The sequence below is a fragment of the Xylanivirga thermophila genome, from assembly GCF_004138105.1.
In the GTDB taxonomy this organism is placed as follows: domain Bacteria; phylum Bacillota; class Clostridia; order Caldicoprobacterales; family Xylanivirgaceae; genus Xylanivirga; species Xylanivirga thermophila.
In genome coordinates, this window is the sequence record NZ_RXHQ01000015.1 from 1 (window position 1) to 57,671 (window position 57,671).

Genomic DNA, 57,671 nt, shown 5'->3' on the forward strand with positions numbered 1-57,671 from the left:
AAGGGAAGTAATGGTAAGTAGAATTGGAAATTTTAAAGTGAATATTAATCAAAAAGTAGGGGTGAAGCTAAAAAGCCGAACCTTGAAATAAAGTAAGATTAAGCTCTTCGAGTTTTCGAGAGCCTACCTATGTATATAGGGAGGGACTTATGTCAGGTAATTTTAGTTCCGGGACGGCAATCGGCCTTTTTACGTCTTTAATTAACTTTGCTCTTCTTTATGCAGCAAACGCCATAAGTCGTAAATATACAGAGTATGCATTATGGTAAGGGGAGGATATAAGATTATGGGAAAAAGAAATTACAATCAAAATGCAATAAAAGAGGGGTCCCCAATTGCTGATTTCTTTATTTATTTTTTTACAATATTTATATGCATAATAACATTATATCCGTTTTACTATGTAGTTATCATGTCTGTTAGTGATCCTGTAAGGGTGGCAGCAATGGATGTATATTTATATCCGAAGGGGTTTCAGTTAGGGTCATATGGGCTTATTGTAAGAGATGCAAAGATGTGGTGGGCATATCTAAATACATTGATATATGTTGGAGCCGGTACGGCACTTACGCTTTTAACTTCTGTTCTAGGTGCTTATCCTTTAAGCGTAAAGAATCTTCCAGGCAGGAAATGGCTGGTTAGATATTTAATTTTTCCTATGTATTTTGGTGGTGGTTTGATCCCTACATTTTTACTGGTGAACAAGCTTGGTCTATACAATACCAGATGGGCAATTATAATACCTGGAGCAGTAAGTATATGGTATATAATTCTTGTAAGGACGTATTTTATGACTGTACCAGACTCTATAAAGGAATCAGCTTTTATAGATGGTGCGAGTCATATTCAACTGCTTTTTAAAATAATAGTACCCATATCAAAGCCGATACTGGCGGTAATCGCCATATATACCATAGTGGGTATATGGAACAGTTGGTTTGGTGCTTTGGTATATCTGCCAAATGAAAAATTGCATCCTCTACAGATGTATTTGTATCGTGTTTTAGTACAGCAAACAGTAGATCTTAAAGAATTGGCCTTTGATGAGGCGGCCAGTGCAACTAAAAAAATATTTTCCAATATACAGCTTAAATATTCCATAATAGTGTTTACTACTTTACCTATAATATTTACCTATCCTTTCTTCCAGAAATATTTTATAAAAGGGGTAATGCTAGGTTCTTTAAAAGAATGATTGATGGGATATTGTATATTTGATTTTCTATTCTGCGTTAAATAAAAATAGACGCAGGTTATAAAAAAATCATTATATAGGGAGGAATGTAATAATGAAAAGATCAAAAACTTTAATAATCTTTTTATTGGTCTTTAGTCTGATGCTTACCTCTGTTGCATGTGGCAAAAAAAGCGGAGAGGATACATCAAATTCGAGTTCAAAGGTAGAAGATAACAAAAAAGATGACGATACTAAGAAAGTGGAAGATGACAAAAAAGAAGAGAAGGCTAAACTCCATCTACTTGGGCCCGATAAAGGTGGGGACATAAAGTTTGCTGATAGGGAAAAGTACCCTGTTTGGAAAGAAGTACAGAAGCTTCTTGACGCAGCTAACTTAGACCTAGAATATGAAATAGTACCAGCGGAACAATATAAAGTTGTTATCCAGACACGAATGGCATCGGCAAGTGATTTACCTGATATTGCAAATGTCTCTCCTTTAGATGATACCACAGTATTAAATCTTGCTAGACAAGGTGTAATACTTGAGCTTAATTCACTTGCTGATGAGCATAGCAATGGAAATATAAAAAAATTCTATAATGAATATTTTCCCTACGCAAAGCAGTTAACTACTTCGCCTGATGGAAAGATGTACTGGTTTAGTAATCTTCATAAGAAGCTATATAAAGGAACGGAACCAGCACCAGTGGCCTTGACTATGAATATTAGGAAGGATTGGCTTGATAAACTTAATATTCCTGTACCTACTACTGCTGATGAATATTTTAATGCATTAAAGACTATGCGGGATAAGGATGCTAATGGTAATGGTCAAAAAGATGAGATACTCATATATGATCCTGCCAGATTTAATGGTGCTATAGCTCAATGGTTTGGTCTTGGTATAGATATAACGGCTGTTGATATGGAAAATAAGAAAGTAGTATCTCCTTGGTATCAAGAAGGCGTAAAAGACTATTTTAAATATTTACAAAGATTAGTTAAAGAAAATATAATAGATGCTAGTCTAATTGGTGCTGGTTCAGAAGAAGTTCAGCAAAAGATTACGGAAAATAAAACAGCTTCTATAACTGATTATAATCTGGAAACATATAGAGAACCAACCATAGAAGGTGGGGGCGAATATATGCCACTTATGCCTCTTAAAGCTGTGGATGGTATAGAGCCTGCAGCCCAGTTAGAATCACCTTTCTTGGTATGGCAAAAGTTTGCTGTGACGAAAAATTGCAAAAATCCCGAGGCAGCTATTGCATTTTTTGATATTATATATTCGGAAGAGTATGCAGACTTACTATTTTGGGGAATTGAGGGTTTAACATATGAAGTTGGAGATGATGGGGTTAAGAAATTTAAGGATATAACCGGATCGTTTGATACTCAACTGGCAAATGAAGGGAAAATTGCAGGACAACAAGTTTTTGGCGATACTGTTTTTCCAAGGGTACAATTTGCTAATTTAGAGTATGAATTACAGGGACGTCCTGAATATAAGACTAATCATCAATTAGAAATAATGACGTACAAACCATATTTCTACAATAAAAATTATCTGGCTATTCCTGATGATGATCAGCTAGAGAAAAAGACACAAATACTTAACGATATAACAACATACTCTGAAGAATTAGCAACAAAACTTGCTTTAGGACAAAAATCTCTCGATGATTGGGATAAGTATATGGCTGATCTTAAAGAATTAGGGCTTGATGAGCTTATTGAGATAGATCAACAGCTATTGGATAGATATTTTAGCTTAGAGAAATAGAGGGATAAAAAATATGCTAGTCTGTATACAGACTAGCATATTTTTTATGATAATTCTTTACTTAGAAATGCATTCCATTCATCATAAATAGCACGAAGGTCGGTATCAAGAAAAGCAAGAGCTTTTTCTTCGATGTTTTTAGGGACACCGTAATATGCTTGTGCAATAGATCCTGTTATAGCCGCTAAGGTATCGCTGTCACCTCCAACGGAAACGGCAGTACGGATTGCGTCTTCAAAGGAAATAGACTCCAAGAATGCCTCAATGGCTTGTGGTACAGTTTCTTGGCAGGTTTCGTTGAATTTATATGTATCTCTGATTTCGTCTATGGTAAAACTTAGGGGATAGTAGGAGGTGTCTATTTTTTTACGGATTTCGTTTTTAGCAACTCCCTGTCGGGCCATGAAAATTGCCACGACAACTGCTTCAGCACCTTTTATACCTTCTGGGTGATTATGTGTTATCCGTGTTATGATTTCGGATAGTCTTTTTGCTTCACTTTCAGTTTTTGCAATGAAGCCCGCGGGACTTATACGCATGGCTGCACCATTGCCGAAACTATTGTATGGTCTAGGGTTCTCACTGAAAATCCATTGGGAGAACATTCCCCCATAACCACAGTTTGGGTAATTACCTCCGATTTTTTGCATATACTTGATAGTCATCTTTTCAAGAAGTTTGTCATATTCGCCAACAGAAATGCCTTTAATCTTTTCTGTTTCCATAATAGCCTTTGCCACTGCAAGGGTCATGATGCTATCATCGGTTGCTTGGCAATTATCTGTAAATAGTTTAAAATTCTTATCCCGATAATTGGTGAATTCAAAACGGGATCCAACGATATCACCTATGATTGCACCTATCATTAATATACCTCCTTATATAATTGTGGTTTTATATCTATTTACTTTATATTTTATGGCTAACTTTTTACAATTTATAAATTCATATAGGATAGATGAAAAATTCCATGTTTATAAAAAGTTCAGTGGATTAAAAAGGTTTTGCACAAAATTCAGTTTTATTATAATTTTTAGGGAAGTAAAAGGGCTACAGAAAAAACACTGTAGCCCTTAATATTGGCGGAGAGAGAGGGATTCGAACCCTCGAACGGAATTTGAGTCCCGTTACACGATTTCCAGTCGTGCGCCTTCAACCAACTCGACCATCTCTCCATGTAATATTGGTTTACCTATAAATCAATTATTATTTTATGACGCTTATATAGTATACAATGCTGAGCAAAAAAAATCAAGAGGTTTTAAAATAAATGCGTCAAGATATTAAAATTGCCTATCTTGACGCATTTACCTGCCTTAAAATTGAATTAATGATTTTTAGCTTCCTTATTAGTCTTTTCTGTTAGTTTTAAATATTCGACTATGAGGTTGTCCAGCTTTTTGCTAATATTTACTAGTTTCTCATCTGTTAAATGTCCATTTTGATTTTTTATTATGTTATTTAGTTTGGTTTGTAGGGTAATAATTTCTAGGCGCAATTCATTTATAGCCATTATTATTCCCCCTCCCCCAATGACTATAAAAGCCCTAAAATCTTACCAGTTAGTTTTTTATCTTCCATATTCTAGTATATATGAAGAATATAATATAGTCAATGTTTTTGAATATATTTTTATATTAAATTCTTGATCAATTTGCTATATTAAGTATTGGATATTATTTCCGTCCTCATTAATATAATCTATAATAGACTTATTAGTATTTAAATCTATAAATAATGTACAGCGTTTATCATCATTTTGCCATGAAAGACGTACTTTATCCTTTGTACAATTTAGGACCTTAAATTCTCCATTAAAACTAGGATACTTATTTCTAAATCTTATAAGCTTAAAAAGCCTCTTAACAACCTCTCTATTAATCTCCTTATCTATTTCATTAATACTGTAATTATGGCGGTTTATTGCGTGGCTATCAGTATTATTTTTTAATGATTCATAGTCATTTGCTCCTGCCAATGCACCTACATAATAAACCTGTGGTACCCCTGGAGTGAAGAACTGAATAGCTCTAGCCGCCAAATATGCATTGTCATCATTGTTAGGTTATAAGTTGTACTTTGTTTTTTATCGATACTTTGTAAACCTCAACTTAGTTATTTGGTAAATTTTGAGCTAAGGTTTATAAATTTTAAACAATAGTGAACATAATTAAGGTTGAAGTAATGAAAATTAATTTTAAACCTATAAATGCTAAGACTCTATTTCCCTTTTTAAAAATATGGGTATAATATAGGGGTAGAGGGGATGATATGCATGAAATATAAGATAATAACTAAGTGCCCAGTATGCGAGGAAGAGCTTGAAGTAACAACTCTGGTATGTCCAGGCTGTAGTACTAAATATGAGGGGCATTTTGTGTTAGATAAATTTAGTTATCTTACGGCAGAGCAAAAGTATTTTATAGAAATCTTTTTAAAGTGCAGGGGAAATATAAAAGAAGTAGAAAAGGAACTGAATATTTCCTATCCTACAGTTAGAAGTAGATTAAATGATATTATTTATAGCCTTGGATATGACATATCAGGAGGATCTGAGAAGTCTGATGTAGATAAAGACAAGATATTGGACATGCTTGATAATGGGGAAATATCGGCAAATGAAGCTATAAAAATCCTAAAAGGTCGGTGATTTAGGTGAATATAGGGGTAATGGATGCTCAGGGTGCTGGATTAGGTCAGAGTGTTATAAAGCGCCTAAGACATGAGATTGGAGATCTTGTATATATAATTGCGCTAGGTACTAATAATGCAGCGACAGCTAATATGTTAAAGGCGGGAGCTGATTTAGGTATAACGGGGGAAGAGGATATTTGTTTATTTTGTAGGAAAAATACTATAGATGCTTTAATAGGTCCAGTGGGGATTATGTGTAGTGGAGGTATAAATGGGGAGATAACAGCATCTATTTCAATGGCTGTATTTGAAATGGAGTGTATTAAATATATAATTCCATTAAGAAAACATGGTATATATATACCAGGGACTCGAGAATTGCAGATAAAGGATATAATAAATGAAATAGTACAGGATATAAAAAAAACGATATAATATTGAATCTAGATTCAATATTATATCTAAAAAATTTCTATCACCCATTTAGATTTGCTGGTTCTTTATTTTTTTCAAGCATTTTAACTATAAAAGGAATAATTGCTATTTGTATTATAATGCCCCATATTGGTTTAACGAATGATGAAACTAAAAAGGCTTTAAATAGGAATTCTTCTCCCTTTGTTGCTAGCAATATATAATTTACTATGCCATAAACCGCCCGGCCAGCTAACATAGCGATTATTAAGGATAGATATACATTTAGATGCTTCGATTTATATGTATATCCTGATATTGCACCGTATGTAGCAAGCTCGAAAGCCATGGCTAGTGCCATAGGGTATATGGGTGGCATTCCTGTTAAAAGTGAATTTAAAAAAGGTGTTATAAATCCTACGATTAGCCCGTATCTGGTGCCTAACAAAAAGCCACAGAGTAATACAGGTATATGCATGGGCAATAAGATTGACCCACCAATACCTGCTAAATGGAAAATATAAGGTATTATTATACCAAGGGCCAAAAAAAAGCTGGCCTTTACTAAATTAGATGTTTTATTCATTATGTTCCCTCCTGTTTTGTAAATATTGTAAATACATAAAAAGGCAGAGAATAAAATTCTCTGCCTTCGTGGCGTAAAAATATTGAGTTTTATATCTTAAAAATTCATGCTAAATGATTATAAATTTTCGTAATTTACAATCACGCACATTATACCAATTATTAGATATAAATGCAAGCCTATTTACTTTATTTAATAAAGTTGTAAATATGAAAAATTGTCAATATAACTGACATTATAATTAAAGATATAAAACAGTTTCCCATAATTTCTTCTGCGCCTTCATTGTCTTTCTCTCCCATCTTAATAGATGCCCTTGGTGATCCTCCTTTATATTTTTTTATTATTTGGAAGTAGATATAAAAGATATTAGCTTCTTTTCTATAGAAAGACATCATTACACCCCTTCCTAATATAGTTCAAAATTAAACTATTTTATAATTCACTTCTGACAGTATTACTACGAAGTCACCATTACTTGTATTGATGTTAATTTACTACTTGTTAAAAGAGGGTATATCTGTTAGAATGTAAGCATAGTTAATGATAACTTTTTATAAGGGTTATCATAAATCTGGCAGGGTATATCCTGCTAACTAACATTAACAATAAAAGGCAGAGTAGGTGTGCTCGCGTTAAGTGCTAAGGGATGGGACGTTGCCCTTGGACGAAAAGCATAAAATGCTTGCGGTGGGACATCGCGTTCGCTGTCACATCAATAGAAGATGATCTTCTTTTCATTTGATGTGCCAGTACTGTCAAAAAATGGAGAGGAGATTTTTTATGCAAAAAATGTCTACTAGGGAGATGGTATATCTCTCACTTCTTATTGCCCTTAATATTGTTCTGACGCGTATTGCAAGTATCAGGATAAACATTGGCGGGGCAGAGGTCGTTAGAATAGGTTTTGGAGGATTTCCGATTATTTTAGCTGGTATTATGTTTGGACCATCTGCGGGAGGTATCGTGGGGGCTATTGGTGATATAATTGGGTATTGGATAAATCCCATGGGACCCTACATGCCACATTTTACATTAACAGCTGCCCTAACGGGTATTATACCAGCTCTTGTGTTGAAGCCGTTTAAAAAACATCCCTTTTCCTTATGGCAGCTAATATTAGCTATTGCCATAGGCCAGACAATAACGTCCATTATAATGGTTCCCTATTTTATGCAGAGACTTTTTAAAGTACCAATGATTATGACAGTTCCAGGGAAGATAAAGGGACAGGCATTTCATGTACCTATATATGCATTTATGGCCAAGGTAATCATGGGCAGATTATCGGTAGTAGTGCATGGTCAGGGAAAATCTTTATAATTTATGGTTTTAGAGGGTAAACTTTGATTTGTAAGGCGAATAATAATATAGAGTTATGAATTAAAGATAGCTTGAATTTTCTGTGTATGAAATATATGGTCGTAAAATTTCCTTGCAAAATGGGTATATATATAGTAAAATAGCCTTATGACAAAGTTAAAAAGTTTGCCGTGCTAGACGGGGAGGTAGCGGTGCCCTATTCCCGCAATCCGCTATAGCGGGGTTGAATTCCTACCGTAGGCTGGTGTCTGTGAGGTTCTGGCCCGCGTAAGTGGCAAAGATGATTGGGTCCTACGCAACGGGAATCTATGAACCCTGTCAGATCCGGAAGGAAGCAGCAGTAAGTGGACACTCTCGTGTGCCGCAGGGTAGCCTGGTCGGAGTTAACTGCGTGGTTACCGCTTGTAGTCATTTAGTCGAGGGTAGGTGCACGGCACTTAAAATTTATAAGCCATGTATAAAATCATGGCTTATATTATTTTTGGCTACCCATTTTGGGATGTTTTATGTTATCATTAGTTTAACAAAGGACAAAAGCAGGTGATTTTTTTGGAATATACTGCATTGTATCGGCAATGGCGGCCAGAAACATTTGATGATATGGTAGGTCAAGACTCCATTGTGCGTACATTGAAGAATCAGATAAAGAGTGGACGTATTGCCCATGCGTATCTTTTTTGCGGTTCAAGGGGGACTGGCAAGACCAGCGCTGCTAAAATACTTGCCAGGGCAGTCAATTGCATATCTCCTAAGGATGCTAGCCCCTGCGGTGAATGTAGGGTGTGTAAGCAACTGAAAGATGGCAATAATATGGATATAATTGAAATAGATGCTGCTTCCAATAACGGGGTAGATGAGATAAGGGACCTTAGGGATAAGGTGAAATATCCACCTACTGTAGGTAGATATAAGGTGTATATAATAGATGAGGTGCATATGTTGTCCATAGGTGCATTTAATGCCCTTTTAAAGACTCTTGAAGAGCCTCCCGCCCATGTTATATTCATACTGGCTACGACAGAACCTCATAAATTACCTTCCACTATTATATCTAGATGTCAGAGGTTTGATTTTAAGCGCATACCCCATAGAGTAATAATGGAAAGATTAGAGATGATTGCACAGGCATCTAGTTTTAATATAGATGAAGAAGCAATAGATACCATTGCTAGGTGGTCAGAGGGCGGTATGAGAGATGCTTTAAGCCTTATGGACGAATGTGTAGGCTTTTGTGGAGAACATATTTCAAATAGCGATGTACTTGCTATTTTGGGCACTGCTGATCAGAGATTTATATTTGAATTTGCTGATAATATGCTAGAAAATAATGTATCGGCATTATTTGAAATGATAAATGATATTATAGAAGATGGGAAGAATATATCGGTATTTCTAAAAGATATCATATATCATATGAGAAATCTTATGCTAATAAAGGTATGCGGTGTAAAAAATGACCTTTTGGATATGAGCGATGCTACATTAAAAGACTATGGGTTACAAGCTCAAAGGGCTAGTATAGAAAAGATAACGCGGATTGTGGATATACTTACAGGGTTGGATAGTCAATTAAAATGGAGTACTCAGCCTAGGGTGCTTTTAGAACTAGCTATGGTTAAGATATGTAGACCGGATGAGGAGCAATCATATGAGGCTATAATAGAAAGGCTTAAGGCTTTAGAACAGGGCATGGTATCAATACCTAAACAACCGCAGGTTATGCAGCAGAATAAAGAGAAAAAGGTTGCTAAACCAAAGGAAGAGGCGGGAGAGCGAAAAAAAGAGGTACAAAAAAAAGAAAAAACGGCTGATAAAATAAACAGTAAAAAAGCTGTAAGTACACAGAATAATGGCAAAAGTATAGAAGAATCATGGCCGGATATAATGAATGAGATAAAGAAAGAGCGCATGCCTATATATACATTACTCAGGGAGGCAAAGGTAAGTCAATCCGGTGAAGGAAAAGTTATATTGAAATTTGCACCTGATCAGGGATTTTATGCTGCTGCCATTGAGATGGATGATAAAAGGACTTTTATACAGGATATGATATATAAGATGACAGGCAAAAATGTAATTGTTGCTTGTCAACTAGGAGAGTCTTCTAATACATCAGATGAAGACGACGATGTGGTGAAGAAGGCTATAGAAATATTTGGAGAACAGTTTGTTGAAGTAGTTGAAGAGGATGATTAGGCATAATATAATAGTATATATTAAATAGCAAACCTATATTATAATAAAATAGAGGAATTAATTACCTATTAAAATTGAAAGGGAGGATAATAGCATGGCAAGAGGCGGATTCCCTGGCATGGGGAATATGAATCAAATTATGAAGCAAGCTAAAAAAATGCAGGAACAGATGGAGAAGGTACAGCAGGAACTAGAGGAGCAGACAATAGAGACATCAGTAGGTGGTGGCGTAGTAACGGTAGTTGCTAATGGTAAAAAAGAGATAGTATCTATAACGATACAGCCTGAAGCGGTGGATCCTGATGATGTGGAAATGCTACAGGATCTTATATTAGCAGCAGTAAATGAATCATTGAGGAAGGTAGAGGAAATGGTACAAGAAAAGATGGGCAAATTAACAGGGGGTATGGGTATACCCGGATTATTCTAAAGAGGATGGTTTATTTATGGATTATTATATAGAACCAATTGCCAAGCTTATAAATGAGTTGTCAAAATTGCCAGGTGTAGGCAATAAAACGGCACAACGTTTAGCTTTTTATATAGTAAATATGTCCGATGATGAAGCTAAGGAACTTTCAAAATCCATAGTTGAGGTAAAAGGGAAGATCAAATACTGTTCAGTATGTGGTAACATAACCGATACGGATCCTTGTAATATATGTTCTAATACTAATAGGGATGTGTCTACTATATGTGTTGTAAAGGATGCTAAAGATGTAATAGCCATGGAGCGTACCAGAGATTTTCATGGAGTATATCATGTACTAAATGGTACTATATCACCTATGGAAGGTATTGGACCAGATGATATACGGATAAAGGAGCTTTTAATGCGTGTGCAGGATGAAGATATAAACGAAGTGATACTAGCTACTAACCCTGATGTGGAAGGGGAAGCAACTGCTGTATATATATCTAAACTTTTAAAACCGCTAGGCATAAAAACTACTCGTATTGCCCATGGTATACCTGTAGGTGGAGATCTGGAGTATGCAGATGAAGTGACTTTGTCCAAAGCTTTGGAGGGCAGGCGGGAGATGTGATGTGGATTACATATTTGTCTACATCAAATAAACTTCTTTCATTTTTTAAAATGTCTGAAGTGAAGCAAATAAAGTAGTGTTAGAAAACCATAGGGAAAAGGTATAAGGAATGCCTTGGAACTATGGTTTTTTTATTAGATTTTTTATTAGAAGAAAGAAGAGATGGCTTGGTTAAACCCATAAAAACCAATGGATGGAGAGATTGATTAGAAAAGAAAATGGACATGAGAAATGGATAAAAACCACTCATTCATCTTCATTCCAAAACATCATTTTATAAGTACTTTATTTTCGGTTTTTGAGGTAAAAATCAGGAAATGTAAGGACTTTAGAAGGGCAGGTTTAAGGGGAAAGGGGAAAAGAGGGAAAAATGGGAAAAATCAACAAGCCAGTGTTTATGGGTGTTTGAGGGGAATCTATGTGAGGACTTTGTTTGAAAAGGGAGGTTTGATTGTTTTAAGTGCACATAGATAGGATTAAGGATTTAGGGAAAAGGGGGACAGGAAATAATATTGCTGATATAGGTGTTTAATTAGTTGTTCTAATAGTAAAATAAAGTTGTAGTTTTATTACAAACAAGGAATAAGGAAGGTGTGGTGAATAAAGGGTTTAGGGGAGTTTTAAGAGTCAAGGGAAAAGGGGGTTATAGGGAAATTATGATAGGACTTTATTTAAATTATGTAAGAACTAGGGCCTTTTTTTCTGTTTCTACAAATATTGGGAAAACGATAAGAATCAGAAAACTCTGATTTTATCTAATAAAGTGCTTTCAAAAATAAAATAATGTTTTATTAAAATGGTTCTGTATTTGGCTTTTGATGATAAGACTAGGCGTTAAATTGTGAAAATTAGATTTAATGTAGGAAGAGATAAGGTAATTGGGGATATATGTAAGAAAAAGTAAGAACATTATTTAAACCTTAATAGGACATTGGATTATTCTTCTATTTCTAAAATTTAAACGAATGGATTTAGGAAATAGAAAAACAAAGTTTTAGGTGATAAAGTAGTGTCAATAGTAAAATAAAGTAGTGGTGTTGATAGGGATAGAAATTAGGGGAAGCAAGGATTATGTAAGGGTTAAGGGGATTTTATAGAAACAGGTATATGGGTAATGAAGTAAATTTTTGAAAGAACAATATTTAATTTATGGTAGAACTTGAGCGATTTTTTCTGTTTCTAAAAACTCTGAACGATGATTCTAGAAAAAGAAAAACAAATTTTAGATGGTAAAGTAATATCAATAATAAAATAATGTAATGGAATAAAGGCCTAAAGTAAGAAAAGACAAGACTGTTTATAAGGAATTGTGATTACAGCCTTTTCGTTTTCAATATCATAATTGAATAGAGATATTAAAAGTGATATAATCAGTGCGTAAGGAGGAGTAAAATATGTGTACATGTATTGCAGTAGTAGATACTACTTTATCTCGCTTATAATGAAAGGAATTGAAGGAGGTAAAGGTATGGGTATATTTGCCATATTTGTAATTGAGAGATTTCATTATCAACCAAACCAAAAATAATTGGTTATAGTGAACTCTTAAAATTAGTTCATTATAGTCGGCAAGGAGTAGGTTATAATGAAGCAAAAAAATCCAAAACATTCACAAAATTTTATTACATCTAAAAAGCATGTAAAAGAAATATTAAAATATACGAATATCACTAAACTAGATAATATAATAGAAATTGGGTCAGGAAAAGGACATTTTACTAAGGAACTTGTGAGAATAAGTCAATGGGTTAATGCTATAGAGATTGATGAAGGCTTATGTCATGCTACTGAAAAAGCAGTTGAGCCTTTTCGGAATATAAGAGTTATTCATGAAGACATATTGAAATTTAATTTTCCTAAAAGTACAGATTATAAAATATTTGGTAATATTCCTTATAATATTAGTACAGATATTGTAAAAAAAATCACTTTTGATAGCCAATCGAAATACAACTATCTTATTGTAGAGAGAGGCTTTGCTAAAAGGTTACAAAATACCCAACGGGCTTTAGGTTTGTTATTGATGGTAGAAATGGACATAAAAATTCTTAAAAAAGTTCCCCGAACATATTTTCATCCCAAGCCTAATGTAGACTCTGTACTGATTTTACTTGAAAGGCATAAACCATTAATTTTAAAGAAGGATATTAAAAAATATCATTTTTTTGTTTATAGATGGGTGAATAAGGAATATCATGTTCTTTTTACTAAGAACCAATTAAGACAGGCATTAAAGCATGCTAGGGTTTCTAATCCTGACAAAATATCTGACAAACAATTTTTATCAATTTTTAACAGTTATAAATTGTTTCAATAAATTTAATAAAAGTAAGCGTTCTTGAGATTTAGAGAACGCTTATTTTTATAAGTTTTATAAATTAACGCTATTATTACTTTTAATTATTTAAACATAACTATTATTTAACTTTTCGTATATCTGTATATAACTACGTCTCAGTAGATTAAAACGAAACAATATCCCTTGAAGATATGAGGTTAGATAAAAGATATATTTGAATTTTAGTATATGACACACTATAAATACTTTAGTGAGGAGCGATATTTATGAAAAGAGAATATTTAATAGAAGCATGTAGTGGAAAAGCAATTGAGGTAAATAAAAATGAAAAAATTACAATTATAGATATAGATGGAACACAAGTGGTTGATTTCTTTGCTGAATCTAAAAATACTCCTTTGGAATTTCTATCCACTGGAGTAACAATTGATTGTAATGAATCTTTAAAGTTAAAGGTAGGAGATACGATTTTTACTAATCTTTATAATCCCATGTTTAAATTGTTATTGGATGATGTAGGGGAACATGATTTGATTCACCCTTGTTGTAGACCAGAGATGTATGACTTTTTCTATCAAAATGGACAGGGCCATCGTAATTGCCTTGAAAATATAAATGGTTGCCTAAATGAACAACGACCAATCATTCATCCTGTTAATTTATTTATGTATACAAAAATAAATTCTGACGGAAGTATATCCGTTGAAAAGCCTATTTCAAGGCCTGGGGACAAAGTGGTTTTAAAAGCAGAAATGGATGTTCTTCTTGGAGTTGCTGCATGCAGTGTATCTGAAAGTAAGTGTAATGGTGGCAAGTGTTCTCCAATAAAAATTATAATTGAAGAATAACACTAAAATAGTTGTATTATTATCTATAGATAAAGGAGGAATCTATTGGAGAAATATGAAAGGTTATCTCTCTGTGGCTTATATTGTGGAGGTTGCAAGAACTACAAAGAGAATTTTAATTGCATGGGATGTAGAAATGAAAAGGAACTGGTTCATGATTGTCCTACCCGTCCATGCTGTATTAATAAAGGGCTACTTCATTGTGGGGAATGTACTGATTTCCCATGTAATGTGCTAAATGACTTCTATAACGATGGTTTACGACACCATGAATTGGCTTACAAAAATATGATAATGATTAAAGAGATAGGATTAGAGAAATGGCTTTTGGAGCAAGAAGAGTATACTTGCAAATGTGGAAGAAAAAAAGTATGGTTTGCAACAAAATGTACTGATGAAAATTGCCATACTGAAAGTTAACTTATTTTTTCACAATATATAGCAAATAATTATTGACAAGTTTATAAAAAATAGTATCTCAGTTGAAGGGTAAAAATATTGACGCAATTATGTTGAATACTGTTAAAAAATTCCCTGCATATACTTTTATTTAAAGAATGAATTTACTGAAATAGAATCCTCGCAACTATGAGTTTTGAAAAATAGATTAGGTGGCAAATAGTTATATGAAAATAAAAGAAATATATGATAAGAAAGTAAAAATAGAAATCTCTACAAGTATATTAGAATCTCTTCCTGAATGGTTTGGAATACCAGAATCCACACAGGAATACATAGATAATAGCAGTAACTTGCCGTTTTTCGTGGCATGTCATAAATCAAAAGCATTAGGCTTCATTTCTATTAAAGAAAACAACCAATATACTGTTGAGATTTATGTTATGGGGGTTCTTCCAGATTACCATAAACAAGGAATTGGGCGAGCCTTATTTAACATGGCTTTAAGGTGGGCTAAAAAACGAGGATATGAATTTATGCAAGTAAAGACCCTTGATGAATCACATCCTGACACTTATTATGCGGGAACAAGAAGATTTTATACCTCGGTCGGTTTTAAACCATTGGAGTGCCTTCCAGAGTTATGGGGAGAAGATAACCCTTGTTTGATAATGATTCAGCATATTGGTTATAAAAAATAGTATGATATAGTTTTTAAGCAAGTTAAAGTTCAACTAATTTATAAAAAGAACAGGAGAGCGTGAAATTTGTTAGATAATAAGGGATTTGATATGTGGGCAGATGGATATGATAGGAGCGTAAATCTTAGTGAAGAGGATAATGAGTATCCATTTGCAGGTTATAAAGATGTATTAAATTATATTTACAATCAGGTAAGAGACGAAAATAGTGCAAATGTTTTAGACATTGGATTTGGAACTGGGGTATTAACTACAAGGTTATATGATGCTGGTTACGCTATTACAGGTATCGACTTTTCAAGGAATATGATAGATATTGCCAGGGAGAAAATGCCTAATGCAACATTAATAGACTGGGACTTTTCCAAAGGGCTGCCTAATGAGATTGTAGATAGACGTTTTGACTATATCATTAGTACATATGCGATTCATCACTTAACGGAAAAAGAAAAGGAAGGTTTTATAAAATTACTTATAAATCTATTAAATGAAAAAGGAAAAATATTAATTGGAGATGTCTCTTTTGAAACAAGAAATGAATTGGAGACATGTAAAGAAAAATTTGATGAGTTATGGGATTATGATGAGATTTATTTTGTGGCTGATGAAATTATAAAAGATTTTGATGATAGATATTCCTGTGTATTTACTAAAATATCTCATTGTGCAGGGGTATTAACAATAAGTAATCAAAGTGATGGAGGAAGTTATGAGAATTCATAAGGATAACATTATAATTAGAAGTGCTACTAGCGATGATGCAATTCATTTAAATAAGTGGTGGAATGATGGTAAGGTTATGGAACATGCAGGCTTCCCAAATGGTATCGGTGAGTCTTTAGATGACACAGTTGCTAATATTAAGAGTTGGGAAGGTAAGTTAAGTCAGTTATGTATTATAGAAATTGATGGCAAACCTGTAGGTGAATTAAATTATAAAATTAAAGATGATAACGCGGTATATCCTGGATGGAAGATATGTGATTTAAATTATCAAGATAAAGGATATGGACCTAAAATGATTAAGATGTTATTTGAATTTATTTTTACAGATTCAAACATTAATTCTAAATTCCCAATAGATAGAATTGTATGGGATACTATGCTCGAAAATAAAAGAGCACAACACGTTTATGAAACTAAAATAGGTGCTAAGAAAATTGGTATACAAGAAAACGCGTGGAAAGACCAATTGGGAAATTGGCGAAGTACTGTTGACTATGAGATTACAAGACAGGATTTCTTTAAATTACAAAATGATAATAACTAAATAACCTTATATAGTGAGTTAACGATGATATTAAAAGTGTGTCGTGTTTGTATATAAATGTGACGTATGAATTGCCAGTTATCTATAGACATGTCAAAAGAAAGGAGGGAAACGAAGAAATGAAAATTAACAAGAACGCGAAGGTTGGAATAATGATAGAAATTGTTGCACTAGTCATAATGATACTTCTTGCACTGTTTAATAAAACTATTCCATCTGTATTAAGTTGGATTTTCGTAGTGGGTCTAGTGATTGCATTGTTTGGAGCATTAGTCGACTTATCAAAAAGAAGAAATAAATTCTAATAAGTATAGTTGTTACGCATTCTTCATAAATTGCGAAGAAAACAAAAGATTGATGGGATAAATTTATTTATCAAATATTAATATGGATGGAGTAAATTTATAATGAGAAAAATAGTCATAGGAATTTTATTTTTAATAACAATTATGTTGCTTGTTGCTTGTAATAACAATAATGAAGATGTAATGATAATTAGAGAAAGAGAGTTTTCAGAAGAAACGAAAAAAGTATTAAGTATGTTCGAAGACGAGATAGTGTTTTTTGATTATAAAGTTGACGAATCAATTAAGTCTATGTCAATAGATATTTGGACTTATGTTAATGGAGAATGGATAAAGGAAGGTGCAGTATTCGGAAATATTGAATCAAATAATGAACAGATTGCTATAAGAATAAACGACCTTTCTTATGATATATTTTTAATTAATGAAAATGGTCATACAAAGTCAAGTTACCCTAGTATAGTAGACTTTAATAATTCAAAAATGATGTCAAACTCTAGGCTTGATAATCCCACAGAGATTGAAGCAAATAGAGAAATCCCTTTATGGGTTAGATTGGGAACAAATAAAAATTCAATGACTTCTATTGCCTTAGGTGATTTTAGGGAATCCGATTGTGATACTGGATTAGCAGTAACAATAACCTTTTCCGATAAAGAAGTTGAATAAGGGACTTTTGATATCTGGGGTGGAGGAAGAACAAAAAGTTCTTGGATAAATGAACAATAGTTTCAATTCTGAATTTTATTTCTTACATAAAAAAAGGAGCAAATATGAGTAATAGTTTAAAAATCATTATAGACTTTGTAGCATTAGGCGTATTATATGGTGCTTACTTTTTTAATAAGTGGAGGTCAAAAGGTAAAGGTCATTTAGTTGTTAATACCCTTATGTATATCTACATATCACTTGTCTTATATTTAACCTTAATGCCAATTATTTGCTCTCTACCATTTATTTTTAATCATCCCTATGCTCCGATGTGTATAATACCTTTTGATGATTATTTTTCGGGAAGAGGAGATGCTCTTAGACAGATTATACTTAATATTATTATGATGATGCCTTTTGGGTTTTTACTGCCTATAGTAAAGAAGCAAAACTTATTATCGACTGTATTTTGGACATTTTTGTTTAGTTTAGGGATTGAAGTGACTCAACCTCTTATTAACGGTTTTCGCTCAGCAGACATAACAGATTTAATTACAAATACTTTGGGAGGTCTGTTGGGTTATTTGATATATTTAGTATTTAAACCACTAGTTAACAAGATATTGACTTACTTAAGGTAACATAAGAGATTCTTTTTTCTATTTGCAACTTAAAACATTATAAACATAAAATCATCGATAAACAGAAACGCAGGCTTTTATTTGTCTCACATCACTTATAAAATACGAATTAATTAATATATCACAAGTTAAAAATTGACTTATATACGTAGAGGATTGGGTTCGTGAAAAAACATCTAAATATGCAAACAAAGGATGGGCTATTGGACTTATAGGATAAAAATCCTAAAAGTCTTCAAAGTATAAAGTTGCTTGAAGGAGTTTGTCTTTCCCTCTAATTCAGGAAGTAAAGATTGAATGTAAGATGAAATACATCTTTTGGGAGATATGAGTTATCTAGTGGAGGAATATTAATGTTTAAATCAATACGCTTGGAAAGAACAATGTGTTATGGAACTTGTCCTGTTTATAGTGTACAGGTAGATAAGTACGGAAATGTAAACTACTATGGTGAAGCATTTGTTTACAAAGCAGGAGAGCATCAATGGAGGATATCAAAGAAAAAATTAGAACAATTAAATAATCTGATTGTAGACTTTGAATTTAAGTCATTTGAATATGAACCAGGAAAGGAAGTTATTACTGACCAGCCTTCTTGTATAACAACAGTAAAGTATCCCGATGGAGAAATTAAAGAAATTGACCATTACTACGGACATATTATGATTGATGATAGTCTAACAGCATTTGAAAAGAAGATAGAAAGAAAAATTGGTACTAAAAAAATGTAAATCCTAAATTATACATATATCAGATTGAAGAGAAGATTGAGGGACCATCAATTACTTATATAGTCATCTCTGCTTCAGAAAAAGAAGCCATCGATTTAGTAGAAAAGGATTGTACTAAAGAAGAATCACCTGGAGGGAGTGTACAGAAGATTGGTATTGCTACAGATGATTATTATGGACCAGTAATCATTATGAAAAGTTCTTAGTAGTTATAAAATACCAAGATATTAAATATCTAATGTAAGACTAAAAGCCCACTAAAATTTATGGGCTTTTATTAGTATATAGTTGCTTTCCATGCAAAGATAGCAAAGAAAAGATGAAGGAAAGCACCAAAAACAATATGTTCTTTAAAAAAAGGTCTTGTAGACGGGGTGGCCAAAATACAAACTAAATAAACAAGGTATAGGATTATCCAAGTTACAATGTATACTTTTATAAATTTTCTTTTACTAGAAAGTGACCTTTTCTCTTTCCATCGAGAATTATCAAACAGGATAATATATAGAGCAAGACTAAATAAAATTGCCAGCATGTAATAGTTTACCATGAAATTCCTCCATACTTTTAATGTCATATTATTAAAAGTAATTATGTAGGATTTCAAGTAAAATAATTCTAATCAAGGCTATAATCTGAATGAGATTTTAGTCTGTTTATATATCCATATAGCATTTTGATTATCTCAACTACTTTTTTGTCTAGATTATCATATTGCTCCTGCGAAATATAATTGTTTTGTAATGCAGTGATTAGGTGGGACCTTACCTCTCCAGCACTTCCGAGTGCAATACTCGCATAATTGATTTCTTTTCTAATGAATAATTGTGTGTTTCCTTCTGCAATATTTGCTGGGATAGCCCTTACTGCACGTATTAACTGGTCTACGAGCCTATATTGCTCATATGATGGAAAATTCTTAACTGACTTTCCTATCTCTTGCTCAAGTGAATTTGCTTTCTGCCATACTTTTAGTGTTCTAAAATCTTTTATAATTAAATTTCCGCTCATAAAATTCATCCTTTCCAATTAGTTTGACACATTATATGGACAGATAAATGGATATTCAAGTTTTGATAGGACTATTTTTTATAAAGGTATTACAATTAATAGGCAAAAAGGTTAAGGGGGTATGCTGAAGGCCTATATGTATTTGCTCCTTAATTCATCAGACCTTTCCCATATACCCTACATTAATTTTGTCGCTTAAAAATTTATATAGATACTGTTGCTTCAATGGATTAGAGGAATCTACTAAATACATATATATTATGAGATAAAGATGTGAAAAGAAAAAACAGATTAACTTGACACAAGATAATATGATTAAGTATAAAACACATGTACTCGATATATAGGTATTAATCATGATTGAAAGCCTCCTAAAAATAATGAACACAAATATGCTTACCAATTGCGGTAAGCATATTTTGTTTAAAAAGACTTGAAATTATAAAATATGATTGTTTAAAAGAACTATGTAGAACTTAAATTTTGTCAGGGAATGGAGGAATTGCTATGAATAATAGGATTTTAATAGGCTTAGATAATGGCAATAAGTGTACTAAAACAAGTGAAGGGTATATCAGTGAAACTGGCTTCACGAAGTCAAATGATGAACCAATTTCAGCCAGCAATTTGTTAGTATATGAAGGAAGATTTTATAGTGTAGGAAGTAGTAGATTAAATGTTCAAATGGATAAGACGGTAAATCAGGATGCTTTTATTCTATCATTACCTGCTATAGCAAATGCGATTGATAAAGTAGGGGTAGAAGGTAAGGCGGATGTAATTTTAGGAATAGGACTTCCAATCGTCAACTATGGGACGTTAAAGAAAAAATTTCGTGAGTATTTTATAAGGCAAGATGTCAGATTTACCTATAATAAAAAAGATTATCATATTAATATTGTAGATAGTAGAGTATACCCTCAAGGATATGCTTCGTTAATAACAGTGTTCAACAGTTATAAAGGTGTATTGTGCAATGTGATTGATATCGGTGGCTTCACGGTAGATATCTTTAAAGTGGAAAATGGTATCATTAATACAGCATCATGTTTCTCACTGCCTGATGGAATAATAACGCTAATTGCTAAGATACAACAGGAACTTTTAAAATTAAATATAAGACTAACAGAATCTCAAATACAGGATATGGTAATAGGAAGAGAACCAGTTATTTTTGATGCAGATGTTAAGAAGATAATTGAAAATATGACAAAGGAATATGTGGAAAATATATTATCAAAGATTGAAGAGTACGGTTTCGAATTTCGCAATCCTAGCATCTTTACAGGTGGAGGAAGTATGATGCTTCAAAATTATATTCAAAAGGCTAATAAAGTAAAGTACGCAGATTTTCTGGACCAATTTGCAAATGCCAGAGGATATAAAATCTTATTGCAACAGGAACTAAGTAGGTGGTAATTATGGCTACTAAGCGAATAAACCTTTCGTTTTTAATGGATAGAGAAGAAGATATTAAGGTATATAATATACTCTCTGAGCAAAAATACAAGACAGATTATGTTATTCGTGCAGTTTTAAGGTTTCAGGAAAAAGGAGAATCTATAACAAAGGAAGAAATAAAAGAGGCTATAAAGGAAGCATTACTAGAATATGGTGGAATGCCTAAAGTGAATAATGATACTGAGGATTTAGAAAGGTCAGAGAATCAATTACCTGATAGTATATTCGACATGTTTAATAATCTATAGTTGAAAGAGCAGAGAGTTTATTACTCCCTGCTTTTTAAATTATATAGAAGTAGCCTTAACCTTTTTACCTCACCCCTTTGTCCTATTAGAGTTCTATGTGGAACTATATTAAAAATCAAGGTACCAAAAGGAACCTTATCTCTTATTGTTATAAAAATCAAAGTAATGCTTGTGTCCTTTAACATTGGCCCGATATACTATTATGAAAGTATAGGATTTAAATACTGAAGGAGGCATTAAAATGAGTGGAACCGATAATAATAAAGAAATTAAAAAGGGAGTAGAAGCAAAGGTTGGTTCAATATCTTTTCTAGACCTTTTAATGGATAATGAGTTTAATATTAAGGGTAAAGTGATAAGCCAGAAGGAAAAGGAATATATTAATAGAATTGTTGAAGAAATATATAAAATGAACTGGAAACAGGAAGACGCTAGAATTAAAATGATGTTTGATTTATCTTTGCTGATAGATGAAATTAAAAGGATTCAGAGTTTATAATTCCATAGTCACTTTAAACTAACTGTCTGCATTATATTGTAGACAGTTTTCTATATAAAATCGATTTTAGAAATGCTTTCCTTATATAGAAAGATAATAAGAATGAATTATTAGAATCATGTCTTTTTACGCTAGAAGCAAAGCAAATGGGTAGGTTTTATTTGCTTTGGGTAGGAAAAATGGGTTAGAAATGGTTTTGAATAATAGGGATTGAAAAAGTGATTCTAAAATGATAGAACAGGGGATAGGGCTATGGACTTAAGGATTAGGGGGAGATAGGAACCTTGTGGTAAGAAAATAGGAATTATAAAATATAGTATAATGTAAATAATTACTACACCAATTGCTCTTATCCATTATCTTATTATTCATCTATATTAAAAAACCTTTCAGAAATTAACTGAAAGGCTCTTAATACGTTAGTCCATGTTAGTCGCTTAAGTTTTGGTCGAGATATTCTATCATCTCATTTATGTTTGGGTAAGTTTCATTGAATTGTTCTGGCTTCAGTTCTGGAAATTCTTTTGAGAGTTTCAATAGTAATGCCTTTAATTCTTTTAACAAATCCTTATCGCTGTCATAACGAAACTTGTATACGGTAACAAGAATATCAAAATAATAATCGAGATTTTGATATGTTATAGAGTCTTTACCAAAGCATTTTCTATTACATTTAATAAGTGGTTAATTTCCATTTTTAAATGCTTACTCATAATAACACCTCCAATTGCTTCAAATATCAAATTTGTCTGTATAATTGTAGAAATATTTTTTTAGTACAATATAAAGGTAGTCTTCATCAAGTTCATATTTATCTGCATTTTGTATCCATGCAGGATTTGTAGATATGCTTAGTAAACATTTGGTAAGGTAAAAGATAATAATCTCATCTTCAGATAAATCTTGTTTCTCCATCTTTTCATTAAGACATTTTATTGCGTATCTTGTTATTGTAGCAATAGTTTTTTCGAGTTTTTGGGAATACACTGTGTAATTTAAAGTTTCTTCTAAAGAAATTTCATTAAATTTAGGAATATTAATTGTTAACATACAAATCACCTCCATCAATTGATGTGTGCATATTAGTGGAAGAAGATTTTGTAAATCAAGTCAAATTTCAAAAAGAGAATAAAATAATTAGTTAGTATTCATTTTGCTGAAGATAGTCGATAATCTTGTCAGAGGCTCTTTTTTTAATTTGGCGAGAGTTAGCAGAGGTGATTTTTAATATATCAGCAATTTCTGTATGCGAATATCCTTCTGTAAACAGTTTTAATACTTGCTGTTCTTTATCCGTTAATATCAGATTAATAGTAGATAAAACATTATCTAACTTATCATCATCAATAAGAGTAAACATATTATGCTTATATTGAAATTTGTCAAAGTAATTAGTTAAATCATCTGAATTATATCTATGCCTAATCATATCTATACTAAGTATCTGCATTGCTAAATCCCTTCTGACACATTTATATATGTAACTCCAATATTGGTCGCAAAAACGAATAGTTAAATAGTAGGAGTATTGATTATTATATTTCATTACTGATTTTTCGATTTTATCCAAAGACGTTTTGTTTAGCATTTCCCAAAAGGGATAGATAAGGGAATATTCCCTAGGGTGGCTATCATCAGTGTATCCGTATAGTTGAATATAATCATTCAGATATTTCTCAAAAGCAGATGTTACATCTAACACAGAATATTGGTAGCGTCTGACGCTTAAAGATTTTTGAATTTTAACTAATTTGGAGAACTTCTGGTTTCTAATCTTTTTCGAATAGACCTTTGTTATATCGCCTGTTATGCTCCATTTTAGAAGCGGTTCCATTAAATAATATAATTCAATCAAGATTTCGTTTTGCTGTTGTTTATTTAATCGACTTTTGTCTTTTTGTCCTAATTTATACTTGTACAACAAGTCTTTTACTTTTTCATCATTTACAAATGGCTTTCTCATCATAAGCAATCCTCCAGAATTGTTTTTGACATTTTAGCCATAGGAGGAAGAAAATCAAATTATTAGGCAATAATTTTTTAATGGAAAGTTGAAAAGCAATGTTATGGTCAATATAATGCCTTCAAAATTAAGATGGAGGCGATATACATGAAGAAGAGATTATTTTCATTTGGTAAAGTCAAAGGTATGGAGATGCTAGAAGTTATGAATATGGAAATTATCCATGCGAATTATTCAGGATTACAATATCTTTGGGGACAATATAAGAGAAGTACAAACAGTGTAGTAAAAGAAGAAATTAAAGAGTGCTTTAAAGCATATGCAGGCGATTATATTGTTAGATTTGGAAAATATAAAGGTCATACACTTAAATGCATAGATGAGCGAAATAGAAGTTACTTGGAAAATTACCTTACCCATAATGATAACGAAGAAATTAGAATAATTGTAAAGACATACCTTAAATATAATAAAAAAAAGAAAAACAATAAATACAATAATTTTCAACAGCAGACCTATGTGTATTACAATGAGTTAAAACATAAGATAAATACTAGTTCTCAGTTAAATATAGAGTATGTAATTAAAACCATGGGATATACAATAGAAAGAGGAAAATTTGAGCATTGTCCGTGGGGATGTGATAAGCACAGCAGCAAGTATCAACATGCATTTTTGAAAAAGGGTACAGATGGTTCCTATTTTGTAGGTTGCTTTAAATGTGGAGAAAAGAGAAATTTTATCAAGTTTGTATGTGAAAAAAAAGGATATAGATTCACAGAAGCATTAGAATGGATAGCAGAAGTCTTAGGAGTTGCAGTTGTGAATATCCCTAAGAAAGATGTTGTAGAAATAAAAGAAGATTATATAAATCTAGAGGAAGAAATCATAATAGAGAAGCGAAGTCTTCCAGAGATTAGCCTTGAAGGATTTGGCTTTAATAAAGGGGTATATCCACCTGCGTTTTATAAGAGAGGATTTACCGTAAGGGATGCTGAAGAGATGGAAGTGTATTTCGCTGGGAGAGATTGTACCAATGTCTTTAAAGATAGAATATGTTTCTTGGTTAAAGATTTAGATAATAGGCTTGTGGGTGTTATTGGTAGAAGTAAATATAGTGAGAAAGAACACTATAATTATTGGGCTAAAAGATTAAGATTAGATGGTAATATGAGCAGAGAAGAACAAATAGAGGAAATTAAGAATCAAAACTGTAGTTACAAAAAATACTATAATTTTAATGGATTTAAGTCAGGCCATACTTTATATAATGCCAATAGATTATCAGTTGAAAATAAAGATGAAGTTTTTATTGCAGAAGGTCCATTTGATGTAATGAAGATGGTTCTTAAGCATGGTTACAAAAATACGGTTGGGATGCTTGGCCATTCGTTAAGTCGAGGGCAATTGTATCAATTGTATGAATTATACAAGGATAAAACAGATACTATTAAGGTATATCTACTTGTTGACAATGATGAGGTTGGTTTAAAAAACTTTGAGAAAAATGTAAAGAGTCTTCAGGAGTTAGGGTTCAAGAATATATATAAGATGATTATTGAAGGTGTGAAAGATGCAGGGGAAGCCACAAAGGAACAGGTGGATAAGGCATATAAAAGTGCCCAATTGCAGTCGGTTAGGTATGAGAAAAAAAGAATAGTTATTAAGGATTATGATGCAATCCTAAAAAATAATGTGAAATAAATTAAAAAACTATAAAATTTAAAAAAAGTGTCACATTTTCAATTTTGAGGTTAGTATAATATAAATAGAGGGTATTATAAAGAATGTTAAATACCTTATAAACAATTGAACTTTGAATATATTAAAATACGAACCATTCATTTATTGTTAACCCTTACAAACAGTTGAAAATTGAGGTTTGCTATTACCAAGTTCTTGGGGAATAGCACAATTAATAACGTTAACTTAATTGTTAATCCTTTTTAAACAGTGGTCAAAAAATATCAATGTCTTAAAAACAGAAATGTATATATAGATGTAGCCATCTTATTAAACAATGAATCAAAGATAATTATGTTTAGCAACAATTTGTTGCCATTGTTTATAAGCAATAACAAATATAGTTCAACTGTTTGCAAAAGTAATAACACTATATATATCTAAACTTGAAACTATAAAATATCCCTTTCTATAATGCTAAAAATCATATAGGAGGGATTTTATTATGGATATAAAGGTATTTAAAGTTGCAAAGGACAGTAATATTAATGCTGTATCTGTTGCAATGTTAGAGGAAGTAGTAAATAATGGAGCATGTCACGTTGATGCTATGGGTGTAAATGCAAATTACACACTTGTAAAAGCATTGATACTAGTAACAGACACCCTAGCAAATAATGGATATAAATGTAACTTACAACCTTATTATGTAAACGTGACAGTCAGTGGTTGCGACGATGAGCAGCACATCAAGACGGCTATTCGCTGGACCATTATAGTGAAAAAGTAGATGCTTGTTCATTGAATATTATGTAAATATATGATAATCTAGCAAATATAGTTGTAAGGGACACACCTTATTTATACTGCAAAATAGTATAGGGGAGGTGTGTCTTTTTTGTTTGGACAAAGTGGGTAAAAAGTACTTCCAAATATGAAACTAATACATTGGAGGTACTAAATTGGAAAAAGAGAAAAATGACAAAAATATTATAAGAATAATACTAAATATAAACAAAGAGGTATTGTATAGTAATGTGAACATAAATATGGCCAAAAATTATTTAAAAGTTCTTATATCGTCATATGACTCATTTAATGATATGCCTGTACAATCTTGTTTCAAGAAATATCAGGTAGTAATAGATAGATTTATTCTAAACAACCAAACCTTCTTTTTGATTGTTATCGCTAAGATGGCAGATTGTAATAATTGTGTTAAAGCAATCAGGGATGAAGTAACAGGACTATATAATCGGAATTACCTAGAATTTATTAAAAGGGAAGCCTTACCCATTAATATGGATAAATACTTATCTTTGATACTCATAGATGTAGACAATTTGAAAATGTTAAATGATACGTATGGGCATCTTGCAGGAGATAAGGTTATTAGGATAGTGGGACAAGCGATTAAGAAAGGCATAAGGCAAAAGGATTTAGGAATAAGGTTTGGAGGTGATGAATTTATAATCTTACTTCCTACCAAAGATAAAATGGCGACAGAAAAGGTAGTAACTCGAATTAGAGAGACGATTCATGAGATGGCAAAAAAGCACAAGATAGATATTGAGGTAAGTGTAGGAATTGCATCAAGTAATAATACCTTTAGCATAGAGGAGATGATTAGAATGGCAGATATACAGTTATATGAGCAAAAGATAATAAAGAGAGAACAAAAGAAAGAAGATGAAACAAGTGGCTTGGCAAATGAAATTTTGGAAATAAAGGAAGAATTGAATAAGAAGGTTGTCGAAAATGGAAACAACTTAAGTAGTATAGAAATATTAGATTTAAGCCAAAGATTAGATGACTTAATCGTTAAGTATTTGGAATAGCAGGGTAAAAATATCATTTTGTCGCATGAAAATCGGCAGGAATCCTTAATCCATGAGCCTTATACCCAATTAACTATATACATATATTAGGTGTTAAGGGTTAAGGTATAGTAGGTTAATAGGGATAATAGGAGTAAAGGGGTAAGGAATTAAAAGAATAAAGGCTTAAAGGGTAATTAAACTTGATATAGTTATTAAATTATATATAGAATGCTAAAGTCTAATAGTGGTTTCATTATAGGCTTCATCTTCAAGAACTGTCTGCTTTAATATGTAGGCAGTTTTTTAATGTGATGAAATCAATAAATTAATTAGATAATGCAAAGAAATATTGTGAAAGTAGGGTTAAACCTATGGAGAATCAGACCCTATACTTTTTTATGTGTTATTCTCAGAAATATAGGGAGATATGAAGAATAGACTTAGAGTTTATGATGGTGGTATTGATAGTCATATTCCTAGATTAGACAATATGATGTTTGAAACTGAAGACATGGAAGGTCATGAAGAAATAAGTAATAGCCTTACAGAAGAAGATGATATTAAAAAACATATTCAATGAACTAATTGAATTGGTAGAAGTAGTTTGTATGATGTTTAGGTATATAATCAATTGAATCTTATGATATTATGTCATAAAATATAATAAAGAGCGTACTAAAAAGGGTGGTTATATATATGATTGAAGAATCTAAAGATACAAATAAAACATTAAGTACAGAAGAAATAATTAAGGCTCATAAAAGAGCCATTAAGTTAGTATCTGTAAATTGGAAGGGTAATCAATTAGAAATTCCTGTTTTTTATAGTTTTAAAGCAGCAATTACATATGAAAGGGCATATGAGGAAACTAAAGATTATAGAAAGTCATTCTGTATCATGATTCTTAAAATGATTGATAGTAATAAAAGTTTTGTTTACAAGGAAGATGAATTTCCCATTTTGGAATTAAGTGATATAGATAAATTATCGAATGATGATTTAATAAAGATAGGTAATGAGGTTATAAATAGTTCAGAAGATTTAAAGAAAATTAAATCAGAAAAATCAATAAAAGGCGATAATTTCTTTGAAATTTTCTACGCAATACATAAGACAGAAACTGAGCAATATTCTGAACAAATAAAAAAGAGCCTTCAAAAACTTGAATTAGGTTATAAAAAACAGTTTTCAACATTTCTAGAGGCAACTAAAAAGATGACTGGAATTATTGAAACAATAAAACCTGTTAAGGTTAATGCAATAGAAGCCTATCAAAATATTGTAGGAAATTCTGCATTAGTAGAAACGATTGCCATAGCAAGTAATATAGAGAATTCCATCGGTACACATATAAATATAATTAACCCAATTAACGAAAGTGTGAGCAAGTCAATATATCAAATGCAATCATCATTGGCTTCGATTTCTAGTATGGTTAATCCAGCGATTCAAAATATTTATTCTAGTATAGATAGCATAAGTGATATACTATTGCCAATCAATATGGACTATCTGCAAAGGATAATAGAAACACAAGAATCAGTTAAAAGGTCACTAAATATAAACTTTCAAAATAACATAAAGATATTCACGGAAGGAATAAAAGGCATATTAGGGCCTGAACTCGCAGGCTTTAAGATTAATGAATTACAACAAAACTTAATCAACAATATAACTCCATTTATTCTTTCAGCACAAAAAACCCTTATAGCCAGAAAAAACATAAATAATAATCTAACTAATAGAGCCAAGATTATGTTTCGATATGAATGGTGGCTTATAGATTCACTTCCAATAAGCATAATTAATTATATTTATGATAATGGAGATGATTTAACCAAACAAGATGTGGATGACATAATATGTGAATATTATAAAAACAATGAATACAGTGGATTAGAAAGAATACTAAAGTCATGGAATGAATTGCCTTATTATGCTACAAGAAGGAAACAAATAAGAGATGCATTTTATGCCCATAAATTGGGATTATACTCCTTATCGATTCCAGTATTGGGAATGATGTTAGAGGGAGTTATTAGGGATTTTATGAGTGATACTTATAGTTTAACACATTATAAATTTAGTCCTCTATATAATGGTTTTAAGAAAAAAGCGAAAGAGTTAGATGAATTTATACTAAAATATACATTTAACTGTATAGACTTATTTTATATTAGATATAATCCTCAAAATCCAGATGAAGTAGACGACTTTAGCAGGCATAAAATGTTCCATGGACAGGCTATAAATTATGATAGTGAAGTAAATTCATTAAAACTGATATTATATTTAGATGAACTTTTTCAGATAGAGTCCTATTTAAGAACAGCCTAATTATATAATATAGATAAATAAAAGGTTGACTGATATAATTAAGATAAATATTAATTGTAATAGAAAATTTAATATAGAAGGAGAACTAAAATTGAGTAACTTTCAAGAAAAAATAAACTTTATTTGGAGTATAGCAGAACTACTGAGAGGGCCGTATAAAAAGGAACAATACGGAGATATTATCTTGCCGATGTCCGTACTAAGAAGATTTGATTGTGTTCTTACTGAAACTAAGCAGGAGGTTTTAGATAAATATGAGACATTAAAGAAGTCAGGTCTTCAGAATATGGACCCGGTGCTTAATCGAATATCAAAGCAAGAATTTAACAATACCAGTAAATATGATTTTGATAAGTTGCTTGCTGACCCTGATAATATAGCCAACAATTTGAGAAATTATATTAATGGCTTTTCTAAGAATGCTAGAGAAATTATTGAGCATTTTGATTTTGATAAGCAAATAACTAAACTTAATGATAATAATCTTCTATACCTTATTATATCTGAGTTTAACAAAATTGACTTACATCCAGAGGTGGTTAGTAATACACAGATGGGTTACATATTTGAAGAACTTATTAGAAGATTTAATGAACATGCCGAGGCTGGTGACCACTATACACCTCGTGAAGTTATTAGGCTTATGGTAAATATTCTTCTAAGTGAAGATAATGAAGAATTAACAAGGCCAGGTCTTATAACAACTATATATGACTGTTGTGCTGGAACGGGTGGTATGCTTTCAGTAGCAGAACAATATCTAAGAGAATTAAATCCTGGTATACAGGTTGAATTATATGGACAAGAGATAAATCCTCAGTCCTTTAGTATTTGCAAATCCGACATGCTTATAAAAGGACACAAGGCAGATAATATTATTTTAGGAGATAGTTTTACAGAGGATGGACATAAAGGACAAACCTTTCGCTATATGCTTACCAATCCGCCGTTTGGTGTGGAGTGGAAGAAAGCACAAAAGTTCATAAAAGATGAAAATGAAAGTGAAGGATATGACGGTAGATTTGGTGCAGGACTTCCTAGAATATCTGATGGTTCCTTATTATTCTTACAGCATTTAATATCCAAGATGAAGCAAGATGAAACTGGTAGTCGTATAGCAATTATCTTTAATGGTTCGCCACTATTTACTGGGGATGCAGGTTCAGGTGAATCGGAAATAAGGCGCTGGATAATTGAAAATGACATGCTGGAAGGTATTATTGCACTACCTGACCAACTATTTTATAACACAGGTATTTCCACATATATATGGATAGTAACGAATCGTAAAAATGATGACTTAATGAAAGGACCTGTAAGAACAGGAAAAATACAGTTAGTTAATGCAGTAGACTTCTATCAGAAAATGAGAAAGAGCCTTGGAAACAAGAGAAACGAAATTAGTGAAGAACAGATAAAAGAGATTACAAGGATTTATGGTGACTTTAAAGAAAATGAATACTGTAAGATTTTCGATAATGAAGACTTTGGATATCAAAAGATAGTCGTGGAAAGGCCATTAAGACTTAACTTTCAAGTAACGGCAGAAAGAATTAATAATCTATATAATGAAACAGCCTTTAATAATCTTGCAAAATCTAGGAAGAAAGGTGCATCAGGAGCACAAGAAATAGATGAAGGTAAGAAACTTCAGGGACAAATTATAGATGTGTTAAAGACAATGGATGATACTGCTATTTATAAAAATAGAAATACCTTTACTAAGATGCTTAAAAAGGCTTTTAAAGCAGAAGACATCAATCTGAAAAGTCCCTTATTAAAGGCTATATTATCTGCCCTATCTGAAAAAGATGAAACCGCTGATGTCTGTACAGATACTAAAGGTAACCCTGAGCCAGACCCAGACTTGAGGGATACTGAAAACGTACCTCTAAAAGAAGATATACATGAGTACTTTGAACGGGAAGTAAAACCCCACGTGCCTGATGCCTGGATAGACGAAACCAAGACTAAAATCGGATATGAAATACCTTTCACAAGGCATTTTTATAAATATCAGCCCCTAAGACCTTCTGAGGAGATTATGAAAGAAATTATAGAACTGGAAAAGAGTATTTCAGAGAAATTGAAGAAGGTGATGGGTGAATGAGACAGTATAAGAAGTATGAAAGGTATAAGGATACAGGGGTTGAGTGGATAGGTAAAATACCTGAAGAGTGGGATTTATCTAAAATAAAATATATTCCTAAATATGAGTATAAATCGTTTGTTGATGGAGATTGGATAGAAAGTCCATATATAACTGATGAAGGTATAAGATTAATACAGACGGGTAATATTGGGATTGGTAGTTATAAAGAACAAGGATATAGATATATTTCAGAGGACACTTTTAAAGATTTAAATTGTACAGAAGTATATCCAAATGATGTATTAATTTGTAGATTGGCCGGACCTGTTGGTAGAGCATGTTTAGCACCAAGTTTGACAGAAAGAATGATTACATCTGTAGATGTGTGTATATTAAAGCCAAAAGATAATATTGATAGAAGATATTTAGTGTATATTTTGTCTTATGATGGATACTTACAAGAAGCAGATTTTCTTGCTCGAGGAGGCACTCGCCAAAGGATTAGTAGAACACAATTAGGTAATATAAATATTTTACTGCCTCCTACGGACCAGCAGAAATCTATTGCTAATTTTTTAGACCAAAAAACTGCTGAAATAGATGGTTTGATTGCTGATAAGGAAAAATTAATTGAATTATTACAGGAAAAACGGCAAGCAATTATAACCGAGACCGTTACCAAAGGGCTTAATCCGAATGTTAAGATGAAAGATTCAGGAATTGAGTGGATAGGGGAGATTCCAGAGCATTGGAGGCTTTCAAAGATAAAGTATGAATCATTAATTAATAATAAAACATTAAGCGAAAGTACAGATGACGACTATGAAATAGATTATATTGACATAAGTAGCGTAACATCAATAGGTGAAATTGATGGCGTTCAAAGTTTAAATTTTAAAGATGCACCTAGTAGAGCCAGAAGAATTTTATATAAGGGGGATACCATAGTATCCACAGTTCGTACATATTTGAAAGCAATAGCCTTTATTGAAAATGCTCAATCAAACCTAATATGTTCGACAGGATTTGCAGTCTTAACTCCCCTATCAAAGGTTGTTCCGAAATATTTATTTTATTTAATGAGGTCAGAAAAATATGTTAATGAGATTGTTCGTAGGTCAGTAGGAGTTAGTTATCCTGCAGTTAATGCTTCTGACATTGGTGCTTTAGAATGTGCATTACCAGATAGAGATGAGCAAATGTATATTGTAGAATATCTTGATAATTGCACTACGCAGATTAACCAATTGGTAAATGATATACAAGCACAAATCCAAAAACTAAAAGAATACCGCCAATCCCTTATATCAGAAGCAGTAACAGGTAAAATTGATGTGAGGGAATTTGGAAGTATAAGCGAGGTGATATAAGGATGAACAAGATAACTGCCCATGCAGTGAATATCCGTACACTGCTGAATAATAAATACACGGTTCAGTATTATCAGCGGGAATATAACTGGGAAACCAAGCAGATTGAAGAACTTATAGAGGATTTAACCAACGAGTTTAATGAGTTCTATAAGGACGGAGACAGGCAGATTGATGTGAGGAATTATGGAGACTACTTTTTAGGTCCCATTATCCTTACCAATGACAATGCAATTATAGATGGACAACAGAGGTTATCCTCATTAACGCTGCTCCTCATATACCTAAACAATCTTCAAAAACAGCAGACGAGTCTGCCTAAAGTCAATATTGATAACTTGATTTACTCAGAGATGTACGGCCAAAAGACTTTTTGCATAAATGTCACAGAAAGGGAGGTTTGTTTAGCATCTCTATTTGAAACAGGTGATTATGACATTACCAATGAGCAGTCAGAGAGTGTTATTAACCTTTACAATCGATATAAAGATATTGAGCGGATTTTTCCTGACGAATTAAAAGGAAGTCCCCTGCCAGTATTTATTGAATGGTTAATAGACAATGTGAGTCTTGTAGAAATAAGGACTGATTCGGAGCAAGATGCTCATAAAGTTTTTGTAACAATGAACGACAGGGGATTGAGGCTCACGCCAACGGAGATGTTAAAGGGCTACCTTCTTTCCGAAATGGATGATAATACAATCAGAAATAAGGCAAATGATTTATGGAAGAATAAAATTGTACAATTAAAAGAAATTGAAAAGGATGGAGATGCTGACTTTATAAAGAACTGGTTAAGGGCCCAGTATGCAGAAACTATAAGGGAAGGTAAAAAGGATGCAGAGAACAAGGACTTTGATATAATCGGAACAACATTCCATAAATGGGTCCGAGAGAATAAGTCTGTTATGGGCTTAAACAGCAGTGCAGATTTTGAAAAATTTATACTTAAAAACTTTAGGATGTATGCTGATATTTATATTCGCTTAAAGGAATACTCCCGCAAGTTTAATAAGGATTATGAGTATGTATTTTATAATGCTGACAGAGGATTTACGCTGCAGTACCAAATTATATTATCAGCAATAAAAAGTGATGATACCCAGGATGTTGTTAATAAAAAAATCAAAATGGTTTCCTGCTTTATTGACCAATTTATATCCATCAGGATTTTCAATTTTAAGACGGTGGATTATTCCTCTATTAGATATACTGTATTTAATATAACAAAAATGATACGTAATAAGGATATTAAGGAATTGGCTGAGATATTAAAGCGTTATATAAATAATATGGAGTTAACGCTTGAAGGAATTGATGGTTTTTATTTAAATCAGTTTACAAGAAGATATATGCTCCATATTCTCTCAAGAATGACCTACTACGTAGAGGAACAAAGCGGCATCAACAGCAATTTTGCCGACTATGTAAATAGAGAACAAAAAAATCCATATGATATAGAGCATATCTGGGCTGATGATTATACTCAGGGTAATCACCAGTTAGAATTTTCAACAGAAGAAGAATTTAAAGATTTTAGAAATAGGTTTGGAGGTTTGTTAATACTTCCTAAAGATAAAAACAGAAGTTTGCAGGATATGGAATACAGTAAGAAAGTAATCAAGTACGACAGTGAAAACCTGCTGGCTCGGACTTTAAATCAGAATTGTTATAATAATAATCCATTATTTTTATGCTTTATGAATAATACACAGTTACCCTTTAAACCATATGCACAATTTAATAAGGCAGAACTAATTGAAAGGCAATCTCTTTATAAAGAGATATGTAAAAAGATTTGGGATGTAAATAAAATTGATTTATTAGCAAATAGTTAGTAAGGAAGTGAGAAAATGGCTAAAACACCAGTAGAACTTAGCGAAAAGGGTTTTGAGGAATATGTTGAAGAACATTTATTAAAATCAGGATATATTAAGGGTAATCCTGATGACTATAACAAAGAATTTGCCATTGATACTAAACTTCTTTTTGGTTTTTTAGAAGATACACAACCAAAGAAGATGGAGAGATTAAGAGAGATATATAAGGAACAGTATCAGTTTAAAGTATTAAGCCGGTTAAATAGAGAATTAAATAACCGTGGTATGATTGATGTATTAAGGCATGGAATTAAAGACTATGGCGTGTATTTAGACCTTGCCTATTTCCAGCCTGCCAGCAAATTAAATGATGAAATGATAAAACTTTATGAAAAGAATCGGATATCCGTCACAAGGCAGGTACACTACAGTATCAAAAATGAAAACAGTATAGATATGCTTATCTGTGTGAACGGACTTCCTGTTGTTGTTTTAGAACTTAAAAATCCTTTCACTGGTCAAACATATCAAGATGCAATCATGCAGTACAAGAAAGACAGAAGCCCTAATGAACTGTTGTTTCAGTTTAAGAAAAGAGCCATTGTTTTCTTTGCAGTAGATACTTCCGAGGTTTATATGACTACAAGACTTTCTAGAAATAAGACCTTATTTCTTCCTTTTAACAAGGGCTGTGATGGTGGAAAAGGAAATCCAGAGAATCCCAATGGGTTTAAAACGGCATATCTTTGGGAAGAGATTCTTCAAAAAGATAGTCTAATGGATTTACTACATAGATTTGTATACATTCAAACAAAAGAAAAAGAAGACATAGACGGGAACAAATATACTACAGAGACTGTTATTTTCCCAAGATATCATCAATTAGATTCAGTTAGGAAATTAGAAGCCGATGCCAAGGAAAAAGGCGTAGGTACAAATTATCTTATTCAGCATAGTGCAGGTTCAGGTAAAACAAATTCCATATCATGGCTTGCTCATAGACTATCTAATTTACATGATGATAAGGATAATCCTGTCTTTGATTCTGTTATAGTCATTACAGACAGAAGAGTTTTAGATAAACAACTACAAGATAGTATTTATCAGTTAGAGCATAAACATGGAGTCGTTCAAAAAATTGATAAAGACTCCACTCAATTGGCTAATGCAGTTAAAGATGGAACAAGAATTATAATATCTACATTACAAAAGTTCCCCTTTATTATTGAAAAGGTAGGAGAATTAGAAAATCAAAAATACGCAGTCATTATAGATGAAGCCCATTCCAGTAGTGCAGGAGAGAATATGGCTTCTTTAAGAGAAGTGCTATCAGCAAACACTTTAGAAGAAGCAGCAAAACTAGATGAAGAGGGGGAAGTATATGACCCTGATGAAGAAATTTTAAAAGTAATAAAGAAAAGAGGGAAACAGGCTAATATTAGTTTCTTTGCTTTTACAGCAACACCAAAAGCCAAAACACTAGAAATGTTTGGAACAATTGGTGATGATGGTCTGCCGCATCCATTTCACCTATACTCTATGCGTCAGGCTATAGAAGAAAATTTTATTTTAGATGTTCTTCAAAATTATACAACTTACGAGACCTATTTTAAACTGGCTAAGAAAGTAGAAGATGACCCTGCTTTTGATAAGGCTAAAGCCACAAAGGCCTTAACACGCTATGTAAGTATCCATCCTCACAACATTGCCCAGAAAACTGAAATTATAGTAGAGCATTTTAGAAATGTAGCAAGTAAGAAGATAGGTGGAAGAGCAAAAGCAATGGTTGTTACTAGTTCTAGACTACATGCAGTTCGATATAAACATGCATTTGATGAATACATAAAAAAGAAAGGCTATAAAAACATGAAAACCTTAGTAGCCTTTTCAGGAACAGTAAAAGATAATGGGGAAGATTATACTGAAAGTGAAATGAATAAGTTTAAGGAATCAGAACTTCCAAAAAGATTTGCTACGGATGATTATAGAGTACTATTAGTTGCAGAAAAATATCAGACAGGCTTTGACCAGCCCCTATTACATACTATGTACGTAGATAAGAAACTATCAGGAGTAAAAGCGGTTCAAACTTTATCAAGATTAAATAGAACTTGTCCAGGGAAATCAGATACATTTGTTCTTGATTTTGTTAATAGTGCTGAAGATATTCAAGAATCTTTTAAACCATATTATCAAGCGACAATTGTAGAGGAAGTAACTGAGCCAAACTTACTATATGATATTCAAAACGAATTGAATGCCTATGGCATCTACATACAAGAAGAGTTAGAGAAATTTATTCAGATATATTATAAGCCAAAGGCTAAAAAGAATTCAAAAGATAGAGCAATGCTAAATCATTATGTAGATGTAGCGGTAGAAAGATTTAAAAAACAAGGTGAAGAGATACAACAGGAATTTAAAAGTCAGTCAGTTAAATATGTTAGACTTTACTCCTTCATTCTCCAAATAACACCATTTGAAGATGTAGAACTTCATAAACTATTTGTATATCTTACTTACCTTTTAAAGAAGTTGCCTAAAGGGAAAGGTTCAACTGTTCATTTGTCCGATGAGATTGCCTTGGAGTATTATGTTAATAAGAAGACTTTTGAAGGAAGTGCTTCTTTAAGTTCTGATGATGAAAATGTTCCTGTTACACCTGTAAGATTTGCAGGTGCTATGGTTAATGAAGGTGAATCAGAATATTTATCTAGTATCATTGATAGGTTAAATAAAAGGTTTGGGACAGAATTTACCAAGTCAGACCAGTTATCTGTTGAGCAAATCAAGGAAGACTTTGCAACAGATGAGGATTTGGTACTAAAGGCAAAAACCAATTCAATTGATGATTTTAGTCTGGCATTTGAAAAGGTATTCTTAAACAAGGTAATTGATAGAATGGACCAGAATCAATCTTTCTTTACTCGTATCTTGGATGATGAACAATTTAAAACAGCACTTATGAATATGATGCTGGTAGAGACTTATGAAAAGTTAAGTAATAGTAATTAATAATATTAAAGATAGCATTGCAAATAGTAATAAATTGCGCTACTATTTCTAATAAGATATAGAAAGCAAACACAGATGAGAGTATATTCTCTTTTACTGCCAGGCATTGTACTGGATTAGGTAGAAGGGAATGTGCTTTTTTTTAATTTAGAGGAGGTAGCAAAGTGCTTACAACTAAAGAGTTTATAGAAAAATTAATTAATGATTTAAACCATGAATTTACAAAGGCATTCAAGTACGGCGATGATATTGTAATTGAATGGGATGCAGCAAAGATGAATATTCCAATTGAAACTATTTTTAATGAATATCAATTGGATGAGGATTATGAAGAAACTTTACACACTTACAAAGGAATTATTAGAAAAATTCTTGGACAGCATAAATTTAAGATAGATTTTGATAATATATTTCCTTTATTAAAGAAAAGTGATTTTGCTAAAGATAGCGAGTTATCCTTTTATAATGAGGAAGCATTTGAAGATATCAATACATTTTTTGTTTCTGATATGGGAGAAGTTTTTCGCTTTATACTTACTAGTGATGAAGTTAATTTAGAAAAGGTAAAGGAAAAAGCCTGGGATAATCTTAATACAATAACAAATCCACTCATAAAATTGAGTGAATTTAGAGATATCTACACATTTAAATATGCGACAGATTATAATGCAAGTTTAGTGCTTAGTAGTGAGTTTCAGAAACAAATAATAAGAAGGGTAGGAAGTGACTACATCTTTATGATTTCTTCGTCGACTACATTAGTGATTGCAAGTTATCAGCCTGAACATATAGAAATTCTTGAGTCGCTTGTTGAAATAGATAGGGACCCTAATAAAGTAAGTAATAAGGTTTATAGGTGTACGAATGGGATTTACCAGATAGTGTCGGAGTGAGATTTGGTATAAGGTTTAAGGGTGTAAGGGATTATGATAAAGCAGTAATGCATGATATATGTATAACTTTTACGTCTTACTATTTTATGAAAGAATGCTGGATTCAAATTTTAACCTTTTTAATAGTGAACCAATAGTAATAAGGTTGCTTTTAAAAATTTCGTATTCATTAGGCCCCATTACTTCCTGTATTACCCCAAGATGCTCTTTGATTAATTGTATTGCTTTAGAAATATCAGGGGATGTATAGTTGGTAGGATTGAGGAAACAAAAAACTAAAAGGTTGATTGCTTCACCTATTTCCTCTGCAGCACTTTTCCCTATCACTTCCTTTACTCCTGCTTTTAAGTAATTCAATTCTAAACGTAAAATTTCTAAATCTATCATATAACCGTCTCCTTTTATTTTTGCGTATTATACGGATAGATATGATTGAAAGCAAATTTTTAGACTATATATTTTTTAGAAGTTTGGACCTGACAAATTTAACCATGCGCGCTATGCTAATAATATCAATAAGAAAAGGAGATGTTTAATTTGAATAAGAAAATGAAGATAGAAGTTATACTTGGTATTATCCTACCGACCATAGTTGCATATACTACATTTTTTATACTATATAATACTTTTAAGGTAGACCTGGAGGCTTATAGATGGTTTGTGTTAATACCTTTTAGTCTAGTAACAATTTATGTAATAAAGGAAAACAAAAAGGAATGGAGTGAAATAAAAGGGCAGGGTAATGAGTAAGGGTCAAGGTGAGATGGGCTATAGAATTTAAGAATTCGGAATAGATAACAAGTACTAGGGATAAGGGTCAAGCCTTTATCCTTTTTTGTTGTCCAAATATATTAAAAATAAATCATGTCAAAAGTTGAAACTGCTAGTACAATCTATATGATGCTCCTAAATATAAAACGAATGGAGTGAAAGATATGAAAGGCACAATGATTTTTGGAAAGTTGATAGTATTAGAGACATTCAAACTGAAGAACATGGTGATAGACAAGGGGTACGATGAAAACTTGGAAATACTTTATCAAGTCCGATTTTGTACTGAAAATGATAGGGACGATGTTGATTATGGTTTATTAGACAGATGTTATAGAAGTCTAGATGAATTAATGGAGGATTTGAGTTAGGTTTTATAGGAACTAAGGTAAGAACAGGGGATAAGGTTTATGGATATTTGGTTGTGTTTCCTATTCTAGGACCCTTTTAATAAAGGTGATGAGGCTCAACAAAAGTTAGATTACATATTCATCACTAAAACTATAATTTTTGCCTATAACCAATGTTATTAAGTGAGTAATTTCACCTGAATTAAAGTATCTGTGAATAAATATTAAAGCAGTACACTCATAATTAATTGCTGAGTGCACTGCTTATTTTTAGTAATCATCAATAGCATCAATGCTTTTAATTAAGTCTTCTTCCCGTGCACGTAGATAGACAGCACTGCTTTCTATTGATTCATGTCCCATTAAATACTGAATCGTATTGATATCAGCATTTGCATCTGGATTATTAAGAAGGCTAGTAGCAAAGTAATGCCTAAATTTGTGTGGGTGTATTTTAATATTTGTATTATTTCCCCATTGCTTAAGCATTTTGTAGATGCCAGACCGAGTAAAAGGCGCCTTACGCTCGCTTAGTAATAGGAAATCAGAATCGGTTAACAATTTATCTCGTATTTCCATATATGAGATAATAGCCTTTCTCACATCAATTTGTAGTGGAATATTACGTTCTTTATTATTTTTACCTATTACCCTAAGGTTTCCAGACCTCTCACCTATTGTTATATCTACAAGTTGGATTTTAATTAATTCAGAAACCCTTATACCTGTTTTACTTAACATTTCAAATACTAGAATCCATAGTTCTTTTTGACTTTTGTATACATGTCTCTTTATTTTTCTAAATTCCTTTTTGGAAAAACTCTTTGGAGCAGTAGACTTGTTGGTTCGCACTTTTTTCATATTCTCAGATGGGTCATTTGTAATTATATGGCTAGTTTGTAAAAATGAAAAATATTGTTTTAGCGTTGCTATTTTATTATTTATTGTCGATGCCTTTTGACGCTTGACATTAAGTAGGTAATTCCTATAATCTTTCAAATCCATCATAATCACATTATCTGGGATAAAATCCTCACCATATGTCTCAATGTAGTATTTAATAAAGTCCTTAATATTTTTTTTATAGGTTTTAACAGTACCAGATGTTTTATCGTTTGCTTCTAGATATTCAACAAAAGCATCTATATAATATTCCTTTGTATTCATGACTAAACTTCCTTTCCTTTATTTTATAACACTTTAGAAAAGAATGTAGGTTAGTTTCAAGTCTATATATCAGTATGAATTCAATGACAAATAGGGCTTAAAAAGTTTTGTGGCCAGTTTTTATGGTCTTATTGTGTGAAAACTTCATGAAAATGGGATGAATTTTGACTACATTATCCACAAAATACCTATTTTGTTGACAGATTTTGTGGATAGTTGGATAATTATGATATATAATAAAGTTAATTTCAAAAACAAGAATACAACATTGAACTAATAATTTTTAATGGAGGGAGTAGTTATGGGGTGCAATTTTAATAAGGGGTCGCAGTGGAGGAAATGGGATTTACATGTTCATACACCAGCATCTGAATTAAACAACCAGTTTGGAAGCAATTGGGACGAATATGTTAAATTATTATTTAATACTGCAATTCAAAAGGAAATAAAGGCAATTGGAATTACAGATTACTTTAGTATAGAAGGGTATAAGAAAATTAAAACAGAATATATTAATGATAACACAAAATTAGCAACATTATTTGCAGATGAGTTGTCACAGGACAAAGACTATATTTCTAAAATAAAGCAAATACTTCTACTACCCAATATCGAATTTAGGCTTGACAAACTTATTTCTAGTAAGAAAGATGGTAAACAAAAAAGAAGACTTAATTACCATGTTATTTTTTCAGATAATATAAATATTACAGACATAGAAGAAAATTTTTTGGAAGATTTAAAGTTTACATATGAAGGAAACCCACATTCTGGTATTGAAAGAAGTAAACTAAAAAGGTGTAACCTAGAGGCATTTGGAAGAAAATTACGTTCCGAACATAAAAAATTTATGGCTTACACAGATTATTATACTGGATGTATGAATGCCACGGTTAGTGAAGTGGATATATGTAAAATTCTTAAAAATGATAGACCACAACTTTTCCAAAACCAATATGTTTTAGTTTTAGCCGAAGAGTATTGGGATTTAATGGATTGGGATGGTCAAGACCATGGTGTAAAAAAGCATTTATTATCAGTATCCGATATGATTTTCAGTTCTAATAAAAGTACGAGACAGTGGGCATTAACAGACGATTTTAAGAATGAATTTGGTGGTAATAAACCATGTATTTGGGGCTCAGATGCCCATTCACCAAAAGAGTTATTCAATCCAGACCTTGATAGATATTGCTGGATAAAGGCAGATACTACGTTTGTTGGGCTTTTGCAAGTTATAAATGAGCCTGAAGATAGAGTGTTTATAGGGAAAAAACCCGAAATGTTAAAGGCGTGTGAGTCAAATAAGTCTCGCTATATTCATAAATTAGATATAGATAGAATAAGTAATAGTTCATTAGAGGATGAATGGTTTAACAATAATTCAATTAATTTTAATCCTGGACTTGTTGCCATAATTGGTAGTAAAGGAAGTGGTAAGAGTGCCTTGTCAGACATTTTAGGCTTACTAGGTAATAGCAAGAATGAAGAATATTTTTCATTTTTAAATACAGAACGATTTAGAAAGAAGCCTGAAAATTTGTCGCAACATTTTAAGGCTGAACTCACATGGTTAGATGGAAGAGTTGATGAAAGATGTCTGTCAGAGAAGACAGTATTAACTGAGATTGAGAAAGTAAAATACTTACCCCAAAAATACATTGAGATTGTATGTAATGATTTAGGTAGTGGATTTGAGCAAGAAATAAATAATATGGTATTCTCATACTTGCCCGAGAATGAAAAATTAAAAAAGAGTTCGTTTGAAGATTTAATAAATTATTTGTGTCAAGGTATCGAGGATGAAACTCAATCATATAAGAACCACTTAGAAAAATTGAATAAAAAGATAATTGAACTGGAAGAGAAACAAAACCCTGATTATGCCAAACAATTATGTAACCAGTTATTACAAAAGCGTATTGAAATAAACAATCATAGGAAAGAAAAACCTAAAGAGATAGAAAAGCCTAAAGGAGAAGAAGAGTCTGCTGAAGCATTAAAGTTAAAAGAATTAGATGAAAAAATTACAAATGTGAGTAATCAAATTGAAGATACGCAAGAGTCATTGAATGATATCAGTGTCAAATTAACAGAGTTAAATCTTATAACAGAGAAAATTAATGTATTATACAATACATTCGTTAAAGCAAAAGATGAAATAGGTAAAATTATAGAAAAAAATAATTTTGATATTAACCTCAAATTAGAACTCAGTTGCAATACTATCGACATAAATACTTTGAAGGAAAATATAGAGGAAGAAAAAAATAATATCATAATACTTCTTGAAACTGATAAAGAGAAGCAGACAGAAAGGTCTTTATATAAAGTTAGAGAAGATTTAATTAGTGAAAAAGAAAAAGTTCTTGAAGATAAGGCTTCGGTAATAAAAGAGTATCAGGAGTATAGAGAAGAATTAAATACATGGAAAAACAAGAAAAATGAATTAGTTGGAAACGAAAAAAGTGAAGGTTCATTAAGGTACTATATAGAGGAATATAGATATGTTAAACGTGATTTGAGACAAGAAATAAGTGAAGAAATTAAAAAGAGGGAAGAAATATGTAGAAGATTACATAAACTAAAACTAGAAAAAGCAAATATTTACAAACAAGCATATAAACCAGTAATGGACCGTATTAATGTAATGGATAATATTCAGAATGAAGAATTAAATGTTTCTGTTGAGATTCTACCTAATGACAATTTTAATGACAAATTCCTAGGTATGATTAATCAATCTGTAAGTAGTGATTTTAAAGGAAAAAGTGAAGGATATGCAAAATTAAAAGAAATAACTAGTAAATACAATTTCAACCAAGAAGATGATGTTAATAATTTTGTTAAAGATATTTATAATAGGCTTACTACTGATAAAGATAAAGTCAATAAATTATTAAAAGACAGAGAAGAATTATATAATTATCTTTTTTCATTAGAATATTTAAAGGTTGAATATAAATTAAAATTAGGAAGCAAAAATATGAATCAACTATCTCCTGGAGAAAAGGGGACCATACTATTAATATTCTATTTAGTATTGGATAAGCATAATATTCCTCTAATTATTGACCAACCTGAAGATAATTTAGATAATCAATTTGTCTATGAAAAGTTAGTTCCATTTATAAGAGAGGCAAAAAAGAGAAGACAAGTAATAATTGTTACTCATAATCCTAATATAGCAGTTGCTTGTGATTCTGAGCAAGTTATTTACTGTTCTATGGATAAAAATAATAAAATTGAATACGAAACTGGTAGCATTGAGAATCCAAAGATTAATAGACATATAGTAAATATTTTGGAGGGAACGATGCCAGCATTTACGTTAAGGGAAATAAAATATATGTATAGTGAAAAGAGTGAATAATTTAATACATTAAAACTTGAAAAGTAAATACAGTCCTCCTTATATTATTAAAAATTCAAATAGGATTTTCATAATAATAAGGAGGACTTTTACATGAACATAAAAGGGAAGGATATTTATATTAAATTTAACAGCGAAGATATGGAAGTTGAGATTCCTAAACTAATATTGTTTGATGTAGCACGACAAGTAAATAAGTATATTGAGTTTTTGCAGAAAGAAAAGAAGTCTAAAGAGAATTTTGCTATTGGCGATAATATCAATAAGGCAGAAAATATATTTGCCAAAATACTAATAGTTAGCGGTGAACCATATGGACGGCAAGAGGTAATCTTATACTTAACAATTGCAGAGTTTTTGATATTTAGGTACATTGTGTTCTGCAATCATACGATAGTGTATTTTAAATCAATCTTTAACATTTATCATACTGAGAAGTTCAAGGAGTTGTTTCAGCAGATAGAGGGTTTATATGGCAATTTAAGTCGCTCTGAAGTAAGGGAATACTGGAACTATATTAAGAAAAATTAGCCCATAGTGAATAAAGCATTGTTAGGGCAAAATTCTATCAATGCTTTTCCCGTATTATTACTACAAGTAGAAATTTAACGTTTAAAATAAAGTTACTATATGATAGAATTAAAGTACACAGCGAAATGGAATTAATGCCATTGACACAGACATCTGATAAAAGGTGCCATGTAGTCAGTGGCATTTTTTGTTTGCGATTTTCATTTAAAGGAGAGAAAAGGATGGCCAAAAGAAGAAATAATTGGGATGCAAAAAAACTGGATAGGTGGATAAAGGAGGGTAGGGGACAAGGAGAAGGAGAAAATTATAAATCTTGGTTAACGATTCAGGATTTTCCTAGTATGGGTAGGGCAACAAGAGTATTTGGATGGACAACGAACCGAATTCATCATTTTTTCTCTGATTGTCAACTCAAATACTTTTACCTGCTCGACTGGGATGAAAGAGTGATTGATATACGAGAACATTATGCATTACTAGATTTAGAAACAGTTTTAATTGATACATCAGATTTACGATTAGATAAGTTTATAGATAAGAAGAGCAAGGAACCCTACATATTAACTACTACATTTCTAATTACGTTAGTAGATAATAATGGAGAGAAGAATTTTGCAGCAAGAAGTATAAAGTATGCTTCGGAATTAAATAAAAAGAGTACTATAGAGAAACTGGAAATTGAAAGGAGGTATTGGAAAGTAAGAGGTATAGAGTGGGGAATCGTAACAAATAAGGATATCAACTCTGTAAGAGCAAAAAACATAGAATGGGTTCATTCAGCAATGAACTCTAACACCTATAATGGAATTTCTCAAGAGGAATTTATGGGGTATTTAGATGGATTATTATATAGAATCCATGATAGTAAAGGCAGTGTTAAGAACATTATATCGGGATTTGAAAAAGATTATTCTCTAGATGTAGGGGCGGGGTTACTACTATTCAAACATTTAATTGCAGATAAAAGGATTATCCTGAATATGGATAAATCTATTAACATTAATCAGATTGACAGTAAATCCATATACATACCTAAAGTAAGTGGAGGAGGTAATGATGTTAGACTATACGGCTAATTCTTTAATTGAATGGAAAAGTGAAGGTGAGGATTCTAGTGTTGAAAGGGTACTTTGGCTGGATGATGAAATTGCATATGTTATTAACATAAATAAAAATAAAGTACCTTTTTTTCGAAGACTAAAGGATATAGATGAAGCGTTAGCAAATGATAAGGCAGAAATAAAAGAAGAAGATAATTTAATAGTTGTATCAAAAGAAGAAGATATTCCTCAAAAGCACAAGGAAATCAGAGATAGGGCTTGGGAGATTATTAGGGATATGGTAGATAAGGAACCAGAAATTTTTAAATCCACTTATAGAAGAAGGTTGATTAGACAGGTATCTAAATCTTATGGAGTCAGTGAAGGCTGGATATTGGAATACTTAAAACGATATTGGAAGAGAGGTAAAACCCGTAATGCATTACTACCAGATTACAGGAATTGTGGTGCTAAGGGAAAAGAGAGAAAGGCTGGAGATGTGAAACGCGGGAGACCAAGAAAGCATCAGGATATTACGGGAGAAGGAATTAATGTAACAGAGGATATTAAGAAAATCTTTCGTATTGCCATAAATAAATATTACTATACAACAGCAAAGAATTCACTAACGTTGACGTATGAACTGATGAGAAAAGAATATTTTACAGACGGCTATAAAGAAGTAAATGGAGTAAAGATACCTCTTTTGAAACCACAATCTGGGATTCCTTCTTTCGGACAGTTTAACTACTGGTTCCAGAAAGAGCGAAATATAAAAAAAGAAATCTCAAGTAGGTATAGTAATAAAAAGTACCAAAAACAATATAGACCTATAATAGGTAATTCTTTAGATGGAGTATTTCAGCCTGGAACATTTGAAATTGACTGTCAGGTAGGAGATGTATACTTGGTTTCAAGATTTAACAAGAACTGGATTATAGGTAGACCAGCCATTTATGCCGTGGTAGATAAGTTTAGCAGAATGATATGTGGGCTATATGTTGGACTTGAAACAGGCTCTTATGCAGGAGCGATGATGGCACTTGCAAATGCTACTACAAATAAAGTTAAGTTTTGCAAGCAGTTTGGTATAGAGATAGAAGAAAAAGATTGGCCAGTTCACCACTTAGCAGAAACTATTATTGCAGATAGGGGAGAACTTGAAGGTGGTAATATTGATAATCTTATTAATACTCTAAATGTGAAAGTTCAAAATACACCACCATACCGAGCCGACCTTAAGTCAGCCGTTGAAAGGTTTTTTGGTCTTACAAATGAAAGAACGAAGCCCTTTCTTCCAGGAGTGGTGGATTTAGATAGTAGAGAACGAGAACGAGGTGATAAAGACTACAGAACAGGGGCCAAGTTGGACTTACATCAATTCACACAGGTAATGATTAAGTGCATCCTATATCATAACAATCACTATCATCTGGATTATTACAAGAGAGACCAAGATATGCTAGAAGATAATGTTCCTTGTATTCCAATAAAATTATGGAACTGGGGGATAGCAAATCGTGGAGGAACACTTAGAACAGTTCCTGAGGATGTAATTAAGTTGGCACTTATGCCATCGGATATAGCAACTGTGACTGCAAAAGGAATTAAGTACAAGGATATGTATTATACGTCCAAATCTATATTAAAGAGTGGGGCATTTGCAAATGCGAGAACTAAGGGGAGGCAGAAAGTAAAGATAAGTTATGACCCAAGAAATATGGATTATATATATGTCTATGATGACCCAAAAGAATATGAGAAATGTTTCTTAGTGGATGATAACAGTAGATATAGAGACAAAACACTTGAAGAAATAGAGTATCTATTAGTAGTGGAAAAGATGCAAAGAGAAAAGAATCAGGATAATGAAGCACAGGCCAAGACTCAACTCATTACCGAAATCGAAGATATAGTTCAACAAGCAGAGGAAGACTACAATAAAGAAACAAGCGTTGTAGAAAGTGATAGGCAAAGGATAAAGAATATAAGTGGAAATAGGAAGGCTGAAAAGACAGTGAGACGGATAGAAGAAGCATTTAACTTGGAAAATGATAATGAAGAAAATCAAGATAATTCGAACGAAAAAGTAGAAACGGAAGAAATGGATGCTTTAGATTTACTATTTCAAAAACAGAAAGAGGTGATGAATGATGAAGGAAGTAATAATACCAAATGGTAGTGTTGCAGTAGAGGCAGAATACAAAGACCAGATAATTCCAGATTACAGAGGTAATCCTTTTATAGAGGCACTTCCAAATATTCTTTCACCACAAGATGTAATAGAAAGATTGGCTTTTTATCCAGAATATAATAAAAGTGAGAGAGAGGTAGAAAGTCATTATAGAATTTACATGATAGATAGATTATTTCAGGTATTTCAGCCACTTCCTATGAATCTGGAACTAGAAAGTAAAATATCTCGTGCAATAAGACAAGGCTATATCTCTAGAAATCCATTTGATAAGAAATTAGGAGCAGGTTTTTATAATGAATATTATGGGGGACAAGCCATAGGTTTGGCAAATATAGATGAAGATTATTTATCACCTCTTGGGTTTAGCCTAATAGGAATTTCAGGTATAGGAAAAACGGCAGCCCTTAATAGAATTCTAAATTTATATCCACAAATAATTATACATTCTGAGTATAGAAATATCCATTTTTCAAATTATCAAGTAGTATGGATGAGGCTGGAATGCCCTTTCGATGGGTCAATAAAAGGCTTAATGTATCAATTTTTTTCTGAGATAGACAGGCTTCTTGGCACAAACCATTATGAAAAGGTTGTGAGAACAAGAGCAACTGTAGATTCCATGATGGTTGTAATGAATCAGGTAGTCCGAAATAGTTCGTTAGGGTTATTAGTTATAGACGAAATACAGCATCTTAGTATGGCAAAGTCTGGAGGAAGTGAAAAGATGTTAAACTTCTTTGTTAATCTGGTCAACTGTATAAGCCTTCCAATTATTCTGGTTGGTACTCCTAAGTCATTGAAGGTGCTTCAAGGAGATTTCAGACAGGCAAGAAGAGGGTCTAGTTCTGGAGATATGGTATGTGATAGATTACAGAAAGGTGAAGTGTGGGACTTACTTATTAATTCTGTATGGTATTATCAATGGACACGAAAAGAAACACCTTTAACAAAAGAATTAAGCAATATATTATATGAAGAAACCCAAGGAATACCAGATTTAGTTAAAAAGGTATATGCAATTTCTCAGGCAGAGGCTATTAATAGTGGTAAGGAAGAGGTCACCCCTAAAATTATTAGGAAGGTAGCAAAAGAGAAATTCAAATTAGTTAAACCAATGCTAAATGCATTAAAAACTAATAACTTAAGGGAAATTGCTAAGTTTGATGATATCAATTTAATGGATATTGATTTTAAAGACACATTAACAAGGACAAAAGAATCAATAAAATTGGATTTAAAAGCAAAGGAAATGATAAATAAGGGGAAAAAGGAACAACAAGATAATGTAAATGAAGATAGCAAGAAACGAGTTAGAACAAATATAAGAAGCAAGGTTAAACCTTTACAAGATGATAAAGTAGTAAATGAATCAGGTGGAATCAAGGACAATAAAGATGAGTTTGATAAGGATGATATTCGATTTGTTGTAGAGCAAGGAAAAGGCAATAATAAAAGTCCTTATGAGTCATTAAAAGAATCAGGGTATATTATTTCTTTTAATGATGATATTTTTTCTAAGGAGGTGGTATCTTGAACTTTTTTCCAACATCCTATCCTGATGAAATTTTATATAGCACATTTGCGCGTTACTGTATAAGAAGTGGCAATGTACGTGAGATACATAATTTTGAGGATTTATTTGGAACAAGAAATTGCGTAGCGTCTTTGGAATTACCAACACATCTTGATGCTTTAATTAGTAACATGCCTGTGGGAGCAAAGTATACAGCAGAGTATCTTATATATAAACACACTTTATTTCCTTTTGTTGCAGCCTTTATACCAAAAGAACGTGCAAAAAAGATAATTCAAACTATGAGAAATGGAGAAGGTGCTATTTCTTACAATAGGACAGGATTATTATCTATTACATTAAATCGATATTTTAGATTTTGTACACAATGTTTTAAAGAAGATGTAGAAATATATGGTGAACCATATTGGCATCGGCTACATCAAGTAACAGGTGTGTATATATGTCCTAAACATAAAATTCCCCTTTATAACAGTACACAACTCATACGAGCAGGGAATAGACAGAGATTTATCGGTGCATCTCATGAAAATTGTAAAGTAGATGAAGAAATAACTTATTCAAAAGACTTAACTAAGAAGATGCTTTGGATGGCAGAGGATGTACAAGTTTTACTAAACAATCAATTTGAGTTTAAGGAGCCAGAATGGTTTAGAAGTCAATTTCGAGTAAAATTAGTTGAGAAGGGCTATGCCAGAATGAACAACTATATCCATCAAAAGAGATTAAAGCAGGACTTTATAAACTTTTATGGAGAAGAGTATTTAAATCTTGTTCAATCTCCTCTTACTATGAATAGTAAGGGATGGTTGCCAGACTTGGTTAGAAAAAATGACAGAACTACTTATGCAATACGATATCTATTGTTGGCAAGGTTTCTTGAAGTTCCTATCGTTGATTTATTTAATACAAAACTTGCAACTAATGCTGAAGGAGAAAATACTATTGATGCATACCAAGAACTATGGGACCAAAGATTAATAGAACTATCCCAATCAGGATTATCCATAAGAGCAATAGCAGAGATATTAGAATCCTCTACAAAAACAATAAGAAAGGCAATTGATAGATTAGAAATAGAAGAGTTTTGGAAGTTTAATGGTGGTGGAAAATATCTTTATAATAAGTTTACCGATACAGAGGAATTTAAAGTAAAGAAGAAAGATTTAAGAGAAAAATGGCTTGAACTTCACTCCCAACACCCTAACAAAAGTAGCAATCAAATGAGAAAGGATAATGATGGAGTTTATGCTTGGTTAAAAAAATATGATAGTGAATGGATAGAAAAACACTATAGAAGGATTGATAATAAAGTTAATCCTGTTAATTGGGAGAATAGAGATGCTGAACTCCTTACAAAGGTTAAAGAAGTGATAAAAGATATGAAAGAAGGCAAGCCTGAGCAGATAACATGGACAACTGTAGGGAGCAAATTAGGAATTAGTGGTTGGTTATCAAAAAAGAAAGAGAAACTTCCATTAACAAAGGCATTTGTAGAACCACAAATAGAGAGCCTAGAAGAATATCATATAAGAAAGATTAAATGGGGGATTGAGGAGTTAGAAAGACAAGGAAAGGAAGTAACGTTATGGAACTTGGTGGAAACAGCAGGCGTTAGGCCACAATATATGAAACCTATTTCCAGAGAAATTCAAAAGATATTAAAAGATAAAGGATATAATATTGACTTTATTTGAAGAGGTATTCATTATAATAATGTTATATGATGATATATAAGTTTATTGTGGAAATATCCGATATAATTAATAGAGAAAAGAGGATTGAAGATATCTGATAATGATGGATATCTTAGAACAAATGATATCAAAAGTTTTACAAAAGAAAGGGGGAGAAAAATGGATGATAAATCTTTTGCATCTGATATATTGAATAAAACAATTGATAAGTTAAATCTACAGCAAGATTGGTTGCAGGAGTATACTAATATTTTTAAAGATTTGTTTCAACAAAATAAATATGATAACCAGGAGGAGATTTATAAGGCCATAGAGCAGGGGGTTAACAAAATATGATAAAAAGTATTGATATTGAGAATTTAAGGGGGATAAGGTGCAACACACATCTAGATTTAGACAGTAAATCTTTAATTATTTTTGGTGAAAATGGCAAAGGTAAAAGTTCAATTATTGATGGAGTTGAATATGCAATTACAAAGGATATTAAGCACATTTCATCAGCATGTAGGGAAGTATCATTACAAAAACATGCTCCTAATATATCCGCGAATTTTCAAGATATAAAGGTTCAAGTGGAGTTTAAGGATGGAAGTATATTGTCTAACCGAGAAGAACCTAAAAAGGATACATTAGCCTATAAAATAAATAATAGTGTAACAGGAAATATAAATATTTTAAGACGCTCTCAACTATTAAATGCAGTTTTTGCTCAACCAAAGGAAAGATATGATTTATTAAAACAATTCTTACCACTTACTGAAATAAATAAATTTGAAAATGCTTCTAAAGGAGCAGTTGATAAGTTAAAAGAAGACTTAATCAGTTTTCAAACAGAGATTGAGAATCATAAGAAGAATATTCAAAATACTCTTGATATAAAGAATTTAGATTCAGTTACTACTGACAATATTACCTCAATACTTACGAATAAGGGCAAGCAACTTAATTTAGAAGATTTAAAGAATTTAGAGGAAATACCAAGATACATAGAAAAGGTTGAGGATTATGTAAAAAGTATAGGAAATATAAAATTAGATACAGTTATAAGAAGTCTTTTAAGTTTGTTAAGTGAAGTAATTGATAAAAAATCACCCGAACAGTTTGCAAAAGTAATTTTCGATAATATCAACTCAAAACTTGATTTGGTTGAGAAACAAAAGATTATTTTTTATGAGGAATTTCTTACTACAGGCATTCAATGGTTACAGGAAGATAATAAATCACTATGCCCATTTTGTGAAAGTCCGATAGATGTACCAAGTGTTGTAGAAAGAGTAAATAAGAGAATAGAAGAAAATTCAGAGTATTCAACACTTAAAAAGGAGTTTCAAAAACATTATGATATATTGCAGTCGGAATTGAAATGTTGGAAAGATAAAGTAGTTAAGATTAGAAGTATAAATAAAGAACTGAATGATGGAAATATTGAACATTTATGTAAGACAATTGAGGATAATACTGAAAACTTCATAAAATTAGTTCCTAAAAGTATACAAGAAAATATAATTGAAAAGAATTTACCTAATTGGGACGATTCCATTTATAAAAATGCTAATTATCTAAAAAATGAATATAGCAACAAGTTGATTCCAAATGATACTGTGTCATTAGTTAATCAAGCAGTAAGATTCATACATGACTTAAAAATTGTAAATGATAACCTTATTAATATAAACAAAAAAACTAATCAATATAACATTTCAAATAAAAGATATAAAATAACTAAGAAATTTTATGAAGAATTAGTTCGTCAACGTAAAAATTCTGTACAGGAAATTTATAATGATATTAGAGAAGATATTAATAATTATTATAATAGTATGCATCCTGAAGAAAATATAGGTGGTATAGATTTAAAAATAAAAGATTCTTCAAGTAAGGGGAGTGCTATAATAGAATCAAGTTTCTATGAGAAGGATGGTGAAGACCCAAGAGCATATTATAGTGAAGCACATCTTGATACCTTAGGATTATCGATGTTCTTAGCATTATATAAACGAGAATGTTTGAAAAATAAAGACTTAAAGTTTTTAATATTAGATGATATATTTACATCAGTAGATGCCTCGCATAGAATTAATATTATAAATCTTATTTTTACTGAATTCAAAGAACATCAATTAATTATTACAACTCACGATATTGTTTTATATAGGGAAATTCTTGAGTTAGAGAAATTATACGGTGGAAATAGCAAGTTTAAAAATATTGAGATATGCGAGTGGGTGAAAGATGAGGGACCTATACTAGATGATACTAGGTCAGAAATTGAAAAATTAATACAACTTTCTAATAACCATAGAACAGACAAAAGTATCCTTGCTTCTGCAACTGGCATTTTCTTAGAATTACTCTTATCAAAATTACGATATTCTTTAGAGTTATCAATTCCTGCTAAGTATCAGGATAAATATACAATTGCCGATATTTGGAATAATCTATATTCGAAACTAAAGAAGAATAAAGAATTTTATAATTCTAACTCAAAGGTATTGGATGCTATAAATACTTCTAAGTTTATTAGAAATACAAATGGGTGCCATTACAATGAGTGGGCACAAGGAGTATCTAAGGATGAAATAAGACAGTTTACAAATAATGTTATAAGTTTTTATGAGATAATATACTGTAGCAATTGTAATTCTTTAATAAAAAAGAGTAATGGTAATGAAGATTATCAATGTAAATGTTCGAGGTTACAATATCAAAAAAGCAAATTGTTAATTTCATAAATGTTGAATTCTGTGTTGGAGTCAAATAAAAACATTTATTTTTAATATCACCAAGTCCTTAAAACCTTTTCCCTTATCCCTGTATCTATGTCTACATCAAATAAACTTCTTTCATTTTTTAAAATGTCTGAAGTGAAGCAAATAAAGTAGTGTTAGAAAACCATAGGGAAAAGGTATAAGGAATGCCTTGGAACTATGGTTTTTTTATTAGATTTTTTATTAGAAGAAAGAAGAGATGGCTTGGTTAAACCCATAAAAACCAATGGATGGAGAGATTGATTAGAAAAGAAAATGGACATGAGAAATGGATAAAAACCACTCATTCATCTTCATTCCAAAACATCATTTTATAAGTACTTTATTTTCGGTTTTTGAGGTAAAAATCAGGAAATGTAAGGACTTTAGAAGGGCAGGTTTAAGGGGAAAGGGGAAAAGAGGGAAAAATGGGAAAAATCAACAAGCCAGTGTTTATGGGTGTTTGAGGGGAATCTATGTGAGGACTTTGTTTGAAAAGGGAGGTTTGATTGTTTTAAGTGCACAATATTTGTCTACATCAAATAAACTCCTTTCATTTTTCAAATGTTTGAGAAGGAGTAAATAAAGTACTTTTAGGAAACATGGTTTATTAGGGATAAGGAAATACCCTGTAGGCCATGTTTTTTTATTAGGAATTTTAAGGTGAAAAGGAATAAGGGATAAGGTTTAAATTCAGTAAAATCAATGGATTGAGAGATTGAATGGAAGTAAAAATGGAGAGAAGAAATGGAAAGAATTCTCCTTAAACCTTCTTCCTTAACTCTCTATAAATCCTCAATTTTGCAACTACTTTATTTTCATTTTTTCCATTGAAAAATCAAAAATGCAACTACTTTAAATTGTGAAAAACAAAAATGGAGTAAATAAACGGATAATTGGAAGAAAATAACAAGCCAGTGTTTTCAAGGGTTTGAGGGGTGCTGGTGAGAGAACTTTATTTGAAAAAAGTGAGGAGTTTGTTTGATGAACACATAGTTAGGATTAAGGAAAAAGGGGTAAGGAAAATAGGAAATATTTTGGGCTTAAAATAGGGGTTAATTAGTTGTTTCAAAAATAAAATAAAGTTGTATTATCTAAAGGGATAAGGAATAAGGGAAAGTGTTGAAAATACTGGAGTTAATAGAGTTCCAAGACACAAGATAAATGGGAAATAAAGGTAATTTGTAATAGGACTTTATTTACTTTTTAGATATAACATAGGACTTTTTTTCTGTTTCTAAAAATGATATGTTTAAAATTATCAGAAACAGAAAAGTTGTTTCATAAGCGGTAAAGTTCTATCAAAATGAAAATAAAGTCCTTATATTAAGATTTTATTCACATTTCTTGATGCAAGAATGGGGATAAAGTATAAAAAATATTAGGGAGATGTGGATAAAAGGGTAAAGGGATAAGGACATTATTTACTTTTTATAATAACTTGGCATATTTTTTCTGTTTCAGAAATGATGAAGAAGAAATTATAGAAAAAGAAAAGGTATTTTTACGGATGTTAAAGTTCTTTTATAATAAAAATAAAGTTGTGGTATTGAAAGGTATAAGGAACAAGGGCAAATATTGGAAATACGAGATTTGATATGGGTTTAATGGATAAAGTGATTGGTAATTGTAGGGAGTTGATGCAAGGACTTTATTTGCATTTCCTATAGAACATGCTCTGCTTTTTCTGTTTTTAAAAATTGAAGCATGATAATTTTAAAAAAGAAAAACAAATTTATAACTGATAAAGTTCTAATAAAATGAAAACAAAGTTGAAAAAACATATTTGGTTGTTTGAATTTATAGATATATGATGAATGCTATTTTATATAAATTCTTAATAAATATACTGCAGAAGCATTTGTTATGATTGAAATAATAATAAGAATTGTGTTATATTGCAAATAAATGGTGAAGTTCATGGTTATAAATAGGTTTTATATGAAAGGGTGAAGATTATGGAAAGAAAAAAAGTAATAAATTTTTCAAACAGATTTTTTAGCAATTTAGAACAACTTGGTTTGGATTTTAATAAGGCAAAACAAAATATCCTTTCTCACATTGAAGAAAAGGAAAAAGACCTAAGTCTGGATAAAAGGATGGTATTTTATACTCCATATATAGAGGATGGCAAAAAATATATGCTGGCTGGCTTTGTAACAAAAAAGGAAAAATCTATTTTTATAGAAGCCAACAGCATATGGGATAAGGGGTTTAATCCTGAGGACATAATAGTTACAGAAACAAATATTAGGATTATCAAATAGTTAAAGTCAAGAGTGGGTTTTGGGTATAAGACAATAGCACCAGTGACAAACATGTCAAGCAATAAATTTAAAATTGAGGCATTACAGTCTTACTATAATACGATTTAATAAGTGATATAAGTTGATTTAGAAGGTTTTTATTTTAATAACTGCGAGTTAAGGGGGGAATAAAATTGTATTTTAACAAACAATATTTTCAATTATTTGGCGAAAAAGAATTTGATACTTATGAACGTGAGCAGATAGTTGCCATAAAGGATGAAATTGAAAGAGAGTCAGAAAATTATATTTTGAATGTGAATGAAACAGAATTTATTAATTATATAACGAATAAATATGTATTAAAAGAGCCACAATTTGATTACGATAATATATTCGTCTCTACATATCAGAAAGACATAGAAGGTAAATATTGGCCTAGAAGATATAATGTATATGATGATAAATTTTATTCTGTAGATGTAATAGTATATCATATTCCCTTTGTTGGAATGTCTGAATTGTTAAAATACACACCTAATCCTAGAATGCTCTGGACTGAAAAAGTATATATAGAAGAACAATGTTTATGTTATGAGATAATTAGTTTTGAAAAAGATGCTAGTAAAGTTAAAAGAGAGTTTGAAAGTTTTGTTAATAATCTAAATCAGCAATTGAATAATTTACTCGGGAATATACAACAATATAACGACAAGTTATATAATTTCGTAAAATCTACTCTACAATCAAAAAAACAAAAAATATTAGAGAAAAATAATATGCTTGCAGCACTTGG

55 protein-coding genes, 1 tRNA gene, 1 other RNA gene and 1 riboswitch (1 of these 58 running past the window's edge) are annotated in these 57,671 nt (G+C 31.6%); of the genes, 47 read left to right on the forward strand and 10 right to left on the reverse strand.

Features of this window, described 5'->3' with window-relative positions; genetic code table 11:
• Positions 1–286: 286 nt before the first annotated feature.
• Together EJN67_RS08140 and EJN67_RS08145 are read left to right on the forward strand one after the other, a co-directional pair.
• Positions 287–1,195, forward strand: coding sequence for a carbohydrate ABC transporter permease (locus tag EJN67_RS08140; RefSeq protein WP_129723841.1), 909 nt, complete (start codon positions 287–289; stop codon positions 1,193–1,195).
• Positions 1,196–1,289: 94 nt separating this feature from the next.
• Positions 1,290–2,966: an extracellular solute-binding protein gene (locus tag EJN67_RS08145; RefSeq protein ID WP_129723842.1), complete on the forward strand. Its 1,677-nt coding sequence runs from the start codon at positions 1,290–1,292 to the stop codon at positions 2,964–2,966.
• A 44-nt stretch (positions 2,967–3,010) separates the two neighbouring features.
• Here the strand turns inward: EJN67_RS08145 and EJN67_RS08150 are convergent, their stop codons facing one another.
• From EJN67_RS08150 to EJN67_RS08165, 4 genes are all read right to left on the reverse strand, one after another.
• Positions 3,011–3,832, reverse strand: coding sequence for an ADP-ribosylglycohydrolase family protein (locus EJN67_RS08150; RefSeq protein ID WP_129723843.1), 822 nt, complete (start codon positions 3,830–3,832; stop codon positions 3,011–3,013).
• Between the two features lie 214 nt (positions 3,833–4,046).
• Positions 4,047–4,141: transfer RNA gene (locus EJN67_RS08155), tRNA-Ser, on the reverse strand.
• 152 nt (positions 4,142–4,293) lie between these two features.
• Entirely contained in the window at positions 4,294–4,479 is a 186-nt protein-coding gene (locus tag EJN67_RS08160) for an aspartyl-phosphate phosphatase Spo0E family protein (protein WP_129723844.1), read from the reverse strand.
• A 144-nt stretch (positions 4,480–4,623) separates the two neighbouring features.
• Positions 4,624–5,007: a hypothetical protein gene (locus EJN67_RS08165; protein ID WP_129723845.1), complete on the reverse strand. Its 384-nt coding sequence runs from the start codon at positions 5,005–5,007 to the stop codon at positions 4,624–4,626.
• 234 nt (positions 5,008–5,241) lie between these two features.
• Between EJN67_RS08165 and EJN67_RS08170 the strand changes: the two genes are divergently transcribed.
• Entirely contained in the window at positions 5,242–5,616 is a 375-nt protein-coding gene (locus EJN67_RS08170; RefSeq protein ID WP_129723846.1) for a DUF2089 domain-containing protein, read from the forward strand.
• Positions 5,617–5,621: 5 nt separating this feature from the next.
• Positions 5,622–6,035, forward strand: coding sequence for a DUF3842 family protein (locus EJN67_RS08175; protein ID WP_129723847.1), 414 nt, complete (start codon positions 5,622–5,624; stop codon positions 6,033–6,035).
• Between the two features lie 40 nt (positions 6,036–6,075).
• On the opposite strand, the gene EJN67_RS08180 is transcribed toward EJN67_RS08175, so the two are convergent.
• Positions 6,076–6,600 carry an ECF transporter S component gene (locus EJN67_RS08180; RefSeq protein WP_129723848.1) on the reverse strand — a complete coding sequence of 175 codons (525 nt, stop codon included), beginning with the start codon at positions 6,598–6,600 and terminating at the stop codon, positions 6,076–6,078.
• Between the two features lie 614 nt (positions 6,601–7,214).
• A riboswitch (THF riboswitch) is annotated at positions 7,215–7,312 on the forward strand.
• 71 nt (positions 7,313–7,383) lie between these two features.
• On the opposite strand from EJN67_RS08180, the gene EJN67_RS08190 reads away from it, so the two are divergent.
• The 17 genes from EJN67_RS08190 to EJN67_RS14245 all read left to right on the forward strand — a co-directional run bounded on the left by EJN67_RS08190 (position 7,384) and on the right by EJN67_RS14245 (position 19,010).
• Entirely contained in the window at positions 7,384–7,923 is a 540-nt protein-coding gene (locus EJN67_RS08190; RefSeq protein ID WP_129723850.1) for a folate family ECF transporter S component, read from the forward strand.
• A 168-nt stretch (positions 7,924–8,091) separates the two neighbouring features.
• Positions 8,092–8,357: signal recognition particle sRNA large type (gene ffs, locus EJN67_RS08195), an RNA gene on the forward strand.
• Between the two features lie 115 nt (positions 8,358–8,472).
• The gene (dnaX, locus tag EJN67_RS08200; RefSeq protein ID WP_165000801.1) at positions 8,473–10,119 is read left to right on the forward strand and encodes a DNA polymerase III subunit gamma/tau; all 1,647 of its coding nucleotides are present in this window, start codon (positions 8,473–8,475) and stop codon (positions 10,117–10,119) included.
• 94 nt (positions 10,120–10,213) lie between these two features.
• Positions 10,214–10,549: a YbaB/EbfC family nucleoid-associated protein gene (locus EJN67_RS08205; protein WP_129723852.1), complete on the forward strand. Its 336-nt coding sequence runs from the start codon at positions 10,214–10,216 to the stop codon at positions 10,547–10,549.
• Positions 10,550–10,565: 16 nt separating this feature from the next.
• Positions 10,566–11,165: a recombination mediator RecR gene (gene recR / locus EJN67_RS08210; RefSeq protein ID WP_129723853.1), complete on the forward strand. Its 600-nt coding sequence runs from the start codon at positions 10,566–10,568 to the stop codon at positions 11,163–11,165.
• 231 nt (positions 11,166–11,396) lie between these two features.
• Positions 11,397–11,639: a hypothetical protein gene (locus EJN67_RS08215; RefSeq protein ID WP_129723854.1), complete on the forward strand. Its 243-nt coding sequence runs from the start codon at positions 11,397–11,399 to the stop codon at positions 11,637–11,639.
• 928 nt (positions 11,640–12,567) lie between these two features.
• A complete protein-coding gene (locus EJN67_RS08220) occupies positions 12,568–12,693 on the forward strand; it encodes an erythromycin resistance leader peptide (RefSeq protein ID WP_129723892.1) in 126 nt (41 codons plus the stop codon).
• Positions 12,694–12,750: 57 nt separating this feature from the next.
• Positions 12,751–13,482 (forward strand): 23S rRNA (adenine(2058)-N(6))-methyltransferase Erm(A), encoded by a 732-nt coding sequence (gene erm(A) / locus EJN67_RS08225; RefSeq protein WP_129723855.1) that lies wholly within the window; start codon positions 12,751–12,753, stop codon positions 13,480–13,482.
• Between the two features lie 248 nt (positions 13,483–13,730).
• Positions 13,731–14,312: a DUF1989 domain-containing protein gene (locus EJN67_RS08230; protein ID WP_129723856.1), complete on the forward strand. Its 582-nt coding sequence runs from the start codon at positions 13,731–13,733 to the stop codon at positions 14,310–14,312.
• Between the two features lie 45 nt (positions 14,313–14,357).
• The gene (locus EJN67_RS08235) at positions 14,358–14,732 is read left to right on the forward strand and encodes a DUF3795 domain-containing protein (RefSeq protein WP_129723857.1); all 375 of its coding nucleotides are present in this window, start codon (positions 14,358–14,360) and stop codon (positions 14,730–14,732) included.
• A gap of 206 nt (positions 14,733–14,938) precedes the next feature.
• Positions 14,939–15,412 carry a GNAT family N-acetyltransferase gene (locus EJN67_RS08240; RefSeq protein WP_129723858.1) on the forward strand — a complete coding sequence of 158 codons (474 nt, stop codon included), beginning with the start codon at positions 14,939–14,941 and terminating at the stop codon, positions 15,410–15,412.
• A 66-nt stretch (positions 15,413–15,478) separates the two neighbouring features.
• Positions 15,479–16,135: a class I SAM-dependent methyltransferase gene (locus tag EJN67_RS08245; protein ID WP_207207997.1), complete on the forward strand. Its 657-nt coding sequence runs from the start codon at positions 15,479–15,481 to the stop codon at positions 16,133–16,135.
• Entirely contained in the window at positions 16,122–16,682 is a 561-nt protein-coding gene (locus tag EJN67_RS08250; protein WP_165000802.1) for a GNAT family N-acetyltransferase, read from the forward strand. Before EJN67_RS08245 ends, EJN67_RS08250 begins: the two co-directional genes overlap by 14 nt.
• A gap of 119 nt (positions 16,683–16,801) precedes the next feature.
• Entirely contained in the window at positions 16,802–16,987 is a 186-nt protein-coding gene (locus tag EJN67_RS08255) for a hypothetical protein (protein WP_129723860.1), read from the forward strand.
• Positions 16,988–17,089: 102 nt separating this feature from the next.
• Positions 17,090–17,656 (forward strand): hypothetical protein, encoded by a 567-nt coding sequence (locus tag EJN67_RS08260; protein WP_129723861.1) that lies wholly within the window; start codon positions 17,090–17,092, stop codon positions 17,654–17,656.
• Positions 17,657–17,760: 104 nt separating this feature from the next.
• Positions 17,761–18,279 carry a VanZ family protein gene (locus EJN67_RS08265; protein WP_129723862.1) on the forward strand — a complete coding sequence of 173 codons (519 nt, stop codon included), beginning with the start codon at positions 17,761–17,763 and terminating at the stop codon, positions 18,277–18,279.
• A gap of 353 nt (positions 18,280–18,632) precedes the next feature.
• Positions 18,633–19,010, forward strand: coding sequence for a DUF6438 domain-containing protein (locus EJN67_RS14245; RefSeq protein WP_243641260.1), 378 nt, complete (start codon positions 18,633–18,635; stop codon positions 19,008–19,010).
• A 618-nt stretch (positions 19,011–19,628) separates the two neighbouring features.
• Here the strand turns inward: EJN67_RS14245 and EJN67_RS08275 are convergent.
• Positions 19,629–20,021, reverse strand: a complete 393-nt coding sequence (locus EJN67_RS08275) for a four helix bundle protein (RefSeq protein ID WP_129723863.1) — start codon at positions 20,019–20,021, stop codon at positions 19,629–19,631.
• Between the two features lie 507 nt (positions 20,022–20,528).
• On the opposite strand from EJN67_RS08275, the gene EJN67_RS08280 reads away from it, so the two are divergent.
• From EJN67_RS08280 to EJN67_RS08290, 3 genes are all read left to right on the forward strand, one after another.
• Complete coding sequence (locus EJN67_RS08280) at positions 20,529–21,440, forward strand: ParM/StbA family protein (RefSeq protein ID WP_129723864.1); 912 nt, start codon at positions 20,529–20,531, stop codon at positions 21,438–21,440.
• Between the two features lie 2 nt (positions 21,441–21,442).
• Positions 21,443–21,730: a hypothetical protein gene (locus EJN67_RS08285; RefSeq protein ID WP_129723865.1), complete on the forward strand. Its 288-nt coding sequence runs from the start codon at positions 21,443–21,445 to the stop codon at positions 21,728–21,730.
• Between the two features lie 241 nt (positions 21,731–21,971).
• A complete protein-coding gene (locus EJN67_RS08290) occupies positions 21,972–22,229 on the forward strand; it encodes a hypothetical protein (protein WP_129723866.1) in 258 nt (85 codons plus the stop codon).
• A 732-nt stretch (positions 22,230–22,961) separates the two neighbouring features.
• Here EJN67_RS08290 and EJN67_RS08300 read toward each other — a convergent pair.
• Together EJN67_RS08300 and EJN67_RS08305 are read right to left on the reverse strand one after the other, a co-directional pair.
• A complete protein-coding gene (locus EJN67_RS08300; RefSeq protein WP_129723867.1) occupies positions 22,962–23,279 on the reverse strand; it encodes a hypothetical protein in 318 nt (105 codons plus the stop codon).
• Between the two features lie 91 nt (positions 23,280–23,370).
• A complete protein-coding gene (locus EJN67_RS08305; RefSeq protein WP_129723868.1) occupies positions 23,371–24,195 on the reverse strand; it encodes an RNA polymerase sigma factor in 825 nt (274 codons plus the stop codon).
• A gap of 144 nt (positions 24,196–24,339) precedes the next feature.
• Here EJN67_RS08305 and EJN67_RS08310 point away from each other — a divergent pair, with 144 nt between their 5' ends.
• The 10 genes from EJN67_RS08310 (at position 24,340) to EJN67_RS08350 (ending at position 39,222) form a co-directional block, all read left to right on the forward strand.
• The gene (locus tag EJN67_RS08310) at positions 24,340–25,896 is read left to right on the forward strand and encodes a toprim domain-containing protein (protein ID WP_165000803.1); all 1,557 of its coding nucleotides are present in this window, start codon (positions 24,340–24,342) and stop codon (positions 25,894–25,896) included.
• Positions 25,897–26,380: 484 nt separating this feature from the next.
• Positions 26,381–26,665: a stage V sporulation protein S gene (locus EJN67_RS08315; protein WP_129723870.1), complete on the forward strand. Its 285-nt coding sequence runs from the start codon at positions 26,381–26,383 to the stop codon at positions 26,663–26,665.
• Between the two features lie 172 nt (positions 26,666–26,837).
• Positions 26,838–27,713, forward strand: a complete 876-nt coding sequence (locus EJN67_RS08320) for a diguanylate cyclase (protein WP_129723871.1) — start codon at positions 26,838–26,840, stop codon at positions 27,711–27,713.
• Between the two features lie 409 nt (positions 27,714–28,122).
• Entirely contained in the window at positions 28,123–28,275 is a 153-nt protein-coding gene (locus EJN67_RS14035) for a hypothetical protein (RefSeq protein ID WP_165000804.1), read from the forward strand.
• Positions 28,276–28,391: 116 nt separating this feature from the next.
• Positions 28,392–30,032, forward strand: coding sequence for a hypothetical protein (locus EJN67_RS08325; RefSeq protein WP_129723872.1), 1,641 nt, complete (start codon positions 28,392–28,394; stop codon positions 30,030–30,032).
• Between the two features lie 91 nt (positions 30,033–30,123).
• Positions 30,124–32,142 carry a type I restriction-modification system subunit M gene (locus EJN67_RS08330; RefSeq protein ID WP_129723873.1) on the forward strand — a complete coding sequence of 673 codons (2,019 nt, stop codon included), beginning with the start codon at positions 30,124–30,126 and terminating at the stop codon, positions 32,140–32,142.
• Positions 32,139–33,494 carry a restriction endonuclease subunit S gene (locus EJN67_RS08335; RefSeq protein WP_129723874.1) on the forward strand — a complete coding sequence of 452 codons (1,356 nt, stop codon included), beginning with the start codon at positions 32,139–32,141 and terminating at the stop codon, positions 33,492–33,494. The genes EJN67_RS08330 and EJN67_RS08335 overlap by 4 nt, the downstream gene beginning before the upstream one ends.
• A 2-nt stretch (positions 33,495–33,496) precedes the next feature.
• A complete protein-coding gene (locus EJN67_RS08340) occupies positions 33,497–35,332 on the forward strand; it encodes a DUF262 domain-containing protein (RefSeq protein WP_129723875.1) in 1,836 nt (611 codons plus the stop codon).
• A 15-nt stretch (positions 35,333–35,347) separates the two neighbouring features.
• Positions 35,348–38,329 (forward strand): type I restriction endonuclease subunit R, encoded by a 2,982-nt coding sequence (locus EJN67_RS08345; RefSeq protein WP_129723876.1) that lies wholly within the window; start codon positions 35,348–35,350, stop codon positions 38,327–38,329.
• A gap of 164 nt (positions 38,330–38,493) precedes the next feature.
• A complete protein-coding gene (locus EJN67_RS08350; protein WP_129723877.1) occupies positions 38,494–39,222 on the forward strand; it encodes a DUF1444 family protein in 729 nt (242 codons plus the stop codon).
• Positions 39,223–39,306: 84 nt separating this feature from the next.
• On the opposite strand, the gene EJN67_RS08355 is transcribed toward EJN67_RS08350, so the two are convergent.
• Complete coding sequence (locus tag EJN67_RS08355; RefSeq protein WP_129723878.1) at positions 39,307–39,609, reverse strand: hypothetical protein; 303 nt, start codon at positions 39,607–39,609, stop codon at positions 39,307–39,309.
• Between the two features lie 150 nt (positions 39,610–39,759).
• Between EJN67_RS08355 and EJN67_RS08360 the strand changes: the two genes are divergently transcribed.
• Together EJN67_RS08360 and EJN67_RS08365 are read left to right on the forward strand one after the other, a co-directional pair.
• Positions 39,760–39,972 (forward strand): hypothetical protein, encoded by a 213-nt coding sequence (locus EJN67_RS08360; RefSeq protein ID WP_129723879.1) that lies wholly within the window; start codon positions 39,760–39,762, stop codon positions 39,970–39,972.
• Between the two features lie 185 nt (positions 39,973–40,157).
• Positions 40,158–40,364 carry a hypothetical protein gene (locus EJN67_RS08365; RefSeq protein ID WP_129723880.1) on the forward strand — a complete coding sequence of 69 codons (207 nt, stop codon included), beginning with the start codon at positions 40,158–40,160 and terminating at the stop codon, positions 40,362–40,364.
• A 249-nt stretch (positions 40,365–40,613) separates the two neighbouring features.
• Here the strand turns inward: EJN67_RS08365 and EJN67_RS08370 are convergent, their stop codons facing one another.
• Positions 40,614–41,510, reverse strand: a complete 897-nt coding sequence (locus tag EJN67_RS08370) for a tyrosine-type recombinase/integrase (RefSeq protein ID WP_129723881.1) — start codon at positions 41,508–41,510, stop codon at positions 40,614–40,616.
• Positions 41,511–41,811: 301 nt separating this feature from the next.
• Here EJN67_RS08370 and EJN67_RS08375 point away from each other — a divergent pair, with 301 nt between their 5' ends.
• From EJN67_RS08375 to EJN67_RS08420, 11 genes are all read left to right on the forward strand, one after another.
• Positions 41,812–44,883, forward strand: a complete 3,072-nt coding sequence (locus EJN67_RS08375) for a TrlF family AAA-like ATPase (protein ID WP_129723882.1) — start codon at positions 41,812–41,814, stop codon at positions 44,881–44,883.
• Positions 44,884–44,976: 93 nt separating this feature from the next.
• Positions 44,977–45,414, forward strand: a complete 438-nt coding sequence (locus EJN67_RS08380; RefSeq protein ID WP_129723883.1) for a hypothetical protein — start codon at positions 44,977–44,979, stop codon at positions 45,412–45,414.
• A 221-nt stretch (positions 45,415–45,635) separates the two neighbouring features.
• The gene (locus EJN67_RS08385) at positions 45,636–46,490 is read left to right on the forward strand and encodes a TnsA endonuclease C-terminal domain-containing protein (protein ID WP_129723884.1); all 855 of its coding nucleotides are present in this window, start codon (positions 45,636–45,638) and stop codon (positions 46,488–46,490) included.
• Positions 46,471–48,636 (forward strand): Mu transposase C-terminal domain-containing protein, encoded by a 2,166-nt coding sequence (locus EJN67_RS08390; RefSeq protein ID WP_129723885.1) that lies wholly within the window; start codon positions 46,471–46,473, stop codon positions 48,634–48,636. The genes EJN67_RS08385 and EJN67_RS08390 overlap by 20 nt, the downstream gene beginning before the upstream one ends.
• Positions 48,605–50,185 carry an ATP-binding protein gene (locus EJN67_RS08395; RefSeq protein WP_243641261.1) on the forward strand — a complete coding sequence of 527 codons (1,581 nt, stop codon included), beginning with the start codon at positions 48,605–48,607 and terminating at the stop codon, positions 50,183–50,185. The genes EJN67_RS08390 and EJN67_RS08395 overlap by 32 nt, the downstream gene beginning before the upstream one ends.
• The gene (locus EJN67_RS08400) at positions 50,182–51,882 is read left to right on the forward strand and encodes a TnsD family Tn7-like transposition protein (RefSeq protein ID WP_129723886.1); all 1,701 of its coding nucleotides are present in this window, start codon (positions 50,182–50,184) and stop codon (positions 51,880–51,882) included. Before EJN67_RS08395 ends, EJN67_RS08400 begins: the two co-directional genes overlap by 4 nt.
• Positions 51,883–52,041: 159 nt before the next feature.
• On the forward strand, positions 52,042–52,218 hold the full coding sequence (locus EJN67_RS14040) for a hypothetical protein (RefSeq protein WP_165000805.1): 177 nt from the start codon (positions 52,042–52,044) through the stop codon (positions 52,216–52,218).
• On the forward strand, positions 52,215–54,614 hold the full coding sequence (locus tag EJN67_RS08405) for an AAA family ATPase (protein ID WP_129723887.1): 2,400 nt from the start codon (positions 52,215–52,217) through the stop codon (positions 54,612–54,614). Before EJN67_RS14040 ends, EJN67_RS08405 begins: the two co-directional genes overlap by 4 nt.
• A gap of 304 nt (positions 54,615–54,918) precedes the next feature.
• Complete coding sequence (locus EJN67_RS08410) at positions 54,919–55,215, forward strand: hypothetical protein (protein WP_129723888.1); 297 nt, start codon at positions 54,919–54,921, stop codon at positions 55,213–55,215.
• Positions 55,216–56,587: 1,372 nt separating this feature from the next.
• Positions 56,588–56,896: a hypothetical protein gene (locus EJN67_RS08415; RefSeq protein ID WP_003514290.1), complete on the forward strand. Its 309-nt coding sequence runs from the start codon at positions 56,588–56,590 to the stop codon at positions 56,894–56,896.
• A gap of 173 nt (positions 56,897–57,069) precedes the next feature.
• A protein-coding gene (locus EJN67_RS08420) for a hypothetical protein (RefSeq protein WP_129723889.1) crosses the window boundary here: on the forward strand, positions 57,070–57,671 show its start. The gene runs 637 nt beyond the window's last position; the window shows 602 of its 1,239 coding nt (coding positions 1–602); it begins with the start codon at positions 57,070–57,072; its stop codon lies off the right edge, out of view.

What these genes read in the sequence shown, in the direction of transcription:
- EJN67_RS08365 (WP_129723880.1), top strand. Translation starts at nt 40,158, where the DNA reads ATGAAAGGCACAATGATTTTTGGAAAGTTGATAGTATTAGAGACATTC.
- EJN67_RS08340 (WP_129723875.1), top strand. Translation starts at nt 33,497, where the DNA reads ATGAACAAGATAACTGCCCATGCAGTGAATATCCGTACACTGCTGAAT.
- EJN67_RS08290 (WP_129723866.1), top strand. Translation starts at nt 21,972, where the DNA reads ATGAGTGGAACCGATAATAATAAAGAAATTAAAAAGGGAGTAGAAGCA.
- EJN67_RS08410 (WP_129723888.1), top strand. Translation starts at nt 54,919, where the DNA reads ATGGATAAAAACCACTCATTCATCTTCATTCCAAAACATCATTTTATA.
- EJN67_RS08390 (WP_129723885.1), top strand. Translation starts at nt 46,471, where the DNA reads ATGTTAGACTATACGGCTAATTCTTTAATTGAATGGAAAAGTGAAGGT.
- EJN67_RS08325 (WP_129723872.1), top strand. Translation starts at nt 28,392, where the DNA reads ATGATTGAAGAATCTAAAGATACAAATAAAACATTAAGTACAGAAGAA.
- EJN67_RS08215 (WP_129723854.1), top strand. Translation starts at nt 11,397, where the DNA reads ATGGATAAAAACCACTCATTCATCTTCATTCCAAAACATCATTTTATA.
- EJN67_RS08145 (WP_129723842.1), top strand. Translation starts at nt 1,290, where the DNA reads ATGAAAAGATCAAAAACTTTAATAATCTTTTTATTGGTCTTTAGTCTG.
- EJN67_RS08250 (WP_165000802.1), top strand. Translation starts at nt 16,122, where the DNA reads ATGAGAATTCATAAGGATAACATTATAATTAGAAGTGCTACTAGCGAT.
- EJN67_RS08205 (WP_129723852.1), top strand. Translation starts at nt 10,214, where the DNA reads ATGGCAAGAGGCGGATTCCCTGGCATGGGGAATATGAATCAAATTATG.
- EJN67_RS08170 (WP_129723846.1), top strand. Translation starts at nt 5,242, where the DNA reads ATGAAATATAAGATAATAACTAAGTGCCCAGTATGCGAGGAAGAGCTT.
- EJN67_RS08220 (WP_129723892.1), top strand. Translation starts at nt 12,568, where the DNA reads ATGTATTGCAGTAGTAGATACTACTTTATCTCGCTTATAATGAAAGGA.
- EJN67_RS08405 (WP_129723887.1), top strand. Translation starts at nt 52,215, where the DNA reads ATGATAAAAAGTATTGATATTGAGAATTTAAGGGGGATAAGGTGCAAC.
- EJN67_RS14035 (WP_165000804.1), top strand. Translation starts at nt 28,123, where the DNA reads ATGAAGAATAGACTTAGAGTTTATGATGGTGGTATTGATAGTCATATT.
- EJN67_RS08240 (WP_129723858.1), top strand. Translation starts at nt 14,939, where the DNA reads ATGAAAATAAAAGAAATATATGATAAGAAAGTAAAAATAGAAATCTCT.
- EJN67_RS08300 (WP_129723867.1), bottom strand. Translation starts at nt 23,279, where the DNA reads ATGTTAACAATTAATATTCCTAAATTTAATGAAATTTCTTTAGAAGAA.
- EJN67_RS08180 (WP_129723848.1), bottom strand. Translation starts at nt 6,600, where the DNA reads ATGAATAAAACATCTAATTTAGTAAAGGCCAGCTTTTTTTTGGCCCTT.
- EJN67_RS14040 (WP_165000805.1), top strand. Translation starts at nt 52,042, where the DNA reads ATGGATGATAAATCTTTTGCATCTGATATATTGAATAAAACAATTGAT.
- EJN67_RS08380 (WP_129723883.1), top strand. Translation starts at nt 44,977, where the DNA reads ATGAACATAAAAGGGAAGGATATTTATATTAAATTTAACAGCGAAGAT.
- EJN67_RS08395 (WP_243641261.1), top strand. Translation starts at nt 48,605, where the DNA reads ATGATGAAGGAAGTAATAATACCAAATGGTAGTGTTGCAGTAGAGGCA.
- EJN67_RS08255 (WP_129723860.1), top strand. Translation starts at nt 16,802, where the DNA reads ATGAAAATTAACAAGAACGCGAAGGTTGGAATAATGATAGAAATTGTT.
- EJN67_RS08385 (WP_129723884.1), top strand. Translation starts at nt 45,636, where the DNA reads ATGGCCAAAAGAAGAAATAATTGGGATGCAAAAAAACTGGATAGGTGG.
- EJN67_RS08310 (WP_165000803.1), top strand. Translation starts at nt 24,340, where the DNA reads ATGAAGAAGAGATTATTTTCATTTGGTAAAGTCAAAGGTATGGAGATG.
- EJN67_RS08375 (WP_129723882.1), top strand. Translation starts at nt 41,812, where the DNA reads ATGGGGTGCAATTTTAATAAGGGGTCGCAGTGGAGGAAATGGGATTTA.
- EJN67_RS08275 (WP_129723863.1), bottom strand. Translation starts at nt 20,021, where the DNA reads ATGAGCGGAAATTTAATTATAAAAGATTTTAGAACACTAAAAGTATGG.
- EJN67_RS08415 (WP_003514290.1), top strand. Translation starts at nt 56,588, where the DNA reads ATGGAAAGAAAAAAAGTAATAAATTTTTCAAACAGATTTTTTAGCAAT.
- EJN67_RS08160 (WP_129723844.1), bottom strand. Translation starts at nt 4,479, where the DNA reads ATGGCTATAAATGAATTGCGCCTAGAAATTATTACCCTACAAACCAAA.
- EJN67_RS14245 (WP_243641260.1), top strand. Translation starts at nt 18,633, where the DNA reads ATGTTTAAATCAATACGCTTGGAAAGAACAATGTGTTATGGAACTTGT.
- EJN67_RS08315 (WP_129723870.1), top strand. Translation starts at nt 26,381, where the DNA reads ATGGATATAAAGGTATTTAAAGTTGCAAAGGACAGTAATATTAATGCT.
- recR (WP_129723853.1), top strand. Translation starts at nt 10,566, where the DNA reads ATGGATTATTATATAGAACCAATTGCCAAGCTTATAAATGAGTTGTCA.
- EJN67_RS08305 (WP_129723868.1), bottom strand. Translation starts at nt 24,195, where the DNA reads ATGATGAGAAAGCCATTTGTAAATGATGAAAAAGTAAAAGACTTGTTG.
- EJN67_RS08345 (WP_129723876.1), top strand. Translation starts at nt 35,348, where the DNA reads ATGGCTAAAACACCAGTAGAACTTAGCGAAAAGGGTTTTGAGGAATAT.
- EJN67_RS08190 (WP_129723850.1), top strand. Translation starts at nt 7,384, where the DNA reads ATGCAAAAAATGTCTACTAGGGAGATGGTATATCTCTCACTTCTTATT.
- EJN67_RS08230 (WP_129723856.1), top strand. Translation starts at nt 13,731, where the DNA reads ATGAAAAGAGAATATTTAATAGAAGCATGTAGTGGAAAAGCAATTGAG.
- EJN67_RS08265 (WP_129723862.1), top strand. Translation starts at nt 17,761, where the DNA reads ATGAGTAATAGTTTAAAAATCATTATAGACTTTGTAGCATTAGGCGTA.
- EJN67_RS08260 (WP_129723861.1), top strand. Translation starts at nt 17,090, where the DNA reads ATGAGAAAAATAGTCATAGGAATTTTATTTTTAATAACAATTATGTTG.
- EJN67_RS08140 (WP_129723841.1), top strand. Translation starts at nt 287, where the DNA reads ATGGGAAAAAGAAATTACAATCAAAATGCAATAAAAGAGGGGTCCCCA.
- EJN67_RS08280 (WP_129723864.1), top strand. Translation starts at nt 20,529, where the DNA reads ATGAATAATAGGATTTTAATAGGCTTAGATAATGGCAATAAGTGTACT.
- EJN67_RS08150 (WP_129723843.1), bottom strand. Translation starts at nt 3,832, where the DNA reads ATGATAGGTGCAATCATAGGTGATATCGTTGGATCCCGTTTTGAATTC.
- EJN67_RS08335 (WP_129723874.1), top strand. Translation starts at nt 32,139, where the DNA reads ATGAGACAGTATAAGAAGTATGAAAGGTATAAGGATACAGGGGTTGAG.
- EJN67_RS08355 (WP_129723878.1), bottom strand. Translation starts at nt 39,609, where the DNA reads ATGATAGATTTAGAAATTTTACGTTTAGAATTGAATTACTTAAAAGCA.
- EJN67_RS08370 (WP_129723881.1), bottom strand. Translation starts at nt 41,510, where the DNA reads ATGAATACAAAGGAATATTATATAGATGCTTTTGTTGAATATCTAGAA.
- EJN67_RS08285 (WP_129723865.1), top strand. Translation starts at nt 21,443, where the DNA reads ATGGCTACTAAGCGAATAAACCTTTCGTTTTTAATGGATAGAGAAGAA.